Raw genomic sequence first — 57,671 nt, 5'->3', positions numbered from 1 at the left:
CTCCTCCAAACCTAAGTGGCTAAATAAGCCATCTAAAACACCTTTTGCGACATAGAAATCTACTGCTTTCTTCTCACCTTGCCATAAGTGGGATGACCAAAGGCCAGTCAATGCTCCAGCAACATGTTCCTTTTCATTTGGCAGTGCATCTTTATCAGATGATACAAATACCGATGCTGTTTCATAAATTCCAATATCTTCAATTTGTCGAGCACTATTATGTTTTACTACATCAAGTAAATGAGGTATTAAACTTAAACGTAGCATGCTACGCTCTTCACTCATCGGCATGGCTAAACGCACTGGCTCTGCCTCTTCTAATGCAAACTGTTTCACTTTTTCCTCACTCGTTAATGAGTAATTCACTACTTGATATAAGCCTGCTCCTTCAAGATAACGACGTACTTTACGACGTTTCGCTTGATAAGGAGTCAATATACCTGGTCTAGCTTCACCGATAGGGAGAGTCGATTTGACATTATCATAACCGTATAATCTCCCTACTTCTTCAACTAAATCTTCTGGAATTGAAATATCGTTTCTTCTTGTTGGAACAGTGACAACAAAAACATCATTATCTACAGTATATGAGAACTGGAGATTATGAAAAATGCTAGCAACTTCTTCATTCGAAATTGACGTCCCGAGTAAACGATTGATTTGTTGAACAGACACCGACACGACAACAGGTTGTAGTTGTAGTGTATCACTGATGGCCTCACCACTAGCGATTTCTCCTCCAGCATATTCCATCATTAAATATGCTGCTCGATTTGCCGCTTCTTGCGTTCGTTTCGGATCTATACCTTTTTCAAAACGCGCACTTGAATCGCTCCTTAATCCATGGCTTTTAGAACTACTTCGTACGACACCACTGTTAAAGTAAGCAGCTTCCAATAAAATCGTTGTAGTATCTTCACGGACCTCAGAATCAGCTCCACCCATAACCCCAGCAAGCGCTACAGGCTCATTTCCATTTGTAATGACAAGGTCATCTTCTGTTAATGAGCGTTTTACATCATCTAGCGTAGTAAGCTCCTCTCCAGGTTTAGCACGACGCACAAGTACCTCTTTTGATCCAAAACGGTCATAATCAAACGCATGTAATGGTTGACCGTATTCAAGTAGGACATAATTCGTAATATCAACTACATTATTGATCGGTCTAATACCCGCTGCCATGAGGCGAGTTTGTAACCACAAAGGTGATGGACCTACTTTGACATTTTTTATTACCTTAGCAATATATAGTGGATTAGCGTCATGATCTTCAATATTCACTGAAACTAAATCTGAAGCCATGTCATTGCTTTCCTGTAGTTGAAAACGAGGAAGTTCAACCTCTTTCCCCAACATTGCACCTACTTCATACGCCACACCTAACATATTTAAACAATCAGATCGATTCGCTGTTAACTCCAACTCCAACACATGATCATCTAAGTTAAGCTGTTCGAGTGCGTCACTACCAACTTCAACATCGTTAGGAAAAACAAAGATACCTGTTGCATAATCTTTTTGAATGACCTTCGCTTCAATTCCTAGCTCTTGAAGTGAACAAATCATCCCATGGGATTCCTCGCCTCTTAACTTCGCTTTTTTAATTTTGAAGTTTCCAGGTAATACCGCACCTACTTTTGCAACGGCTACCTTTTGTCCTGCAGCGACATTTGCCGCACCACAAATAATTTGAACAGGTTCACTATCACCGATATCAACGCTACATACGCTTAGTTTATCAGCATTTGGATGCTGCTCCTTTGACAACACATGACCAACAACAACATTTTTTATGCCCTTATTTAAAGATTCTACTACTTCTACTTCAATACCAGTACGATTAAATTTTTCTGCAAGTTCTTCAGGAGTTACAGCCAATGCATCGACATATTGCTGTAACCATTTATATGAGACTAACATGTTTATCCCTCCTCATTAAGCTCGGTTAAATTGTTTTAAGAAACGAAGATCATTTGTATATAAGTGACGTATGTCATCAATTCCGTATTTCAACATCGCTATTCGATCTGGACCCATTCCAAAGGCAAAGCCTGAATATTTTTTCGAGTCAAAACCCGCCATTTCAAGCACGTTTGGATGCACCATCCCTGACCCTAGTACTTCAATCCAGCCTGTACCTTTACAAATGTTACAACCTTTACCACTACATTTCATACATGAAATATCAACTTCAACCGATGGTTCTGTAAACGGGAAAAAGCTAGGACGAAGACGAATTTCCCTTTCATCACCAAACATTTTCTTTGCGAATACTTCTAACGTACCTTTTAAATCGCTTAAGCTAATATTTTCATCAACTACAAGTCCTTCTATTTGCATAAATTGATGCGAGTGTGTTGCATCGTCGGTATCTCGTCGATACACTCTCCCTGGACAAATGATTTTCACAGGCCCTTTACCTTGATGTTTTTCCATCGTTCTTACTTGCACTGGTGAAGTATGTGTCCGAAGTAAAATATCGTTTAATATAAAGAAGGAATCCTGCATATCACGGGCAGGGTGTCCTTTAGGTAGATTTAATGCTTCAAAATTATAGTAATCTTGCTCAACCTCTGGCCCCTCTGCTATCGTATAACCCATACCAAGGAACAAATCTTCAATTTCTTCAATAACGACCGTTAAAGGATGTGGATTCCCAGCAGCAATCGGCCTACCTGGCAGCGTGACATCAATTGTTTCGGATGCTAATTGCTCTTCGACTGCTTGTTTTTCTAGTTTCGTTTTCTTTTCTTCTAATGCAGTTTGAATAGCTTCTCTTACCTCGTTCGCTAAAGCCCCCATTTTAGGTCTTTCCTCAGCAGATAGCTTACCCATACCTCTTAATACTTCTGTAATAGGGCCTTTCTTTCCTAAATATTGGACACGAATATCATTTAACTGCTTTAAATCTTCTACTAAGTTAACTTTTTCAATTGCTTCTTGTTGAAGCTCCTTTAATCGTTCTTGCATGTTTTATACCTCCTTTTAATTAACAAGCTTCATGCTTTTTAACAAACGCTGGATTATAGCGCGATCTCCCATGAAATAGCCATGATTTCGAGCATATAAATACAGCTACATATCTCAGAAAACCTATGACATTCAATAACAACTGTTAAGCAACTGTGAATTGTTGTCTTCAATCACTCCCCTACAAGTAATGGAGCTAGACAATTCTTAACAAACTTTGAAAGCATAATAAAACCCCGTCCCTAAAAGAAGGGACGAGGTATATCGCGGTACCACCCTTGTTAACAGCTACGAAGTCTTGAAAGCTGTTCACTTCATTTAGATAACGGAACTAGGCCCGGTACACCTTTACATTTTAGCCAACGCCAAAATGGTCTAAGTGCCAACTCAAGAGGTGAATTCACTTATTTCTACCATAAAAATGCTTTCAGTCATCGGCATTTTCTCCCTACATGGCGATCGATAAGCTACTCTTCTCTGTCAAAGTTTTTAATATTTATAGAGGTTGTTCAAAGTTCTGAAACAGAACACTCATTTACACTATTTTGATTTATACAAAATAACTATTGCTTTATTATATTTAAAAATAATTGCTTATGCAACCTTATTGTTGAAAATGATAAAGTACAATCCCCGTTGCAACGGCAACATTTAATGATTCACTTTTTCCATATATAGGTATATAAATGTTGGATGTCGTACTTTTTAGCAGTTCTTCATTTACCCCATTACCTTCGTTTCCAACTAATAAAGCAAATTTGGATCGGGGGGTAATCTCTCTATAATCGACACCATTTTGTAAAGATGTACCAAAGACCGATACATTCTTTTCTTTCAATAGTCTCATCCAATCGACAAGGCTTCCTTTTACAACTGGTACATGAAAGATCGCTCCTTGAGTTGCCCTAAGTACCTTTGGATTATATACATCAACAGTCCCATTTCCTATAATAATCGCATCAATGCCAACCGCTTCTGCAGTTCGGATGATCGTTCCAACATTTCCTGGATCCTGTACAGCATCAATAAGTAAATATTTATTTCTATTATCTAAACTAGTGTCCAATGTTAATTTGTTACAAACTGCAAATATACCTTGAGGTGCTTCAGTTTCACTTATAACTGCTATTACTTCATCATTGACGTATGTAACATCTATATTCGTTATATCCCACTTTGATGGTATTTCAGTTTTTTCATTTATAATTAGCTCATTCACCGTACCATTTGTATGTAGTGCTTCTTCCACCATATGAAAACCTTCAACGAGAAAAAGTCCTGTTCTTTCTCGTTCTTTTCTCGTATGAAGCTTTTTCCATTGCTTCACTTTTGGATTTTTAGAGGATTCAATTCGTCTCAACTAAGTAAACTCCTTTTATTTTGCTCAATATTTAAGGCTGTTTTTGCATTAATTATTGTTTTTCGTATTAAGAAATAAACACGTACACAACTAGTATTCATGGCATCTTTTCTTCCATACAACGATAACTAATATGTAAACTACTTTTTATGGAACTAATATGCGACCAATAGCAATAAAATTTACGAAAAGAGCCATATTTAAACTTTACCTATTATACATAATAACAGTGAATTACACAAAAACTATCGCTATATTACATTACACAATGAAGAGGATGATAAATATGAACTTAAACTTGCGTCAAGCAATCCTTACAAACGTATCTGGAAATTCACAACAAGAATTAGAAAATACAATTGTTGATGCTATTCAACGAGGAGAAGAAAAAATGTTACCAGGATTAGGCGTTTTATTTGAAGTAATTTGGGAGAATGCAACTGAAGAGGAAAAACATGAAATGTTGCAAACACTTGAAGATGGATTGAAACAATGATAAACAGCCAATGAAAGAAGTTTTGAACATATAGGGGAGAGGAAGGGTCTCCCCTATATGTTCTAAATCAATGTTAAAAATCAACTTGATTTTACTAATTGTTGTAAACAACTATGAATTTTATCCGCTTCACTTGCTCCAGATAATGCAGCACCTTGATAACCACCGCCAGGGCGTGTCCATGCCCCTACTAACGACAGGTTTTCAATAGGTGTTTGTCTACTTAACCGATTTAATCCAGATTGATCAACAGTTTGGGAAAATCCATATACCGCACCTGCAGGGTTTTTTGTATATCTTTGCATCGTTCTTGGCGTACCTAACTCTAATACTTCTATACTACTAGTGATACCGGGATAATTCTCTTCTAATTGTGTTAATAAATAATTTGTTACTTCTTCTTTCTTTTTCGCATATTTTTCCTTATCTTCAGGCCAATTTGCAATAAAGTCAATAAAGGCTAGCGCAATGATTGGTTTTCCATTAGGACTTAATTCAGGATCTAATTTGTAATAATTAGTTATACCGAAATTAGCTTGTGTATATTGCCCTTCCCGTAAGTAATTGTAATCTTTACTAGGGTCCTTTTCCTTCACAAATACAATATCCTCATCAACTAAATTATATTTTGCTGGATCATCTTTTAACCCAATATATAGTTGAGTTACTGAAGGACCGATTTCTAATTTCTCTAAATCTTGAACATAAGAGCTATCTTTGTACTCATTACCTAATAAATTGGCGAATGTCATTTGTGGACTCGCATTTGAAATAATCCATTTCCCTTCAAATATATCACCTTTTTTTGTTTTTAACCCCTTTGCTTTTTGCTCTTTTACAATAATTTCCGTTACTTCTTGACGTAAAAATACATCTCCACCATTTTCATGGATAACATCAACTAACGCATCTGCGATTGCTTGTGCACCACCTTTTACATAGTAAGTGCCGTCCAGATGATAGCCTATCCACGGTACAAAAAAGTAATGTGCAGAAAGAGTTTTAGGTGGCAGACCGTAATAAGGCCATAGCAACGTGAAAATTGCAATAAACTCCTCATCTTTTACATACTCATTCAATACTTCTTCAGTAGACATTTGTGACCATTTAATAAATAACTGTGCATGCATAAATATTGTTTGTTTCTTTTCATCCTTAGGTATAGTTGCATCAGTCAAAAACTTCATCTCTTTACTGAAAGAAATTAAGTCCTTAAATAAATTTGATATACCTTCTTTTTCATGTGGGAACATTTTATGCAAATAAGTTAAATATTCATCAGGGTCTTGTGGAATATCAATTTTCTTCCCGTCCCATACAACAGTATATGGATGTTCTTTTTTTATAGGAGTGATTCGATCCATCATTCCACATTTTGAAAAGGTGTCATAACAAATCTGACCTTCTTCCAAACTTGCAATACCGTGTAAAGATACATCAAATTCATAACGCCCTTTTCGTGGAAAATTAGTTGCATAACCACCTGGACGAACATGATGGTCAAAAACTGCTACCTTGTATCCAAGCTTTGATAACCTCGCTGCAGAACAAAGTCCACCAATTCCTGACCCAATAACTAATACATCATAACTAGACATTTTCCTTCCCCCTTTATCAAAAAGATATATATCTTATAGATATAATTTTATAAATAGCTACAAAAGATGTCAAGAGAGAAAATAAATGGTATATTTAATTTAGTTTGACATTTTAACAATCCACATATATCATTTAGATATATAACTTTTAGATGTATATATAATTGTATTTGAATTGAGGTAATTGTATGTCAAGAGAGAATAAGACGATGTACACACTTTTAGGCTTGTTAATGTATTCACCTTTAACTGGGTATGAAATAAAAAGGACCATTGAGAGTAGTATCAAGCATTTTTGGCAGGAAAGTTATGGACAAATCTACCCAACCCTTAAGAAGCTAGTAGATCAGGAACTTGCAGTTGTACATATTGAAAAAGTAGAAGGAAAGCCCGACCGAAAAGTTTATACGATTACTGAGCAAGGAAGGCAAGAGTTCATAAATTGGCTGGAAAAGCCGATTGAAAAAATTCCTATCCATAAAAACGAATTATTACTCAAGGTTTTTTATGGCCAATATCTAACTGTAGAACAAAATATTGAACAGATAATTCAATACCGACAAAAAATGGAAGATATATTACAAACTTTAAATACGACTGAGCAATTTTTAATATCTAGAAAAAAGGACGATCCTCACTTTGATTATTGGATGCTTACTTTATCACATGGACAATCAATCGTAAAAGCAACAATACAATGGTGCGAAGATAGTATGGACATATTATCCAATAAATAAACTTTAAAGCTTAGCAATAAAATGAAGCTGTTGTTAGTCATAGATGCACAGAAAAAAAGATGCCACGAACGCTAGGTGAATACGTGCTTATATCTTAAAACAACAATAAGCTTTATAAAAAATATGTAACAAAGCTTACATCTTTTTGTAAGCTTTGTTACTATTGATGCCTAAGTTGTACAATAAGATCAGCTATTTTTCAAATGATAAGCTACGATGAAAATATGAACAACAACTTACTATAGACAGCTGCGTAAAAAATAATTAATTAAAAGTTATTTTTTGGACATTACTTTCATCTAACTGTTTAATCACTTCTACAACTAGCTTAATAGTGTTTTCGTAATCATCTCGATGAAGCAATGCAGCATTTGTGTGAATATACCGAGTAGGGATTGTTATTGTGAGTGTAGGAACTCCTTTGCCAGTTAAATGAATTGCACCCGAATCAGTTGTGCCACCAGTAATTAGATCAAATTGATAAGGAATATTATGGGCTTCAGCAATATTTGTTACGAAATCTCGTAATCCCTTGTGGGCTATCATTGATGCATCATATAATATTACTTGAGGACCTTCTCCCATTTTTCCTACAGCTTCACTTTCATTAACGCCTGGCGTATCACCAGCGATTCCTACATCAACACTTATTGCGATATCAGGTTGAATCATGTGCGCAGACGTTTTAGCACCACGTAACCCTATTTCTTCTTGAGCTGTTCCAACCCCATAGAAGACGTTAGGATGATTCTCAATGTCCAATCTTTTCATTACTTCAACCGCTACGGCACACCCAACTCTGTTATCCCAGGCTTTAGCAAGAAGCATTTTTTCATTTTGCATCACTGTAAATTCTGTATGAGGAACAATTTGATCACCTGGACTAATCCCCCATCCAACTGCTTCTTCCTTGCTTGAAGCACCAACATCAATATACATATTTTTAATGTTGGCTGGCTTCTTTCGTGCTTGTACAGAAAGAAGGTGAGGAGGTTTTGAACCTATTACACCTGTTATGTCACCTAATTTAGTTACGATAGTCACTCGTTGTGCGAGCATTACCTGAGACCACCAACCACCTATTGTTTGGAAACGAATAAAACCATTTTTATCAATTTGTGTTACAATAAAGCCTACTTCATCTAAGTGGGCTGCTAACATTATCCTTGGTCCTTTTTCCATACCCGTTTTTCTCGCAACTAAGCTTCCTAAACCATCTATTTTCACTTCATCGGCAAATGGGGATATGTACTTCTCCATTACTTCACGTACTTCTCGCTCATTTCCAGAAATTCCTTTTGCATCTGTTAAATCTTTTAGCATCATTAACGTTTCATCTAATTGCTTCGTCATATATATCCTCCTATACTACAATTACGACATAAAACTATTCTGTACTATTTAATAAAAAAATTATAACAAATTAAAATATATTTGAAACCTTTTTAAATTTCATTCGTATAGATAGCAAACTATATTGTGTGAGGGTGTTGAACATGTTTGTATTATTCATTCGTCTTGCTATCATTGTACTTCTTATTTTTATTATATATAGAATGGTCAAATACATTTTAAATCCTAAAAGAAAACTTGAACTGGCACACGAGCAAAAAAAATATTTCTTATTAGATAATCCAAATAACGTTCATAAAAACTTTATGTTAACTTACCAAGGGGTCCTTTTTGAAGGTGAGAAGTATTTAGGGACAACCGATAAAGCGTTTGAGGTCGTATCAATGTTTGTTTGGGCAAAAGATGTATCAAAATTACAAGGGCTCAATCGTGACGATTTTTTAATTATTGAACAGCACTTAAAAATGCACTATCCAAATGCAAAAATCGATTGGAAAAGTCCTATTAAAGAGTTTTTAAATTAGACTTTTATGTTTTTCTATATTATATAGTTAGATAAGGAGGGACCTATTGTTTTATTGTAGAAAAGATGACGTGAAACTAGTTGTGCAAACACATCCATAATAAAAACAATAACGGAACTCTTTAATCCAAGCGGAGTAAATCGTATTATTGAAATTTTTTGAACTGAAGTGAAACTTGCTGGAGAGCTAAGCGGCATAGTCACTCAAAAATAAAGGTAACTGAACGCAGAAGTTACCTTTACTTTTATTTTTCTGAAAAAAATTCTCCCCACTTAATGATCACTTGCTTTTCCCTTAAAAGATAAAATAATAAAGTCAATGATAACAAAATTGTAATAATTAGTGTTGGAGAAAACTGTTTCATAAACTGGCCAAAAACTGTGTAAAATAAGGCTACTGGAATATTTGCCATTACAGAGAACTTTAAATAGTCTTTGAAATTTTTGGATATTTCTACTATACATAACGATAACAAATGATAATGAATAAAAGGAATTAAGCGCAAAATTGATATTTGAGCAATTGTAAAATTCACATGATCTCCTAACCATTTCTTTTTTAGAGATAGCACTTTTTGAAATACTTTAGGGATATATTGAAATAAAATAAAAAACATAATACCCGCCATTGATAAACCAATGATTGAATACACCGTTCCTAAAACAGCTCCAAACAACACTCCACCTGCTATACATACAATCGGTACTGGGATAAAAATAAATTGTCGAACCAGATGAAAAAAAATAAAAACAATCGGAGCCATGTAACCACTAGAATCAGTAATAACAAATAACATTGTCATAGCTTCATTCACAAGCTCACCCCATCGATCTATGCTGCACAACTATTAAGTGCAAGAGGATATTTATCTTTGTTTTTGATTCTAAAGGCATCTAAAATGTGAACGACAATAGAAGTGCTATTTCATGATATACTTTACAAGTAGCAATTATGACAAAACAACTAATATTGATGTAAAAATCAATATTTGTGCCATTGCTACTATAGGAAGTCCAATAGTAAATATTTTATGTTTTGTTTTATGTCTATGGTGGTACATTCCTATCCATAAACCGAACGCTCCTCCAACAAACGCGGTATACCAAAGTGACTTCTCGGAAATTCTCCACTTTTGCTGTTTTGCTTTCCTTTTATCAATATACATGACAACATATCCAACTAAATTTATTATTACATATAAAAGTAAAAATACTTCTTTCATTTATTCTCCCTCCCTCCTACAAACTGCCAAGTGCCTCCAAATCAACCTAAGAACACCCACATCCTGTATGTCAATGTCATCCAGACTCCACCTACCAACACTTTTCACTTTAATACGTTTTTTCCTAACCACTAGATTTACCGACATACAGCATTTAAAACTTTGAAAAATATAAACTTTCTTATCTCATAAAAAGGCCATTCTCAACGTATGAGAATGACCTTTTTTATCATTATTTATTTAAGCTGTTTTTTGCAACAGTAGCTAACTCAGCAAATGCTTTTTCATCATGAATAGCAAGATCAGCTAGCATTTTACGGTTTACTTCAATACCAGCAATTTTCAAACCGTTCATCATGCGGCTATATGAAAGACCATTCATACGTGCTGCTGCGTTAATACGAGTGATCCATAGCTTACGGAAGTCACGTTTTTTCTGACGACGATCACGGTATGCATACATTAATGATTTCATTACTTGTTGATTAGCAACTTTATATAATGTATGTTTAGAACCGTAATATCCCTTAGCTAATTTTATTACTTTTTTACGACGTTGACGCGTCACTGTACCGCCTTTTACTCTTGGCATAGTAGTTTCCTCCTAAAATCGATAAGATGATCAAAATATCAGGAGAATTAAGCTTTAGATAAGTGTGTTAGCTTACTTTCACTCTTCGTGAATGCTATACACTAATCATCGGCTTGTTCTCTCCACTAATTTGAACTCCCTGTATATAAAACGAATTATTTTAAGTTATCAAGCAAGTGACGAATACGTTTGTAATCGCCTGAGCTTACTAATGTACCTTTACGTAGTTTACGTTTTTGCTTTGTAGATTTGTTAGCAAATAAATGGCTAGTATAAGCGTGTGAACGCTTCAGTTTCCCTGATCCAGTTTTCTTAAAACGCTTTGCAGCGCCACGATGAGTTTTCATTTTAGGCATAAGGTGTTCCTCCTCATTTCATTACTTTTCATTATTTGGTGCTAATATTAAAAACATGCTGCGCCCTTCCATTTTGGGCTTTGATTCAACTACACTTATATCATTACAAGCTTCTGAAAAGCGATCTAATACACGTTGACCAATTTCTTTATGCGTAATTGCTCGCCCTTTAAAACGAATTGACGCCTTAACTTTGTCTCCTTTTTCAAGGAACTTACGAGCGTTACGAAGTTTTGTGTTAAAGTCATGCTCTTCAATAGTTGGACTTAAACGAACTTCTTTCAGACTAATAACTTTTTGATTCTTGCGTGCTTCTTTATCTTTTTTCTGTTGTTCAAAACGGAATTTTCCATAGTCCATAATACGACAAACTGGCGGTTTCGCGTTTGGAGCAACTAAAACTAAATCAAGATTCGCTCTGGCTGCAATTTCTAATGCTTCATGCTTAGATTTAATTCCAAGCTGATCACCATCTTTACCAATTAAACGAACTTCGCGAGCACGTATGCTCTCATTGACGAACATATCCTTGCTAATAAGTAGCCACCTCCAAGGTTTTTTAAACACATTATTTGAACTATTGTGTACTCTACAACAATTGACAAGTATTGTTCCACTTTAATCATGGATAAAATATGACCAATCATGCAAAAAAGTGTGAGTACACAAGGCACCCACACTTTACGATTTATTAGTAAAGACACATATCGTATACCTGGCAACTGCAAACATGCGTCAAACAGGTGAGAAGCGGGTGCTTCTTCTTTTTAACAAACAAGTATTCTTTTTTCACCTTAGCTATTTTATCATTAACAATTAATTGTGTCAAGAAAAAGAATATTATCAAGCAACGTTTATTATTCTATCAAATTCCATTTTAATATGCAACATGAAAATATTAGTACTTAACGATTAACCTCTTTTGTCAATCCTTCTAAAAATTCAACAAATGGAACTGTCTCAGACTTCTGCTCTCCATATTTTCGCACATTCACTGCTTTTTCACTAATTTCATTATCACCAACAACAAGCATATAAGGAACTTTTTGCATTTGGTGCTCACGGATTTTATATCCAATCTTTTCATCACGTTCATCTAATTCAACTCGGAACCCTTGAGCTTGAAGCTGTTCCTGTACCTCTTTGGCATACGCTAGGTGAACATCAGGAGAGACTGGAATGACCTCAACTTGTACAGGAGCTAACCATGTAGGGAAGGCTCCCTTGTACTCCTCAATTAAAAATGCTACGAACCTTTCCATTGTAGATACAACCCCACGGTGAATAACAACTGGGCGATGCTGTTTGCCATCCTCACCAACGTAAGTGAGATCAAACCGTTCAGGTAATAAAAAGTCAAGTTGTACAGTTGATAAAGTTTCATCTTTACCTAATGCAGTTCTAACTTGAACATCAAGCTTTGGTCCATAGAAAGCCGCTTCTCCATCTGCTTCATAATACTCTAATTTCAGATCATCCATCGCTTCTTTTAGCATACTTTGTGCTTTTTCCCACATGACATCATCGTCAAAATATTTTTCTTTATCTTCAGGATCCCGATAAGACAAACGGAAAGAATAATCATTAATACCGAAGTCTTTATATACTTCTTGAATTAGTCGGACAACACGAATAAATTCATCTTTGATTTGATCAGGCCTAGTAAAAATATGAGCGTCATTTAATGTCATACCCCGAACACGTTGTAACCCGGATAAAGCACCTGACATTTCGTAACGATGCATCGTACCTAGTTCAGCAATTCGAATTGGTAGTTTTCGATAACTATGAATTTCATTTTTATAAATCATCATGTGATGTGGACAATTCATCGGTCTTAATACTAATTCTTCATTATCCATTTCCATCTTAGGAAACATGTCTTCTTGATAATGATCCCAGTGTCCAGAAGTCTTATATAAATCTACACTCCCTAATACTGGAGTATAGACGTGTTGATACCCTAGCTTTTCTTCTTTATCAACGATATAACGCTCAATTACTCTTCGAATAGTAGCACCTTTTGGTAGCCATAATGGTAGTCCTTGTCCTACTGTTATTGAATTAGAAAATAAGTTTAATTCTTTTCCTATTTTTCGATGGTCGCGCTCTTTTGCCTCTTCTAGAAAGCGTAAATGTTCCTTCAACTCTTCTTTTTTAAAGAAAGCTGTTCCATAAATACGTTGAAGCATCTTATTTTTACTATCACCACGCCAGTATGCCCCAGCGATGCTTAGCAGCTTAAATTCTTTAATTTTGCTCGTAAATGGAACATGAACTCCTCTGCAAAGGTCAAAAAATTCGCCTTGCTCATAAATTGATACAGTCTCACCAGCTGGAATATCATTTATTAATTCAAGCTTTAGATCATCATCTATTTCTTCAAAACGCTTTATTGCTTCTTCACGACTCACTTCATGACGTACAAATTCAATATTTTCATTAACAATCTTTTTCATTTCTTTTTCTATTTTTTGTAAATCGTCTGGACGAATAGATTCTTCCATATCAATATCGTAATAAAATCCATTTTCAATTACTGGACCTACACCAAGCTTCACATTTTTATAAAGACGTTTGATCGCTTGTGCCAATAAGTGGGCTGTACTATGACGTAAAATCTCTAACGCCTCATCCTCACCTTGTGTAATGATGGAAACAGTACCATCTTGTAAAATTGGTGATCGAAGATCAATATGCTCACCATTTAATTTTCCTGCAATTGCCTTTTTCTTTAATCCAGGACTTATGGATGCCGCAATATCTTCTGTCGTGATTCCTTTTTCATACTCCTTAATAGCACCATCTGGAAATGTCATGTTAATCATTTCTGACATCCTACTCACTCCTTTTTCATCATTTAATGTAATTAACCTCAACAACAACAATCCAATGTGGAAAACAGCGAAAACAAAAAAACCCATCCCTAAAAAAGGGACGAGTTTGGTCTCGTGGTTCCACCCTTGTTTCTTACTTATCGTCATGCAAAAGTAGATAAAGTAAGCTCAAGACATAGATAACGGATATCCCGCCAGTAATTAATAAATTGAAAACAATCGTTCACTACTGAAGTTTAGAGGTGGTAAGTATATTTTTCGTGTTAGGAAGATTTCAGCCGTGTCTTCCCTCTCTATAAACCGTAAAAATGATACCCATGTCCTCATCATAACCTTTAAAGAAGTTGTTCAAAAATTATTTATGTAGGTAATTATATTTTTATTAGTGTCGAAAATCAAGCCCATTATACAAATATTTTTCAGTCCATTATCTATTGTAGTGACTTAATTGCTGAAAATCTTGTTTTGGATAGATCTTTACACGTTCTTGAAAAATGTTGTGAATGGTTTGTATTAAACTATGATCAATTTCATCACTATAAATAATTACTGATTGTGGTGCTAGCGATACAAGAGGTGCAATCACAGATGAATCTATGTAAATAGATTGCGAAATCATCATCTTTCGATCTATTTGTTTCGTTAAATCTTCCCTTTGCAATTGTTCATATTGATCATTAAAAAAATGGAATAAATGTCCATTATCATGTAAAAGATGGACCTTGGAATAAATCGCTTGTCGTACGTGTAGTAAGTCACGTAATGTTTGAATAAAATTTTGATATTCCTGCTCAAGCTTATACTCATCTATAGCTAGTTCCGTGTATTCCAATAATTGTTGAAAATATTTCTTTAAGCGAAAACGGATAAAAGAATCGAATGAAAACGATATAGATTCGTGCAAAAAATCTTCTAATGATTGTCTAATAAGTGTTATTCTAGATTGAGCACATTTCATAGCTGGGAGATCATTTCTCTCCCCATTAAATATTGTATGTGCTATCTCAATTATTTGCCTTTGTTCGTCCGTGTTTTTAAAATAAAATGAATTTACAATAAATGATTGTAACCAATCATCCTCCTTTTTATCAATTATGTAATTTAGGAGCACAGGGATAACAAGCATATCTATAATCTTTTTCATATCTTTGTCAGGGCCAATTTTAACTAAATGGGCAAAATCATATGTAATTAGAACTGATTGGTCAGTTCCACTTTTTAACCTCTCACACACTTCACTTGCATCTAATTTATTTTGAAAATAAATTTCAATCAAGTTTGTCCCCCCTTTTGCCAACACCTGTTTATATATATATGGGGGATTTGATTATTTTAGAAGTTTCATTTTCGCTGTTTATAAGAAAGGCCGTTTTCCCTTTAATTTAATACTTGTCATTCTACGATATAGCAAAGTATACAAATTGAATTTTTTCCTAAAACCCTTTACAGTCACGTATATCACCGTATTGCTGTTGTATGCTTGTAGGGATCATCAGAGACAAAATTCACTTTAAAAGATTCCCAAAAACCAGTGCAATAGCACAACGTATATATACATCATCGTCTCAACTGTGGGTTTTTCATACTTAGAAGGTGGAAGGGGAGCTTTGTGGTAAAAAACAATAAAAATGCTTAATTAAACAACCAAAAAACGGCGTATCCATAGTAAGGATAGCCGCAACAGTTCAATTCTTGTCGTATCTTCTATTTTTCCCAGTAATTTCTACAGGAATTGTTAAATATTTGATTCGTTCCATAATCCTTGCTGCTTTCAGCTTTTCTTCTTCGCCCCGCTGAGAATAAGATAGATGGTGCTGAAGTTGATCATAACTAAAATTGGATGTAAAGAATGTAGGTAAGTTCTCAAGCATACGATACTGTAAAATTGGTCCTAAAATCTCATCACGTGTCCAACTTGTCATTGATTCAGCTCCAATATCATCAAGCATAAGTACCGACACCTTTTTTACCACTTCAATTTTATTATTTAACGATTGATCCTGAAATGAACCTTTCAGTTCACGTAAAAATTCTGGGAGATATATTAGCATTGTTGCTACATTTTTGCTTGCTAATTCATTCGCAATGGCCCCTAAAAGATATGTTTTACCTACTCCAAACGGACCATGAAAGAATAAACCTTTCCCACGGTTCTTGTCTTTATCATACTTTTCTATGAAGTCTTGTATTAAATGAACAGCTTTTAGTCTACTGTTATCATCTAGAGCAACTTGATCAACAGTAGCTTGAAGTATTTCACTTGGAATATTAATGGACTGTATAAGATCTTGTTGCTTTTTTTGTTCATCGTATTTTATTTTTTTATTACATTTATCATACTGTAAATCAATTGAATTTCCACTAATAACTAAAGTTGGCTCGTACCCTTTAATCATATTTGAACACTGGTCGAAAGATATACATTTCTGGCAATTTTTCGACTGGGTAATATATTCATATAATTTATTTAAGCTACGGTCAATCATATCTCCTGTTACTCTATCATGATGTTGATTTAAAAATTGTTGGATATCTGGATTTTGGAGTATTTCAGTTTTCATCTGATTTAACCGTAGTTGAAACTTATCATTTTGGAACAACTTAGACATCGTTTCGTTAATTCGCTCCACTCTTCTCCCCTCTTTTCCTATTTTGAATTTCCTTTATATTTCTTAATTCGCTCCTGAAGCTTTTGCCTTTCCATTTCAAAATCCACTTCTTCCACTTTTTCTTCACTTACCTGATCCTGCTTCTCTTCAACAAACCAATCAGGTAACAATTCTTTACGAACTGGTTTTCTTGCAGTCGAAGATCGTTTTTTGTTATTAGAATTTGCCCATGTTTGATATTGGCGATGCTCCTGCTTGGCTAACTCCATCGCTTGTTTCACGGTTTTAATATTTTTCCTTGACCAATGACTAGCTATCTTTTCAACGTAGCCTCTTGTGAGCTTCATGTCAGTACGAAGCAACACATAATAAATTAAGACGTTCACAACTCCTGGTAATAATTTCTGATTCACCATTACATCTTCAATAATTTGAAGGTCAGCAGCTGATGGTACAGAACCATCCGCAAGATCCATTAAAACCTTCTTTGGTGATATTAATTCAAGTTGTTTTATCAGTTGGTCTTCCTTTGTTTCTACCTGTTGATCATTCATTGTTCTTTGTGTGATCGGTTGTACTTGCTCGACAATAGAAGGTAGCCGATCACCATTCTCAAATTTATACCAGTCTCGTGCTTCTTTGCGAAGTTTCTCTATATCAATTTTATCATCCATAGTTAACGAGCTCATCGTAATTTTTTGCATTTCTATTGGGTCTATTTCATATAAAAACGATAGCTTTGTTATCATGTCTTTTACTTTATCAGTAATCGCCTTTTTTGGTACCATACTTTCGGATAAGCCAGCGAAAAATAAATTAAAATTAAATGTCTCTTGCAAATAAGTTGGTTCATTTTTTGCAGCATTATTGATATAGTTATTTCCTTCTTGAGGTAATAACTGTTCAATGATCTCATCGTTAGCATTAGATACCATTTCGGAAGGATGGATAGATTTAAAAATTTCATTAAATGATTTTGTTATCGGTGTATATTGAATACTGTCAATCTGTTTGTCTGAAAAGAAACGTTTTAGCTTTGCATATTTATTTTTTCCAACTCTATTATACAAAAAAACATTTAATACCCCGTCATTAAAAAATTGATCAGGAGATAATGGTGGTTGCAGCTCATAAATAAAATGACGAACATCATTTTCTTTTTTCTCATATGTTTTTAATAGTCCAATTCCCTCAAGCTTAAGCCTTTGTCTAAAGATTTCATGTAAATTACACTGCATAAGCCCCATTAAACTATGGTGTGTAGATTCTTCACTCCACAATCTATTTTCTTCAAGTTCAGCCCATAGAGTCATAAATAAACTATAAGCACCATTTTCAATTAATGGTTGATAGAGCAACGTTATTATTTTTCGATCAAACTCTTGTAATATCGTTTTACAACTCACATAATATCGATCTACAGGAATTAATTCTTTCCAATGATGTTCCACTATATAACCTAACCTTTCATAGATATTCTAACTATTCCTATGTCCAATATATTAAAAAAAGAGCTTGAAGAATATTCTTAAGCTCCTATCTAAATTTCTTTTTTTATTAGTTCTTTTAATTCTTCTATAAAAACGTTGATATCTTTAAATTGTCTGTAAACGGAAGCAAAACGAACGTATGATACTTCATCAATTTTGGCCAATTTTTCCATGACCATCTCACCTATCATCTCGCTACCTACCTCGGAATAACCTTGACTTCTTAAGTCCTTCTCAATGAAGTTGATGATCTCTTCTAATTGAGTTAAGGAAACAGGCCTTTTTTCACAAGCTTTAATAAGGCCACGTAGAATCTTTTCGCGACTGAATTCTTCTCTTGTTCCTTCTTTTTTAACAACGATAAGTGGTAATTCTTCCACCTTTTCAAACGTTGTAACACGATATTGACACACTTCACATTCACGTCTTCTTCTTATAGCGCGTCCTTCATCTACAGGCCGAGAATCTAATACCCTAGTTCCATTATGTTGACAAGAAGGGCATTTCATACAATCAGCTCCGTTCTTTTCTTGCTGAGTTTTTAATATAGGCTGCTTTCACATTAGTTGTTACTTATCGTAATAAGCTGTTTTCGTATAGAATATTGTTTTTCGTATTAACGTATACAGTTTTTCTTCTCTAAAGACTATGAAAAGCATATAATACATATCAGTTTCTCTAATGTAAGTATAAAAAGCAACAAAGTTTACGAAAAGAGCCTTAATAGAAGAGAACATAGCTTTCCTTAGGTTTCTTGTTCTCTATACTCTAATGATATAAAAAGACGAAACTAAGTACAAGCATAAAAATAAAGAGGTATATTCCTATACCCCTTTTTTTTGTTCGAACATTTATATAATTGTTATAGAACTTTTAATTTTGATTTTTGCACTTGCACTGGACCCATTCCACGAGGTAATTCAATATTTTCACGTGATTCAGCACCTAGAGCTTCTGCAATATGCTGTGCAGCAACATTAGGGTCAATACGATCACCACATGTATAAACGTCTATGCTAGCATAACCATGCTCGGGAAAGCTGTGTATTGTTAAATGAGATTCAGAAATAATTACAACACCACTTACTCCATGAGGAGCAAATTTATGGAAAGCAACTTCTCTAACTTCAGCACCTGACTTTAATGCTGCATCAACAAAAATCTTTTCAATTTCATTGATATCATTTAACTTTTCAAAATTACAACCCCACAGCTCAGAAATAACGTGTCTACCCATTGTTTCCATATGCTAGTCCCCCTTAAGCGATAAATATTATTCAGACATGAATTTCTTCTAACAGATATTTTTCATAACTACCACGGGGGAAAGTTAGTCCAAAGAGGTCCTAACCCTTTAAGTAGCTACAGTACCTAATCATCAAGAAGTTCACGAAAAATAGTATACTTTGTTTGTGTGATTTTTGCAACAACCTTTTCTATTTTTATTCGCGTAAGTTAAGGACGTATTTATTTGTGGTGATACTATTTACATTTTCCTTTTTAAAAACAAATATCCGATAAAACTTGTGGAAATAACAATAGCTGCACGTCAATTCCTCCAAAGTCTTATGATTAACTACAGAATGCCCTGAAGGTCTTCATGTGGATTTCAACGGCAAGTATAAGGCGAGTTCTTGATCTTGGAATAGATACTTTACTAAAACTTCCATTAGTATTGTGTCATCGGTAGACACAGTCCTTTCTCAGAAAAGCGATGCTCACTCAAAAAGATCATAACATCTCATAATATTTCCCTATCCGTTAAATTATATGGCAAAAAGTTTATTGAGATTGTAACTAAATAATATTTGCAATAGGATTATATCTCATTTCCTATTAGTAGGAACTCAATTACATGCATGTTATTTCTTAATATACAAACATCAATCCATGTGAAAACGCATTTGATAAATACTATCATCGTAAAGGTTGTTATTGTTATCCAAGTTTTATACGATTGTCATCGTTTAATTGAAGGAATGATGCCAAGAACCCTAAAAGAATTAGTAGCTTAAAAACAACTAGCTATACGAGGACAACCAAAGAAAAAAGAGTATATTTAAATAAACATACTCTTTGGCTATATAATCCATATCTTTTTGCTATTTTTATCCAACCTTCATTTCTGTTTTTTTCATCATTTCACATGCTACATATTTAACTAAATCTACAACTCGACATGAATAGCCCCACTCATTATCATACCAAGCAAGAATTTTTATTTTCCGATTGTTTAAAACCATCGTTGATAAACCATCAATGATCGAAGAATGGGGATTTGTATTGAAATCAACCGATACTAACGGCTCTGTTGTAAAATCAATAATCCCTTTTAAATAAGTATTAGATGCAATGATAAATGCATCATTTATTTCATCAATTGTTACATCTCTCTTTACATCCACGACTAAATCCACAAGTGATACGTTTGAAGTTGGGACACGTAACGCCATACCGTGTAATTTTCCTTTTAACTGCGGTAGAACAAGTGATAACGCTTTCGCAGCACCTGTACTTGTAGGAATAATTGATTGTGCACACGCACGCGCACGACGTAGATCTTTATGAGGATTGTCTATATTTTTTTGATCATTCGTATATGCATGTACTGTTGTCATTAAACCACTTTCTATTCCAAATTGTTCATCAATTATTTTGGCAACTGGCGCCAAGCAATTAGTTGTACATGATGCATTTGAAATAATATCGTGCTCTTCTGTATTAAATTTATTCTCATTTACTCCCATTACGACTGTAATATCTTCATTTTTTCCAGGTGCTGTTAATATTACTTTTTTTGCCCCTGCATCTAAATGTAAGCTAGCTTTAGCTCGGTCGTTAAATTGACCAGTAGCTTCAATAACAATATCTATATTAAGACTGCCCCAAGGTAATTCTTTTGGGTCACGTGTACTTAACAGCTTTATTCTTTTCCCATTTACGATGAGTGAGTCATTTTCTGCGACCACTTCACCATCAAATTTGCCATGATTCGTATCATACTTAATTAAATGTGCCAATGTTTCAGCTGGATAGCTAGCATTTATTGCAACTATTTCTAATTCGCTGTTTGTCATCGCTTGACGAAATACCATTCTTCCAATTCTTCCAAAACCATTAATCGCAATTCTTGCATTCATAATATTACTCCCCTCGAAAATAATGTTATACTTTTCATTACATTCGTGTAATTAGTATAACATAATTATCTAGAATTGTGATAATTAAAATACACATATTTTTTTCCAATATACAAAAAGACCCCCTACCTTTAAATCTACTGATAAGAAGTGGGGGAAAATATTCTTTAAACTTATGTTCTTTTCGTAAACTATGTTGGTCATAAACTAGAAGTGGCTTTATGTATACTTTAGTTAGTAAACGCTGAGTGGATAAGGAGAAAATTCTACTCATTGAAAAACCAATCCATATCCTATAATGGGAAAAGCCTTGAATCAAACTAAGATTGAATAGCTTGTTAATCAGGGAATATTTGTATATTCCAGTTTCGGAGGAGTTTATGGAGTTGTTCCTCAGTATTTAATTTGGAACTATTATTATTTAACACCGCACTAGCTAAAGGAATTTTATTTTTTAGAGGCATTTGCGAATTAATTCTAGCCTCAGCTTCATGCTTAGGGTAGTTATTTCTTTGCATTAGTCTATGTAATTGAACATCAGGGTCCACATATACAAGTAGCGTTTTGTCGACCATATCAGTTAATTTACTTTCAAACAATAACGGTATGTCTAAAATAACCACTTGTAAACCTTGTTTCAAATATTCATTCTTTCGTTCAAGCATCTTTTCACGTACAGCTGGATGCACGATACTATTCAATTGTTGCCTTTTTTCTTCATCATGAAAGATGATGTTACCTAATTTCTCTCTATCTAACTCTCCATTAGGTTGTGTAACCCTTTCTCCAAATGTTGCAATAATTTGTTTATACGCAGATTCACCAGCTGTGACTACTTCTCTTGCAATAATATCTGCATCAACTATAGGAAAGCCAAGTTTTTCAAGCATTTTTGCTACTGTGCTTTTACCGCTTGCTATTCCACCTGTTAATCCTATGATAAGTGTCATTACCGATCCCCCATTTTCTGCAAGTATATTATATATTCGGAATGGGTAGTAACCCCATTCCCCTTAGTTTTAACGTTATAACTTCCATATTCCTAAGACAATTAAAATAACTCCTGGTAAAAAAGAGAATTTTTTTACCCATGTTATTCCTGAAAATAAAATACCACTTTTTAACCCTAATGATAAAAAAAGCATGCTCATCAATGCAACCGAAGCAGCCATTAACATCGGGGAATAGCCTAAAAGAGCTGCTCCAAGCCCTGCACCAAACGCATCTAACGAAAGGGCTGCTCCGAGTAAGAATGCTTCAATACCAGTAATTGTTCCCGATTTGTCAAGATCAGCCGCCATCGGCTTTCTAAGAATATTAATAACTACACCTAACGACCTTATTTCCAAGTTAAATAAAATCTTTTCTTCATTCTCATCTAGCATATTTTTCGCAGGACGAAAAAACTGGAATAATACCCAAGCACCTATACATACAAGTACTACTGCACCAATTTTTTCAGCAATGCTTGGAGATAGTATCATTGAAATCATATTTCCAAAAAACATTGCTACACTTAAAGTAATTGCTGAACAGAATGCAATGATAATAATTGACTTTATTGGCAAACTCATTTTTCTCAAGCCATAAGTGAAGCCAACAGTAAAACTATCTAAACTAACTGCAAAAGCTAAAATTATGAGCGACATATATTGAACCATTGCATGAGCTCCTTCCGATTTAGCTACAGTAGTATATGGAAGAAGCCCATCCAAAGTTCAAAAAGAAGCTCTATGTTTTTTTATACAGCTGTTTTAAAACGACTGTTGTTTTTCGCACAAAAAATAAACACGTATTTGAAAAGGTTTCGTGGCATCTTTTCTTCTATAAAATTGACGACTGTTGCGTGTAACAACATTTTAATCTTCTATTTTACGAACAATAACAACAAAGTTAATGAAAAGAGCCTTTTGTCACTGTTGATTGTATGTAAAAAATGCAGACTACAACAAAATACACTTGAACAGATAATCAACTTTTTGCTTGACAGTTCGGACAATAAAATGATGAACGCTGATCTATTTTTAGGTTTTCAATAGGAACCCCACATTCAGGACAAAAATCTTTATTATAAACCATATGCAGCTCTTGGAATGTCCCTTTTTTCCCTTCGGAATTTACATAATCTCTTATAGATGAACCTCCTAGTTTTATTGCAAGTTCAAATGTTTCTTTAATGTGAACTAATAATTCTAACAGCTTTTCATCTGAAATCTCTCCAACAGATGTTAATGGGTTTAGCTTAGCTTTATAAAGACATTCAGATGCGTATATATTTCCCACACCTTGTATGACATTTGGTTGCATAATTACACGTTTTATTGGTTTATTAATGAAAGTTTTATTTCTTATTATTTCCAAAAAAAGCTTTGGAGCATCTTCAGAAGCTGGATCGGGACCAACCTCTTGAAGAGGTCGATAAGCAGTATACTCTTGTTCATTCAAAGCACCCATCCATCCAAATCTCCTTTGATCTGAATAAACCATTAATGACTCGTCGTTTAATTTAAATATGAGATGAACATGTTTTCGATAATTTGGTGCAATTTCATCTAAGTTGTTTACATGAAAAATAGCACCTGTCATCCCAAGATGAGTGACTAAGTATAAGGTGGAAATATCAACTTGATTTATATTGAAAATTAGGTACTTACCTTTCCTTTCAAGTTTTTCTATACTTCCTCCTTCTAGTCGTTGAGAAAATGTTTCAACTTCTTGCCTTCCTATTTTTCTTAAGGGCATAGTAATCTTCGGATGTAAAACAGATACCTCTGAAATTATTTTGCCTAATACTTTGGGCTCTATTGAGTTTAAAACTTGTTGTACTTCAGGTCCTTCCGGGATGAGGAACTCCTCCTTTCAAACCATTCCCAATATGCTTTACCACTACTTTGCATCATACCATGTAGGCCCATATGAGTAATCAACCTTAAGTGGAACAGTTAATTCTACTGCACTCTCCATGACATCAGGAACAAGTTGTTTCAGTATTTCTATTTCTTCTTGTGGTGCTTCAAAGATTAATTCATCGTGGACTTGAAGTAGCAGCTTTGCTTCTAAACCCTCGTGGTGCAAGCGATTAGCCATTTTGATCATGGCCAATTTAATAATATCGGCTGCACTTCCTTGAATTGGTGTGTTCATTGCAGTTCGTTCAGCAAAGCTTCTCACATTAAAATTCCTACTCGTTATTTCAGGAATATAACGTCTTCTTTGTAATAGGGTTGATACATAACCTTTTTGTTTTGCCTCTTGAATGATATCATCCATATAGTTTTTCACACCAGGGAAGCTATCAAAGTAACGCTGGATAAAGTTTGCTGCCTCTTTTCTAGTAATCCCAAGATTTTGAGATAGGCCATAGTCACTGATCCCATAAACAATTCCAAAATTCACAGCTTTTGCTTGCCTACGCATATTTGATGTTATATCATTTTCATTTACATGAAACACATCCATCGCAGTTTTCGTATGTATATCTAAATCTTGATTAAATGCAGCAATTAAATTAGCATCATTTGCAATATGTGCTAACACCCTTAACTCAATTTGTGAGTAATCTGCAGCAAAGATGACCCAATCCTCTTTAGAAGAAACAAAAGCTTGCCTAATTTTTCGTCCTTCTTCTAATCTTATTGGTATGTTTTGTAAGTTAGGGTCAATTGAACTCAATCTCCCTGTCTGTGTTAAAACTTGATTAAATCGCGTATGGATTTTCGATGTATCTTTATGTACAACCTTTAATAATCCATCAATATATGTTGATTTCAGTTTACCTAATTGTCGATAATGTAAAATTTCATCAATAATGTTATGTTTAGTTTTTAGTTTCTCAAGAACGTCAGCAGAAGTAGAGTAGCCAGTTTTCGTCTTCTTAATAACAGGTAAGTTTAATTTCTCAAATAAAATAACACCTAATTGTTTAGGAGAATTAATGTTAAAGCTCTCACCAGCTAGTTCATATATTGCATGCTCTAAGTTAGATAATTGCTTCGTTAGCTCATCTCCCATTAGTTTAAGCTTGTCTATGTTCACATTTACACCGATTTCTTCCATTTTTGCTAATATAGAAGAAAGTGGCATTTCCAAATTAAGTAATAAATCTAATTGTTCATTTTCTTGCAAATCATTTATAAGGTGATCCTTCATTTTATATAGAGCATTTGCTTTACGTATGATGTGTTCCATCAACTGTTGTTGCTCGGGAATTTTTCTCTTGGCACCCTTTCCATAAACTTGTTCATCAGTTAATATTTCTGACATACCATAACGTTTTGCTATACTTGTGACCTCATCATTCGTATCGGAAGGATCTAATATATATGAAGCAATAATTGAATCGAAATCAATCCCTGCTAATTGTATGCCTTTCCAATGTAAAGAAACAATTGCTTTTTTTCCATCAAAAACAGTTTTCTTCATTTCCTCATTTTTTGCCCATTCTTTAAACATATTAGAACTTACTGCTACTTCTGTAGGAATAAAATAGCGCCCATTCGTATTTTCAATTGCAATACCTAAAATATCTCCCAAATGATAGTTTTCTTCTAATACCTCAACAACTAATGAACAATGATCAGCTAGCATATCTTGAGTTACCTCAGTAGCAACTGTAAATTCTATGTCTTTAAGCTCCTCTTGGTTAACCTCCGTAGAGTAGCCAAGTTTCGATAACATTGATTCAAAACCTAAATCTTTATAAATGTCACTTACTTTTTCTTTATCTATCCCCTTAAAATTAGCATCATTAACAGTGATACTAAGAGGAGCTTCACAGTTGATAGTAGCTAACTCCTTACTCAATACTGCAAGCTCTCTATTATCAGTTAATTTTTCCTTTAACTTTTTTCCACTTACTTGATCAATTGATGCAAGCACTTGTTCCACTGTTCCAAATTCTTTTAATAGCTTTAATGCAGTCTTTTCTCCAACTCCTGGTACTCCAGGAATATTATCTGAACTATCTCCCATTAAGCCTTTTAAATCAATGATTTGAGCAGGTTTAATACCATATTTTTCTGCAATAAACTCAGGTGTATACGCGTCAACATCGGTAATACCCTTACGAGTAATATTAACAGTAACATTACTTGTAGAAAGCTGGGTTAAATCTTTATCACCTGTGATGACTTTAACATTAAAACCATCCTGTTCAGCTTGTTTTGATAAAGTGCCAATTATATCGTCTGCTTCATAATTTTCGAGCTCATAGCGAGTAATTTGATAGGCATCTAATAGTTCTCTAATAAATGGAAATTGTTCAGATAACTCTGGAGGAGTTTTTTGCCTACCTCCCTTATATTCACTATAAGTTTCATGTCTGAAAGTCGTTTTTCCAGCATCGAATGCTACTAATATATGAGTTGGTTTTTCTTCATCAATAATTTTATTTAACATCATCGTAAAACCATATATTGCGTTTGTATGTATCCCTTTATTGTTGCTCAGTAAAGGTAAAGCAAAAAATGCACGGTATGCGATACTGTTTCCATCTATCAACACTAACTTGTTTTTATCCAAATAAAACCCTCCTCAACGCAAAAAAAGCCGTTATTCTTTCATTCTATTGTAGCATGATATAGAAAAGAAAGGAAAATAACGACTTTTCGATGTTTGTTATTGTAAATTGCCCATCAATAGATTTGCATAAGGTGAATCACTAGGAAGGATAATCATTGTCTCACCATTAATTGTCGTTTTATACGACTCTAAAGTTCGGAATAATTGATAAAACTCAGCATCTTTAGAAAATGATTCATTGTATATTTTAGCTGCTTCTGCTTCCCCTTCCCCTCGGATTACTTCCGCATCAGCCTTTGCTTTAGACAAAATTTCTTTGACTACTTTATCTGTATTTGCTATTATACGATTTTTGTCCGCATCCCCTCTAGACAGATACTCCTGAGCAATCTTTTCACGATCAGATATCATTCGAGTGAAAACGGTTTGTTCATTTTCTACAGGTAAATCTGTTCTTTTCATTCGTACGTCAATCACTTGAATCCCATAGTTATCACGTGCTAGCAACTCATTCACTTTTGCAGTAACTACATCGTTCAAACTACCTCTTGAGGATTTTTCATCATTAATAACTTCATCGTAGTCTAGCTTCCCTAACTCAGCACGGACGACAGAATAAATGAACTCTCCCATCTTAGCTTCTGCACCTGCAACAGTTCTTGCATTTGCAATCATCAGCTTAGGGTTATCAATTTTCCATACGGAATAATTATCAATAATTAATCGTTTTTTATCTCTCGTATTAATTTCAGCCTCTTCCACATCATATATCATTTGATATTTAGGCAAAGTAGTTACTGTCTGAATAAAAGGGATTTTATAGCTTAGCCCTGGTTCATCTTTATAATCTACTACTTCACCAAATTGACGGATAACCTTATATTCACCTTCTTTTACGATAAAAAGGTTACTTAATATAATTCCAACTAAGACGAGTAATATAATTAGGAAAATTCCAGATGTTCTATATTTCTTCCAATCCAGGTTCCCTTTCCGCTGCTCATTAATATCAACTATGTTTTGATCACTCATTATTACCTTCACTTCCTTCCTGCTTGACTGGCGGTGTTTGACTTTCAAGTGGTTTAAGAGGTAAGTATTTTAATGTATTTCCGTCATCATTCATAATATATAGCTGAGTGTTAGGTAACACTTGCTCTAATGTTTCGATGATTAAGCGTTGTTTCGTAATTTCCGGTGAATTTTTATATTCACTATATATTGAATTAAATAACGCTACATCACCAACGGCTTTTTGAATTCTTGCCACCTTATCTCCTTCCGCATTGTAGATAATGGCGTCTTTTTCCCCTTCAGCCTCTTGCATACGCTTGTTTTCATATTTTTCTGCCTCATTGATCTTCGTATTCATCGTTTCTCTAGCATCAGTTACATTTGTAAATGCTTTTCTTACTTCATCATTTGGCAATTCAACATCTTGCAACTTAACCGCTAACACCGAGATTCCAATGTCGTATTTATCAACGAGTGATGTTAATAATTCAAAGACTTCTGCCTCAATTTCTGCTTTCCCAGATGTAAGAGCATCATCAATTGCTGAGCTACCGATAATGCTTCTTAATGAAGCGGATGTAGTATTGTATAAAATTTGCTCAGGATCTAAAGAATTATATAAGAATTTCCCTGGGTTTGTTATTTTCCACTGAACGACAAGGTCTGCTAATACAATATTTTCGTCACCAGTAATCATCTTCGTATCATTACGGTTTTCGCGAATTACCTCATTGTTCCTTTCCTCATATCCAAACTGTAAACTAAATGTCTCCTTTGAGAGCTTTTGAACATTTTGGATAGGCCAAGGCAATTTAAAATGAAGCCCTGGTTCACTAATACCTTCTTCTACTTTACCAAAAGTTAAAATAACTGCTTGTTCTGATTCATCAACGGTGTACCAAGACGTTAAAGCGCTCACACCTAACAGAACGACTAAAATTGCTAACCCTATAAATGAATATATCCTCTTTATACTAACCATGTCTCTCCCTCTCTTTCTTAGGCCTTAATATGTAATACGGTTTAAAACATAAAAAGGTTTCATATGCTTCCCATTTTATTTTACCGGAATATTAACAAAGAAAATAGCAAAAACATTGTAAAAACACACAAAAAAAAGAGAACATGTTTCCATGTTCCCAAAGATGGTTCCTTCTGGATGAAGGGGTTTTCATTATATATACTAGCAGAGTATTGTAAAGGTTGCTTAAACGCCTTGTAAATAAATTGTTAACATATCCCATGATGCTAACTGTACGCTAAACGTATTGTTTTTTCAATACTACTGTAAAAACCGTTCCTTCCCCAACCTTGCTTTCGACCAAGATATGCCCGTGATGCGCTTCTATAATATGCTTTACGATCGCAAGCCCTAATCCAGTACCACCAGAATTTCGACTACGATCCCTATCAACTCGGTAAAAACGTTCAAAAATCCGGGGAATTTCTTCCTCTTTTATACCTATGCCTGTGTCTAATATTTTGATAGATACCTCTTCTGTATTTTCAGCAATCATGATATCTACCTTACCCTTAGGTCCAGTATAGACAATCGAATTTGATATTAGATTTATAAATACTTGCTTTAAACGGTCAGCATCCCCTGCCACAAATAAGTTTTCTGTCGCACCGGTATTCATAGTTACTTTAATATTTTTTTCATCAGCTTTTCCAACTAAAATGACCATTACTTCTTCAAGAAGTACCTTTATGTCAACTTGATCAATATTTAAAGTAAATCCATGTTGCTCAATTTTCGAAAGATCTAGTAAATCTTGAATTAAGCTTTGCATCCTTTCACTTTCTTTCAATATGATTGACAGAAAGTATTGCAAAGTGTTTTCGTCCTTCATTGCCCCATCTAGTAATGTTTCACTAAAACCTTTAATAGAAGTAATTGGCGTTCTTAATTCATGAGAAACATTTGCTACAAAATCCTTTCTCATTTGTTCAAGCATTTTTAATTCAGTAATATCGTGGAAAACTACAACGATACCTTTCCACTCATCATTATTTCCAATAATTGGTCCACCGTACACTTCAAAATGCTTTCGTTCAATTGAAATGGGTAGGAGTAATTGTTTTCTGACCTTTTCTTCAGTCATAAAAATTTCTTCAACGAGAGAAATCACTTCCTTATGACTAAAAGCTTCATAATAATATTTATACAAAAAATCGTTAGGGTTTACTTGAAAAATTTCAGTAAAAGCTTTATTTACTAAATGAATGTAACCTTTACTATCAATTAAGAGTAAACCGCTACCCATATTTTCGATTAATGTTTGCAATCGATCCTGTTGCATTTCATGAGATTTTTTCATATCTTGGAGCGTACGAGCTAGAACATTGATGGACTGGCTTAACATTCCAGTTTCATCTAATTCACCTTCGTATGTCCTGGCTTTATAATTTCCTTTTGCTAGCTCCATTGCTACCTTAGTAGCTGATTCAAGCGGCTTTGTATATTGTGTTGTTATTTTAATAGCTAACAGCATGATAATGACTAGCCCAACTCCAAGACTACTTATCACTAGTCCCCAAATTTGTGTGCTAATTTTGTCTAATGAGGCCTGAGAAGTTGTTAAAATGATATAACCAAGTAAATTACCTTCTTTTTTGATAGAAATGCCGTATGAATATAAGGTTTCATCTTCGTTAGTTATATGAAATCCACTGTCATTTTCCTTATTTTGCTTGAGAAGATATAGTAGTTCTCCATTTGTTAGTATATTGTTATTAGGATTTGATTGGTATTTCTCTCTACCTAGGTGATCCAAAATGGTAACTTCGGTGTTTAAAATCTCTCCTATCTTATTAGCCTTCTCGTTAATATTCGCGCTTTCAATCCCTTCTTCAGCAATAGCATATGCAGCCATTTTTGCATCCTTTTCAATCTGCTCGTAAAATGAATTATTATAATATGACTCAAATAATTGTCCTATAAATAGACCTAAGCCTAATAATACTGTGACGATTAATGAAATCAATGCAAAGAGAAGGCGAGATCGAAATTTAAGCATCTAGTTTAGGCTCCTCTAGTTTATAACCTAATCCCCGAATCGTTTTAATATATATTGGCTTTCTTGTGTTCATTTCAATTTTTTCTCTAAGGTGACTAACATGAACATCAACTATACGTGTATCTCCAACAAAATCATAATTCCACACTGCACTTAGTAATTGATCTCTCGTTAAGACTCTTCCTTTGTTTTTGCACAAGTATAATAGCAACTCAAATTCCTTTGGTGTCAGTTCTAATTTCTCTCCAAGAAAATACGCTTCATAGTGCTCTGGAATGATTTTTAAATTTCCAATGATGATTGCGTCTTGATCTTCAACAGACTCACTATTGACTTGATTTGATATTTGCATCCGCCGTAAAATTGCTTTTACTCTAGCGACAACCTCTCTTGGACTAAAAGGCTTGGTCATATAATCATCTGCTCCCAGTTCTAAACCAAGCACTTTATCAAATTCATCGTCCTTTGCTGTTAGCATTAAAATTGGCGTAAAAACCTTTTCTAATCTTAGTTGTTTACATACTTCAATACCATCAATTTGAGGTAGCATTAAGTCAAGAATGATTAAATCAGGCTTTTCACTTATCGCTTTTTGTTTACCTGATTGTCCATCAGTCGCTACAATAACTTCATATCCAGCTTGCTGCAAGTTATATGTAAGTAATGTCACTATAGACTGTTCATCATCAACCACTAATATTTTTGTACCCATATGTATATGTACCTCCAAGTATACGTATTAAACCCCATCCATCACTCAGAACTCTGTTACATATTCAGTGTTTTTGTTTTCATATCCAGAAGAACACTCATCTTTCATTAAGGCACTTTTCGTAAACATTGTTGCTATTGTTATCAAATTATTACTATAAAAAGTGGTTTTATAATGATATTCATCGTTGTCTAGAAAAAAATGCCACGAACGTTAGTTGTCTTGGTGTTCTTTCTTAAAACGAAAAACAACAATCAATGCGAAAACAGCCTTCAATAAACATTCGGTCATCTTTTCGAGTTAAACAAACGAATTGAAACTCATCATACCTCGACTATTTGTTCTCATTTGTATATTATAGTACGAAAGTGTACGAAAGAGCCTACATACATAAATTATAATCGATTAGAAATAGACAAACCAACTTTTTTTATTATTGACTCTTTTCATAAATTTTGTTGCTTTCCTTCACTTACATTTGAGTAACCGATGTTTGTCTTCTGAGAAAAAAAGAGCCCGTTATTTAGCTCTTTTTAAGAAAAGGCCTTTCACTATTTTTACTGGCAATGAACAGCATGATGTGTTTAAAAAAACTCAATAACTTTTTAACAACAGAAAAGATGCCACCAACGCTAGAGTATACGTGCCTATATATAAGAAGTGCGAAAACATACTTATTATATTAAAAGAACGAAGAGGATCAACCCTCTTCGTTCTTCAGTATATATCTTCATGTTAAAAGTTTTCTAAAGCATTCCCATCTAATGATTCTAAGCGATGGGGTGGACAAACAAGTGTCGTACCTTCTAATACTTTTTCATCTTCCTCATTTGTTGCCTCAATCTTAATTTCAATCGTATGGTTATTTTCGTCAACGTTTATGACTTCTAAGAGAAATTGTACTGTTCCATAATGATATACAGGATGAATAAAGGAAATATCTTGTTTGAGTATATGACTACCTGGTCCAGGTAAATACTTTGAGATTGCAGAGGTAATAATTCCTGTTAACATAATATTAGGGGCTATTGGCTTTTTATAAGGTGTCTGAGATGCATAGTCATGTTGAATATATAATGGATTTGAATCATTTGTTAGTCCTAAATAGAGTAATAGATCTTTATCTTCAATTTTTTCAGTTAAAGATAACTTTTCACCAATTGAAATTTCATTTATCAATCTTCCTAATTTTCTTTTCTTGCCTAACAACATACAAAACCTCCTATATTCGAAATACAGCAAAATTGAATGCGCTAGTTCATACTCATTCCAGAAAAAGCACTGAAGACCTTTTATATGATTATGCTTGTGATATTATGCTTGAAACATCACAGTGACCTCGAGTAAAGATCATTTAGAGCAAGTCATTACTGACCGTATGTAAAAGTATTTAAAATAAAAGGGTCATACTCCACATTTCTATAACATTTAGGGTTGTTATTCCCTATATACTGTATAGTATGTGGAGTTAGACCCTTTTGAATGCTAGTGATTATGCGAGAACTTTCATTACATTTTTCACAGCTTCAGCTGATTTGGACAAAGCATTCTTTTCTTCCTCTGTTAACTCTAACTCAATAACTTTTTCAATACCGTTAGCTCCAAGGATTGTTGGCACACCAAGATAAATCCCCTCAAAGCCATATTCACCTTCTAAATATGCGATGGATGGTAATACTCTACGTTGGTCTTTAAGAATTGCCTCTACCATTTCTACAAGGGAAGCAGCTGGCGCATAATAAGCACTACCATTCCCTAGTAAGTTAACAATTTCTCCTCCGCCTTTACGCGTACGTTCCACAATTGCATCTAGACGTTCCTTAGGAATTAACGTTTCGAGTGGAATACCACCTGCATATGAATAACGTACTAATGGCACCATATCATCACCATGACCACCTAATACGAAGCCAGTTATATCTTTAACTGATATATTCAGTTCTTGTGAAATAAATGTTCTAAAACGTGCAGTATCGAGGACCCCTGATTGACCTATGACACGATTCTTCGGAAACCCAGATTCTGTGAATACAGTGTATGTCATTGCATCAACAGGATTCGTTAAAACAATGATATAACAGTTTGGTGAGTATTTCACAATTTCTTGTGTCACACTTTTCATTACTTTTTGATTTGTTTGTACTAGATCATCGCGACTCATTCCTGGTTTACGTGCTATACCAGCGGTAATTACTACGATATCAGAATCAGCAGTATCAGCATAATCAGATGTTCCGATTATATTTGAATCAAACCCTTGAACAGGACTTGCTTCTAACATATCTAACGCCTTACCCTTAGTAGGATTTTCCATTTGAGGAATGTCCACTAATACAACATCTCCAAGTTCCTTTTGCCCTAATAAAAATGCTGTAGTTGCACCAGTAAATCCTCCACCGATGACAGAGATTTTTTTTCTTTTTAATGACATGAAAACTTCCCCCTAATCAACATCTATTTTGTAATTTATGCTTATAAGTTATTAATTAATTCATCAGCAAACTCTGAACATTTTACTTCTGTAGCACCATCCATTAAACGTGCGAAATCATAAGTTACAACTTTGGAAGCAATAGACTTCTCCATAGACTTTGTGATTAAATCAGCAGCTTCATTCCACCCTAAATGCTCAAGCATTAGTACCCCAGATAAAAGAACAGAAGATGGGTTAACTTTATCTAAACCTGCATATTTAGGTGCTGTACCGTGTGTCGCTTCAAAGATAGCATGTCCTGATTCATAATTGATGTTAGCACCAGGGGCAATACCAATACCACCAACTTGTGCTGCTAATGCATCAGAAATGTAGTCACCATTCAAATTCATTGTAGCAACGACATCAAATTCTTTTGGACGAGTTAATATTTGTTGTAGGAAAATATCAGCAATTGCATCCTTAACGATAATTTTCCCTGCTGCTTCTGCTTCAGATTGAGCTTTATTCGCAGCCTCTTTTCCTTCTGCTTCAACGATGCGATCATACTCAGCCCAAGTAAATACTTTATCCCCAAACTCTTTCTCCGCAAGTTCATATCCCCAATTTTTAAATGCACCTTCAGTAAATTTCATGATGTTACCTTTATGAACAAGCGTTACAGATTTACGTCCTTCTTTGATAGCGTAATTTATTGCTGAACGTACTAAGCGGTATGTGCCTTCTTCCGACACTGGCTTAATTCCGATACCTGATGTTTCTGGGAAGCGAATTTTGGCAACTCCCATTTCATTTTGTAGAAAGTCAATCACTTTTTTCACTTCATCTGAGCCTTTTGCATACTCAATCCCTGCATAGATATCTTCTGTGTTTTCACGGAAGATAACCATATCAGTATCCTCTGGACGCTTAACAGGTGACGGAACACCTTGGAAATAACGTACAGGTCTTAAACATACAAACAAATCAAGTTCTTGACGAAGAGCTACATTTAAAGAACGAATACCTCCACCAATAGGTGTAGTCAGTGGTCCTTTGATAGCAATTATGTACTCTCTAATGTCATCAAGTGTTGCCTCAGGAAGCCATTCACCTGTTTGGTTAAATGCTTTTTCACCCGCAAGAACTTCTTTCCAAACAATTGATTTCTCACCATTGTACGCTTTTTCTACTGCAGCCTCTAACACTCGTGATGCAGCTGCCCAAATGTCTGGCCCCGTACCATCACCTTCAATAAAAGGAATAATAGGATTATTTGGTACATTTAATTTTCCATTTTCAACCGTAATTTTTTTCCCTTGTGTCAACAAAAAAACCTCCATCCGTGATGCTGTTATTATTATTATTAATACATTATCCATTGGAAAGAGAGGAGCTCCCTTTCCAACCAAATACTATTTTATCATTTAATACTTCCTTACATAAAATACTTTCTATATTATCTCTGTTCCATAGGAATATAAACTTGTTTACTCGGTCCTGTATATTCTGCTCTTGGACGAATTAAACGGTTGTTCTCATATTGTTCTAATATGTGTGCTAACCAGCCTGAGATACGACTTACAGCAAATATAGGTGTAAATATATCGTGATCAATTCCTAAGCTGTGGTAGACAGAAGCAGAATAAAAATCTACATTAGGAGGAAGTGGTTTTTCAGATGTTACTAGCTCTTCAATTTTCACAGACATTTCAAACCACTTTGTTTCACCTGTAATTCTTGTTAGTTTCTCAGACATTTCCTTTAAATGTTTCGCACGAGGATCGCCTTTTCTATATACTCGGTGACCAAAACCCATAATTTTTTCTTTTTGTTCAAATTTATTTTGAATATAAGAATCTACATTTTCTACTGATCCGATTTCTGTTAGCATTTTCATTACTGCTTCATTTGCTCCACCATGAAGAGGACCTTTAAGTGCACCAATTGCGGCAGTAATCCCAGAATACACATCAGATAATGTTGCGACACACACACGACCAGTAAAGGTTGAAGCATTGAGCTCATGATCCGCATGTAATACCAACGCTTTATTAAACGCTTCTATTGCGATGTCACTTGGCTCTTCACCTGTAAGCATGTACAAGAAATTAGCAGCAAAACCTAAATCTGTACGTGGTGATATCGGCTCAAGGCCTTTTCGTATACGTGAAAAAGAAGTAACAATTGTAGGTATTTTTGCTTGTAAACGAATAGCTTTACGATAATTTGCTTCTTCATCCATTTTATCAGCTTCAGCGTCATATAATCCTAACAAGGAAATAGCTGAGCGTAATGCCGCCATAGGGTGAACCTCGTTAATAGGATACATATTAAAGTGATCAATGATTTCTTGAGGAATGCTAGCATTTTCTGCTAATTCATTTGTTAGTTGCTCAAGCTCACTTTTGTTAGGTAATTTGCGATTCCAAAGTAGGTAAATGACCTCTTCAAAACTAGCATTTTCTGCAAGATCATCAATGTCAAATCCTGCGTATGTTAGTGTGTCATCTATGATTGAACTAATAGATGATGTTGTTGCTACTATCCCTTCCAGACCGCGTGTTACTGTCATAAAAATCTCTCCTTTTTTAAATAAAATTCCCCATAGCCTTTATATTTACTGTACTAGAAATTGAGCGGTTGCTCAAATTAGGAAAAAGCTTACTTATTTCATATACACATCAACAGCAAGGTTATTCTATTTATATATAATAAGAAAATATGTGCACTAATACACTAATAAGCATGTGAAAGTTTCCCTCCTTAACTTAAGAAAACATGCTGCATAGTCTATAGTCCCTCTCATTTATTTGAGAAAATTTGTTTTTTTACAAAGTGGGAAGTGCGAATGATCTTATCTCACAAAAAGAAAATGCTTACATTTTATGCTTTTGCAAAAGATTAACAATCCTGCTAAGACATGTAAAAATACCCCTCTACTATTTAATTGTGAGTAAGGGCATTAATATAAGAAAGATAACATATTAGTATTATTATAAACAATTATCAGACTCTTGTGAATGAAAAGAACCTTATTTATTTAAAAAAATATTATTACAAGAAAATAATCAACCAAAAATATTAAAAATTCTCATACATATATATGCAATCCCTGCCCCAATTAAAGGGCCAACTGCTACAGCTTTAAACAGTGCTACTGCTAAAATTGTGCCGAATACAAGCGCTGCTGTAATATGAGGATCATTCTCCAATAACGTTAAACCACTTTTTGCAATGATCGCAACAGCCATTCCAGACAGTAATGCAATCCAAGCATATGGAGATTTAAGAGCTTCAACTAGTTGTTTAAACCCAATTTCACCTGTCGCAATAGGAACTAATACAGCAATTGTAATAATCGTTACACCCCAATTAATCCCCTTACCTTGAATATAAGGATATAGCTTTGAATCAAACCCAAGCAATTTTATTAGCAGTAGGACAAAAATAGCAATGATTAGTGATTGATTTTTTGCGATGATTCCAATTGCTAGTAAGATTAATAAGAATGCTGTTGCTTGAGTGAACAATGTAATCAATCCTCCTTGCTGCGCTCTACCAGGTCAATCATAACAAACAATTGGTAAATGTGAAAGAAACGCCATATAATGTATAAAATTCACAAAACTATCCTTTCCATTCTTAACCATATTATTATAAAATATTTATATGGGATAGGGGGGCTGTTTATTGAATCTTGAATATGTTTACCGTGGGCTACGCCTACTATTTGTATTAGCAGTAATAACGATTGGAATCATAGGATTTTATTATGTATCAACTGTTACATATCCGTTCATTATTGCGCTAATAATCGCTTATTTAATAAACCCGATCGTAAACCTCTTGGAACGTAAAGCAAAAATACCACGATCACTATCAATCTTTATTACCTTAATTTTATTATTCGGAATCATAGCAGGCTTAATTACACTATTAGTTGTCGAAATCGTTTCAGGCACAGAATATTTAGCTAAAGTTGTACCTGAACACTTTAACACACTAATGCAATATATTGAAGTGTTTATTGCAAGTAAAATCATTCCGTTCTACAACCAGCTTGCAGTGTTCTTTAAAAATCTAGATGCTGGGCAACAAGATACAATTATGCAAAACATTTCATCAGTCGGTACGAATATTGCATCAAGTGTCGGAGATTTCATCCAACAAGTACTAGAAAACATTCCAAACTTATTAGCTTGGGTTCCTAACACTGGAACAGTTGTCGTTTTTTCACTACTAGCTACTTTTTTCATAAGTAAGGACTGGGATCGTCTGTCTGGATTAATGAGTAAACTGTTACCTAGAAAAGCAAGAACTAGCGGTAAAAAAGTCTTTTTTGACTTAAAAAAAGCTCTTTTCGGATTTTTAAAAGCTCAAGCAACTCTAATATCGATTACCGCAATTATCGTATTAATAGGGTTGCTCATTTTGAGAGTAAATTATGCAATAACAATCGCTTTAATAATAGGTTTTGTTGATCTACTTCCGTACTTAGGAACAGGACTTATTTTAGTGCCATGGATCGTTTATGCAGCTGTAAGTGGTGATATATCTCTAGCAATTGGGTTAGGGATACTATATATCATCATCCTTATTACAAGACAAATTATGGAACCTAAAGTATTATCATCTAGTATTGGTTTAGATCCTTTAGCAACGCTCGTATCATTATTCATTGGATTTAAACTGCTAGGGTTTTTGGGGCTAATCGCTGGACCTGTTATATTGGTAATTATTAAAACCCTGCATAGTGCAAATATATTTAATGAATTATATGCTTACATCATAGGTAAAAAAGAGTCCTAAATAAGGACTCTTTTTTTACTATGGATAAATTTTCTACTAATATGCCTATTCCCTTGTGTTATCGTATAATCGTTATACTTCCACGGTCAATCATCCTTTTGATGATTTTGAGTAGGAATGGCTTTAAAATATTTCTAGTCAACGGAATTAGTAGCATAAAACCTATTGCATCGGTAATAAAGCCAGGGGTTAATAATACTACACCACCAACTAGTATACAAAGTCCATCTATAATTGCATCTCCCGGAGGTCGTCCGTAGCTCACCTGTTGTTGAAAATTACGTAATGTTTCCATTCCTTGCTTTTTAGCTAGCCATGCTCCTAAAACACCAGTTAATATAATTAAAACGATCGTCGGAAATATACCTAAAGTATTACCTGACAATATTAATAAGCCAATTTCTAGTGCTGGAACTATAATGATCAGTGCAATCATCATTTGCAACATTATATTGAGGTCCTCCAATCACCATTGTACAATATTGATCTATTTGTCCTTATTATACCTTAAAATAAAAAAAAGAGAAGGTATAACACCTTCTCCAGTAATGAATTTATAATACACTAGTTCTTCCTTCATAAATAGTTCCTAAGCCGCCATCAACAGTTATTTCATTTCCATCTTTAATAATCTTAGTCGCATTTTCCACACCAACGATGACAGGTATACCTAAGCTCAGTCCAACTACTGCTGCATGACTTGTAAGGCCACCTTCTTCAGTAATAATAGCTGAAGCCATTTCTAAAGATGACATCATATCAGCATCTGTACATTGAGTAACTAATATAGCTCCCTCTGTCATTTTTTGTTTAGCATCTTTTTGACTAGATACGACAACCGCTTTTCCAAATGCTGATTTACGACCTACACCTTGTCCTTTAGCAATAACATTGCCTACCACATGGATTTTCATTAAGTTGGTAGCACCTTTTTCACCAGTTGGAACACCTGCTGTAATTACGACTAAATCACCGCATGAAATAAGTTTAGAGTCTAATGATGCCTGGACAGCTACTTCAAGCATTTCGTCTGTTGAGTTCGCTTGTTTAGCCGTTATTGGATAGACACCCCAAGTAAGAGCAAGCTTACGAGAAGTAGATTTATCTCCTGTTACTGCAATAATTGGTGCTTTTGGACGATATTTAGAAATCATTCTAGCAGTATAGCCACTCGCTGTTGGAGCAATAATCGCATTAACTCCCAAATTAAGTGCAGTATGAGCAACCGATTGGCTAAGAGCATCAGGGATCGTTGGATTTGTTTGTTTACTACGCTTCGCTAAAATTTGCGAGTATTCCAATGCCGTTTCTGCACGGGATGCAATGCTGTGCATTGTACCTACAGCTTCTACTGGATACGTTCCAGCTGCAGTTTCCCCAGATAACATGATTGCATCAGTACCATCAAAAATGGCATTTGCAACATCACTCGCCTCAGCACGCGTAGGTCTTGGATTTCGTTGCATAGAATCTAACATTTGAGTTGCTGTGATAACAGGCTTTCCAAGCTCATTACATTTTTTAATAAGTTCTTTTTGTACAAGAGGAACTTCTTCTGCTGGTATTTCAACCCCTAAATCTCCACGAGCTACCATTAATCCGTCTGAAACCTCAAGTATATCGTCGATATTATCTACGCCTTCTTGGTTTTCAATTTTTGGTATAATTTGTATATTTGGTGCATCATGTTTTTCTAATAACTCACGAATATCTAGAACATCACTAGCACGGCGAACAAAAGAAGCAGCAATAAAATCTACACCTTGTTCGATACCAAAAATGATATCGTTAGCATCTTTATCAGTAATTCCTGGTAATTTCACCTTAACCCCTGGAACATTTACCCCTTTTTTATTCTTTAATACACCTTTATTTAATACTTTTGTTGTTATTTCCCCAAGTTCTGCATTAATTGCAATTACTTCAAGGCCAATTAAACCATCATCTAGTAAAATTTTAGAACCAACTTCAACATCTTCAATTAAACCTGGATAAGTGATAGAAAACTTTTGAGGTGTACCAATAACCTCTTCCATTGAAATAATGACTTCAGAACCATCAATTAACTCAATTGCACCACTTTCCATCGTGTGTGTTCTAATTTCCGGACCCTTCGTATCGAGAAGAATAGCTATATTTTTTCCAGTCTTTTTGGCTGCTTCACGAATATTTTTTATACGTGCTCCATGCTCCTCAAAATCACCATGTGAAAAATTCAATCTAGTTACGTTCATCCCTGTTTCCATTAACTCAACTAACTTATCTATACTTTCACTAGCCGGACCAATCGTACATACAATCTTTGTTTTTCTCATCAATTTCTACCCCCAATAGTAATTTTCTTTCTATATTGATAATTCTTTTGATAATTTATACATATCTTCATCAATATGATGTTGCTGTGCCAACGCTTCGATAATATCATGATCGACGAGTTTATTATTTTGAATACCGACAGCACGGCCACCTTTACCAGCCAATAAAAGCTCTACAGATTTCGCACCTAGTCGGCTTGCTAATACCCTGTCAAATGCAGTAGGTGATCCACCACGTTGAATATGTCCTAATACAGACACACGTGTTTCAAAGTCAGTTTCCTCTTGAATCTTATTACCGATATCAACACCACTGCCTACACCCTCTGCAACGATAATGATACTATGCTTCTTACCTCGTTCATGTCCACTTCTTAATCTATCAGTAATCTCATTCATGTCATAGTTTGCTTCAGGTATTAGAATTGTTTCTGCTCCACCTGCTAAGCCAGCCCATAACGCTATATCACCTGCTAACCTTCCCATTACTTCGATTACATAGGTACGTTCATGAGAAGTAGCAGTATCACGAATCTTATCTATCGCATCTATTACAGTATTTAATGCAGTGTCAAACCCGATAGTAAAATCAGTTCCAGGAATATCATTATCAATCGTTCCAGGTACGCCTACACAAGGGTAACCATGCTCAGTTAGCGCTTTTGCTCCTCTATACGATCCATCTCCACCAACAACAACAAGCCCTTCAATCCCATGCTTATTTAACTGCTCAATACCTTGTTTCTGCCCTTCGGGTGTTTTGAACTCTTCACACCTTGCAGAATAGAGCATTGTTCCACCTCGATGAATGATATCTCCTACGGAACCAAGTTCTAACTTTTTAATATTACCACTCATTAAACCAGCATAGCCTTGGTACACTCCATATACTTCAACATTATGATAAATGGCTTTTCTAACAACTGCTCTAACTGCCGCATTCATTCCTGGGGAGTCTCCACCACTCGTTAACACACCAATTCTTTTCATTACGTCTCACCTCATTTATTTGTATGAACGGCCTTGAGAAGAGAAGGCGAGATTTACAAAAAAATACATCCGACCTCCATCATCAGAACCTAAGTATTCTTAAAATAACATTTCATTACGATGAAAACAATATCACAAATGTGAAAAAAAAAGGAAAACGTGCATCCAAAATTGATTTAGGATGCACGTTGCATTATTTTACCTCTACGTAACCGTTTTCATAAGAAATTTGTCCGATAGTTTTGTATTTTCTATACCTTTCCTGAACCAAGGCTGCGGGATCTAATTCCTTTAGTTCACTAATTGATTGCTTTAAAACTACATCAATTAGCTTAGCTTGCTCATCAACATCTCGGTGAGCTCCACCTTTAATTTCAGGAATAATTTCGTCAATAACACCTAACTCCTTTAAATCTGGTGCAGTAATCTTCATCGATTCAGCAGCTTTTTTGGCTAGCGCTGCATCCTTCCATAAAATAGATGCGGCACCTTCTGGAGTGATTACTGAATATGTTGAATTCTCTAACATATGAATATGGTTTCCCACTCCAATCCCTAATGCTCCTCCACTTCCACCTTCTCCAATGACAATACAAACAACCGGGACTGTTAATCCAGCCATTTCAAATAAGTTCTTTGCAATCGCTTCACTCTGTCCTCTTTCTTCAGCAGCTTTCCCTGGGTAAGCACCTTTAGTATCAATAAAACAAACGATCGTGCGCTGAAATTTTTCTGCCTGTTTCATTAAACGTAATGCTTTACGGTATCCCTCTGGATGAGGCATTCCAAAATTTCTACGAATATTTTCTTTCGTATCTTTACCCCGTTGATGCCCTATAACAGTTACAGGAAGCCCATAATATTTTGCTATTCCTCCGACGATTGCACCATCATCTCCAAAATATCGGTCTCCATGACACTCCATAAAATTAGTAAATAAACGTTCAATATAATCTAACGTTGTTGGGCGATTTGGGTGACGAGCTATTTGAACCCGATCCCACGTTTTCATATTTCCATATATTTCACTTTCTAATTTCTTTAACCGCTGCTCAAGTTTTTCAATTTCAGCAGATAAATCTACATCAGAGTTTTGTGTAAATTCCTTCAGTTCAGCAATTTTTTTAGTTAGTTCAATTACAGGGCGTTCAAATTCTAACTCAGCTACCATTCCAAATCACCTCCCATATGTATGGATAGTACATTCTCTAAAGTTTCTTTCATATTTTGCCGATGTACTACAGCATCAAGCTGCCCTTTTTCCAATAAAAATTCAGCAGTTTGAAAATCCTCCGGAAGCTCTTCTCGTATTGTTTGCTCTATAATACGTCTACCAGCAAATCCTATTAAAGCACCTGGTTCAGCAAAATTATAATCTCCTAAAGATGCAAAACTCGCTGAAACCCCGCCGGTTGTAGGATCTGTCATTACAGATATAATGAGTCCTCCTTGATCACTAAAAAGTTTAAGGGCTGCACTTGTTTTAGCCATTTGCATTAAACTTAATACACCCTCCTGCATTCTCGCACCACCTGAAGTAGTAAATATAATAAAAGGTACATTCAGCTCCATGGCCTTTTCAATAGCAAGAGTAATTTTTTCTCCAATTACAGACCCCATACTACCCATTCGAAAGTGTGAATCCATAACAGCTATAACTGTTTTAAAGCCACTAATTTCTCCCTCACCAGTAACTATACCTTCGTTAAGACCTGTTTTGATACGATCTTTTTCTATCTTTTCTTCATATCCAGGAAAGTTTAGTGGATTATCTGAGATCAAGCCTTGATCATACTCACGAAAAGTCCCTTCATCTATCAAACTGCCAATTCTTTCGAAAGCTGTCATTCTATGATGGTGATCACAATTTAAGCATACACGTAAATTTTTGTTTAATTCTTTTGTATACATAATTTTTTTACAGCTTGGACATTTTGTCATGATACCTTCGGGCACATCTTGTTTTGCTTGCTCTGAGGGAATGGATGCATACTTTTTCTTTTTTACAAAAAAATCCTTAAGCATTGTGTAAATCCCCTTTACCAAATTCTATATACTACCTCTACTTTAACTAAATGTGATAAATAATTTTGTCAAAGTTTGTCATGCATCTATCGACAATTGTTTTACAGCTATGCTTTCATAAATGCTAAGTGCTAAGTCTACTTTTTCTTCCTCAAGTGCATTTATGAGTTCTGTATAATAGTCTAACGGAAGGTTATAAGAATGATATTCCAACTTATAATAATCAAATAACACTAGCCAAATTCTTAGCAGCAGCCTATTATTAGTCGCTTCTACAACCGTTTTCATAAATTGATCATGATCAAAGTTATTACCAGAAGTTAACGACTTCAAACATTGTAAATAGCTTTTATTACTTACTTTGCAACATAAAAAAATAGAATTGCGCTCAAGTAAATATTTTGTTTCTAGTATATCTTCTTTAGCCTTATCATCCTGTAAAATAAAGCTTCCAATTAACTCAATAAGGCTATGGTCACCAAATTCTTTGATGAACGTTCCTTCACCCTGTCGTGTTTCAATAATACCTAATAATTCTAACGCTCTCAGTGCCTCACGTACAGAAGAACGGCCTGCCTTTAATCTAACAGCAAGCTCACGTTCTGATGGGATTTTATCACCAGCTGTCAATCTATCTTCTGTAATTATGCATTGTAATTGATGAACAATTTCTATATAAACTTTTGACCTTGATGACATTATTATTCATTACCAATAATTGAAAGTTTGCGGGTTTTTTCTGCAATACTCTCTGGATCTAATTTGATACGTGCTACACCTGTTTCCATTGCAGCTTTTGCAACAGCTGCAGCAACCATTGGAGCTACTCTAGGATCAAATGGGGCTGGAATGACATAGTCTGCATGTAGATCTTCGTCTGAAACAAGTCTTGCAATCGCTTTAACAGCAGCGATCTTCATTTGCTCATTTATGTGTGTAGCACGAATATCTAGCGCACCTCGAAAAATTCCAGGAAAGGCTAAGACGTTATTTACTTGATTTGGAAAATCAGATCGACCTGTTCCAACAACCTTTGCTCCAGCTTCCTTCGCCTGATCAGGCATTATTTCAGGATTAGGATTTGCCATTGCAAATATAATTGGATCATCATCCATATTTTGAATCATTTCCTTAGTTAGTGCACCTTCAACAGAAACACCTATAAAAACATCAGCACCTTTGATTACATCGGCTAATGTTCCCTCCATTTTTTCCCGATTAGTGTACTTCGCTACTTCATTTTTTACATTGTTCATCCCGTACGATCTACCTTCAAATATAGCACCTTTAGAATCGCACATCACTATATCTCTTACACCAAAGTTATATAATAATTTGATAATTGCTATTCCAGCTGCACCTGCTCCATTAGCTACTACTTTAATCTCAGACATCTTTTTCCCAACTAATTTAAGTGCATTCACCAAACCGGCTACTGTAACAATAGCTGTTCCGTGCTGGTCATCATGGAAAATAGGGATATTCGTTTCTTTCTTTAAGCGTTCTTCAATGATGAAACAATTTGGAGCTGCGATATCTTCAAGGTTAACCCCACCGAATGTCGGTTCTAATAATTTCACTGTTTCAACAATTTTATCAACATCTGTTGTGTTCAAACAAATTGGAAAGGCGTCAACTCCAGCAAAGCTTTTGAAAAGTACGGCTTTCCCTTCCATGACAGGCATAGCTGCTTCTGGTCCAATGTTACCAAGCCCCAATACAGCTGTACCGTCAGAGACTACAGCAACCATATTTCCCTTCATCGTATATTCATAGACTTTTTGTACATCATCATAAATATCCTTACAAGGTTCTGCTACACCAGGTGAATAGGCTAAGCTTAAATCCTTTGCATTTCGAACAGGAACTTTAGATTTGGACTCTAACTTTCCTCTATGAATACTATGCATATGTAATGCTTCTTCTCTTAATGACATGTCATTTCACTCCTTAATGTACTACAAAGTTAGCGAAATATATAGCAAAAAACTACCTCTCTTACTGCCACGCAATGTACCTATTGTTTTATTAGCTACCGCTTCTTTCAATATGCTAATAGAACTCATCTCACAAACGACAGTAGATTGGTCTGACCAATGATACCTATACAATATAACATAATAGTGATAGAAGTAAAGAAGTATATCATTTTAAAACAACGTTTCTTTCACCCAATACCTTGGTCATCTGCTCTATACATTCTTCTGAAGGGTCTACCAAAAATTCTTCAGGTAGGCGAATTGTTCTTTGTTCCCTTTCATAATATATAAGTACCGCAGTTTCTCCAGGGAATGTTGATAATATATTTTTTATTTCTTGAACTTTCCCTTCAGCCATTTGTGTGTCTTCAAATCTCAAATAAAGAGACTTATTAGAAGATGACTTTATCATTTCATCCATTGTATAAACGGTTTTAATAATAATTTGTAGCTTTTCTAACCTTCTTTCACATTTCCCTTCTACGACCACGATACTGCCCTTGTGTAGAATATTACTATATTGTTTATAAACAGCCGGAAACGCAACCGCATCAACATCTCCTGAATCATCACTAAATGTATAAAATGACATTACTTCCCCTTTTTTTGTACGTATCACTCGATCATTTGTAATATATACACCTAATTTCACTAATTCATTTGATTTATTATCTGCAAGCTGATGAATTTTTTTCGTACGTATGGAGAAGAATAAATCTTCATACATAGTTGTTGGATATCTTGAGAGATAGAATCCAACAGCTTCTTTCTCCAGCTTTAACATTTGATCTTCGGATAATTCTGCAACTTGAGCATATTTTGGCTTGAGCATAAACTCCTCATGAAATAACTCAATTTGATCTTTGCTATCTGGTCTAACTAGTTCAGCATGCTCTAATGCAATATCTATACTAGCTAATATAGTAGCTCTGTTTTCTCCAAACTCATCAAAGCAACCTGCCATTACTAATGACTCTATCGTTTGTCTATTAATTTGCTTCGCGGAAGTTCGTATGCAAAAATCGAATAGATCACTAAACTTTTTTTGTTTTCGGCTACGAAAGATTTCTTTTAAAGCAGCTCCTCCAACATGGTGAATAGCAGCTAGTCCAAACCTAAGTCCATGTTTTTCAACTGAAAAACCAAAGAAGCTGTGATTTATGGATGGTGGTAATATTTTTATGCCTTGCTGCTTTGCTTCTCTAATATAGGAAGCGAGCTTATCATCCTTACTTATGACGCTTGTTAAGATTGATGCATAAAAATAGATTGGATAATTTGCTTTTAGATAAGCTAAATGATACGCAATCATGCTATATGCAACTGAGTGACTTCTATTAAATCCATAATTAGCAAAGCGAACTATTAAATCATAAATAGAATTTGCAACCGACACAGAGTATCCTTTGCTAACGCTGCCATTGACAAAGTGTTCCCTTTCTTCGTCTAATACATCCTTTTTCTTCTTTGATACTGCCCTTCTTAATAGATCCGCTTCACCTAACGAAAATCCTGCCATTACCGCAGCAATTTGCATAATTTGTTCTTGATACACAATCACACCGTACGTCTTAGCTAATATAGACTCTAAATCAGGATGCGGATATGAAATTGGAGACTTATTATGCTTCCTGTCAATATAAATCGGTATGTTATCCATTGGTCCAGGTCTATATAGTGCATTTACAGCAACAATATCCTCAAAGCTACTCGGCTTCAATCTTTTGAGCACCTGCCTCATGCCTTCGGATTCAAGCTGAAAAACACCTGTCGTTTGCCCTTGACTAAGGAGAGAGTATGTGACCTTATCATCCATTGGAGTTTGATCTAGGTTAATGTTATTCCCAGTCTTTCTTTCAACCATAGTTATAATATTTTCTATCAATGTAAGGTTACGTAAGCCTAAAAAATCCATCTTTAGTAGACCAATATCCTCTAAAATATCCATTGGATACTGTGTTAAATATACATCTGCATGACCTTCTTGAATGGGAATGATATTCGTTAATTGTCGATCACTTATAATTACACCCGCAGCATGAGTAGATGTATGTCGTGGTAAGCCTTCTATTGTTAACGCTATTTCATATATTCTTTTCGCCACATCGGTTTGTTGTATACGCTCCCTAAACTCAGAAGATTGACGATACGCCTCCTCAAGTGTGATTCCTTGCTTCATCGGTATTTTTTTAGCTAAAAAGTCCACTTCTTTTGGTGATGCCCCCACTACTCTTCCGACATCACGTAATGCTGCTCTTGCACCAAGCGTACCAAATGTAATGATTTGAGCGACATGTAATTGCCCGTACTTATTCTTTACATAATGGATCATCTCGTCACGACGGGTATCTGGAAAGTCAATATCTATATCAGGCATCGTAACCCTTTGTGGATTTAAAAACCTCTCAAACAACAACTGATGCTTTATTGGATCTATATTAGTTATGTATAAGACATATGCAACTAGCGAACCAGCGGCAGACCCTCTCCCTGGACCTGTTAGGATACCGTTATGTTGCGCATACTTCATAAAGTCCCAAACGATTAAAAAATAATCGCTAAATTTCATTCTATTTATAATTTCTAATTCATACATTAGGCGGTCATAATGTTCGTCTGACGGCTCTAAATAACGCTCCTTTAACCCTTTCAAACATAAAGAAGCTAAGTAATCATTCGACTGCTTGCCATCTGGAACAGGAAACCTTGGCAATTGCGTTGTACCAAGTGCTATCTCAACATTACATCTATTAGCTATTTCAACAGAATTTGCTACTGCGCTTGGGTAGCTATTAAAAAGTTCAAGCATCTCTTCTGGACTCTTTAAATAATACTCATTTGAAGGTAGTTTTGATAAATGATCGTCTGATAATTTTACCCCTTGTTTAATAGCTGTTAAGCAATCATAAGCAATAGCATCTTTCTTTTCTGTATAATGTACATCATTTGTTGCAACAACACTGAGATCAACATCTTTACTTAACGTTACTAGCTTTTCAGTTAATTCCCGATCATGTTGTCTATGTTGTTGAATTGAAAAGAAAAAGCAATTATTAGCAAAAAAACCTTTGTAGAAATTAGCACGTTCTCTTGCTTTTTCAACCTCATTATTAAGTAACAATTGTTCTATTTCACCATGACGACCAGGTGTAATTGCAATAAGATCTTGTCTATAATGGTGCAGCCATTTTAATGGAATACCGTCCTTCGCCTTTGTTAATACTGTACTACTAATTTTCATTAAGTTTTGATAGCCACTGTTATTTTTTGCGAGCAATACTAAGGGATAAGTACTAGGCTCATCTGAACTTTCATTTACAAGTACAGATACCGTAAGACCAATGATAGGTTTTATTGAGTGCTTTAAACATGTTTTATAAAAGGAAACAGCTCCGTACATGACATTTTCATCTGTTAATGCCAAAGCACTAAAGCCGTGACGTTTTGCTTTTATAACTAAACTTTCAATTGATGCTGCACTATTTAATAAGCTGTACGCACTTTTTATTTGAAGGTGAACAAAAGACATAGAAACCCCCACCTTATCATCATTACTTTTAGAGTTCATTTATAAATAACCCGAATTAAATGCACTTGTAGACTCAGGTTCATTTAAATACGTAGCTAACTTAGTCATCGAATGACAGAAGCTGTTGTTTCTTTTTTTGTTAACAGAATATAGAACTTCCATACAAGTACAGTTTTGTTCCTTGCTTCATTAAAATCCCTCTATTAATAATTATATTTGTTGTAACCAAGCTATACAAATCAAAAACATATTTCCTAATGTTTGTCCATATACATGTATCGAAAGGATGATGAGTATGGAATTAAAGGAAGCATTTATCCCAATGTTTATAAAAAGCTATTTTATAGCCTTCGGTGTTCTACTCGGCGGGGCTTTAATTGGTGGTTTAGGAGCATTTATATCTGGGCAACCACCCTTAACTGAAATGTTTCGTCTGTCAAACAGATTAAAGATATGGGCATTAGTTGCGGCAATTGGTGGAACATTTGATGCGATTTATAGCTTTGAGCGCGGCATATTTTCTGGAGAAACTCGTGATGTATTTAAACAAATTCTACTTATTGTTTCAGCTATGGGGGGCGCACAAACCGGGACGGAAATCATTCATTGGTTTACACAGGAACATATATCACGATGAGGATCCCGCCACATTTTCAATTGCCGAATTGGCAGCGTTTTTTTGCTGGGGTAGCTATTGGAGCCATTATTAGCTGGCTAGTTTTTTTATATATGTTTGGCGTTTTACAGGAAAAACAAGTTAGTATGATTGATCGTCAGCAAAAAGAAATTATCAAACTTAATAATGACATAAAAATTTGGCAGGATGATTATCGGGAGTTAAATGAAAAGAATAAAAAACAACTCACTTTACAAGAAATAATAATAGACATCACCGCACATGAAAAATTTAACTTAGATCAAAATAGCATCATTTTTATTCAGGAAGAGATAAGAAAAGAGCTAAGTTCTTTGCTTGCGAAAGATATTGAAACAGTTTATAAAAATAGTACTTTGTTAGAGAAATCAATTGAAAACAAACCATTTACAATTAATGAAAAATCATACCGAGTAAGAATAAAAAAGATTGGATATTTCACAACATTATATATTCATGGAACGATTGAAATCGTTAAATAAGCAAATAACAGGAATGAGTGAGATTCATTCCCGTTATTTTATTCAGCACAAACCTTTTCTAAATCTGCCAACACATCATTAATAGTATCCCAAGAATAAATTGATGCCCCTGCAGCGAGTGGGTGCCCCCCACCATTGTATTTCTTCGCTATCCCATTTATCACAGGCGTTTTCGAGCGTAGACGTACCCTAATTACATCTTCCTCTTCAACAAAAAACACCCAAGCTTTTATCCCTTTAATATGTCCGATTGTACTTACCAATTGAGAAGCTTCCATGGGAGTAACCTCAAATTCATCTAGCATTTCTTTCGTTATAATAACAGAAGCAGCACCATTTTCTGACACAGTAAGGTTTTGAAACACATAACCATTTAACTTTGCAACATTTAGTTTCGTTTCGTATAGCTTATTATAAAGATTATTAAGTGAAAAACCATATTCAATTAGTTCACTTGCATACTTAAAAGTTATTGGGTTCGTATTAGGAAACATAAACCTCCCAGTATCTCCTACAATACCAGCATATATTAACTCTGCTGCCTGTTTATTTAATACTAATCCTTCGTTTTTACCATATTTATAAAACTCATAAATCATTTCACTCGTTGAACTTGCACTTGTATCTACCCAAATAATATCACCATAAGGTGTTTCATTAGGGTGATGATCTATTTTAATTAGCTTCTTTCCTAAAGAATACCTCGTATCATCAATTCTTTCTTCATTTGCAGTATCACATACTATGACGAGAGCATCATTATATGTCTTATCCGTGATGTCATCTAATCTACTTAAAAAGTTCAAAGACTTTTCCTCATTACCTACTGAATATACTTTTTTTTCTGGAAAAGACGCTCTAATGATTTCTGACAACCCACATTGGGAACCGTATGCATCAGGATCAGGGCGAACATGCCTATGAACTATAATTATGTCGAACTGTTTTATTGCTTGCAGTATTTTATCTTTCATTAGTATCTCCTAACATTCAATGGTTTTCTTTATCATAACATGAAAGGGCTTAGCATAGTTAGTTGTAGCTTTTTAGGCTATTAATCGCTAAAATAATAATGGACAAACATGATGGAGGTTTAACTGCATGCCTGTATTCGTTATATTTATCGTTTTATCTATTTCATTTTATTTATTTTATAAAATAAAATACTTCAGAACAAAAAGGCCGATTGAACGTCAGTGGATATCTGCAAAATCCAGTATTGCACTTGGTACCTTCGTTTTATTATTTGCAATTAACCAACTAATATTATTCCCAACAACGATTACATTCATTGTTGGTACGATATTGATATTGTTTGGTGGAGGTAGTATATGGGCAGGGTATCGAGCGTATAAATATTTTTTACCACTAGCGATTAAAGAAGCTGAAGAACTTAAATAAAGGATGAAAGCGGAGATAGCATATCTCCGCTTTCGTTTAATACTTGGGCATTACTATATAACCTTTCAAATTTAATGTAAGGTGTTTATATTTAGTAGAATTCGGTCGTCATAAATATTCTTTCAAACTTCTAACCTCTTCTGCCTTATTACTTCAACAATAAGGTAAAGCACTTATACTTATTTATGACCGGTCAATAAGTTGACACATCATTAAAGCTTTTCCAACAACTACCCCTTCGTTGTATACTTCTACATCTACTTTCCCGAATTTACGACCAACTTCTAAAACCTTTGGACGTATTTCAATCATACTCTCTATTTGTACAGGTTTGATGAAATAGATTGTAATGTTTTCTACAACTATATCTCCTTTTTTAAAAGAACGAAGAACTCTATTAGCAGCTTCCGTTACGATTGTCGTAAATACACCGTAAGAGATTGTTCCAAGATGGTTTGTCATTTGCGGTGTCACTTCACACCGATACAGTTCACTTTCTTTTGAACTAGTAGATATGTTTACAAAATGACTCGTCACTAAATCATCAATCGTCTCCCCGATCTGAGGTTGTCGTTGAATCATTTGTAATGCTTTTAACACATCTTGCCGACTAATTATACCTTGAAGCTTATTTGATTGATTCACAACAGGGAGCATTTCAATCCCTTCCCAAACCATCATATGAGAACATGATGCTACTGACGTTTTTCCACTTACGTTCAATGGATTTTTCGTCATTATTTTCTCGATCACCGTGTCATTGTTACTTCCCATAATGTCTTTGGCGGTAACCATGCCTTGAATTTTCAATTGTTCATCAACTACTGGGTATCGACTATGTTTCGTCTCAGTATTATATTCATACCATTTTGAAACCGGATCATCCACCTTTAAATAAATGGTATTTTCGATAGGAGTCAATATATCTTCAACTAACACAATTTCTTTTTTAATTAATTGATCATATATGGCTCGATTGATCATTGTTGCAACAGTAAACGTATCGTAACTACTAGAAATGATCGGCAATTGTAGTTCATCTGCTAGCTTTTTCACATAATCATCAGTATCGAAGCCACCTGTAATTAATACAGCTGCTCCCGCCTCTAATGCAAGTTCATGCGCTTTCGTCCGGTTTCCAACTATTAATAGATTTCCTGCCCCAGTATATCGCATCATGGCTTCTAGCTTCATTGCTCCGATGACCATTTTGTTCAATGTTTTATGTAAGCCTTCTCTTCCACCTAAAACTTGCCCATCTACAATATTTACAACTTCAGCATATGTAAGCTTTTCAAAATTTTCTTTTTTCTTACGTTCAATTCTAATTGTTCCGACACGTTCAATCGTACTCACATAGCCTTTATTTTCTGCATCCTTTATTGCACGGTACGCTGTTCCCTCACTTACACTCATATCTTTTGCAATTTGGCGAACTGAAATTTTTTCCCCTACCGGTAAGCTATCAATGTATTGTAAAATTTGTTCATGTTTTGTAGCCAATTTATTCACCCTTTTTCTCGGTTTCATTGATGGTAGCAGCTAGAAGCTTGTAACAATCCCACTTTAACACCACCAAATATGAACACCCCTTGGATTATCAAACCCTATTTTTCTTTATTATAAAGGTGTGAGCAAATTGATTCAATGAAGCTATTGGTACTGTTTTACTTTTTTTACTTGATTTTTAGATAATCTAGTCTTTTGGGTGGGTTTGTTCTTTGGCAAATACAACAATGCCACTAAATTCCCACCTATAACAATGATCCCAAAGCTAATCCAAACGAGCGAATAAACACCATGCAAGGTATCTGTTGTAAAAGACAAAGAAGGTACTGCAATATATATGATCGCACTACTAATAAGAAGGCAAAGGAGCAATCTATTTTTCATTTGTTTCAATCCTTTCAAATAGAGTTTGTACTAATTAATATGCACCTTATGCCCTAAAAAGAAGTAGCAGTGATCGAGTGGATACATAAAATAGATAAATTCCTCTCATTTACAAAAGGAAAAGGCTCTTTCATATCTACTATTTTCACATGGGGAACAAGTTACCAACGTAAAACATCTATGGGTTGTTAGTTTATTAAATCGTCTATTGCTTCAACATATTGTTGTGCCCAGTTAGAAAATGATAGATCATGCTTCCATGTAACCATTCCCATAGCTTTAGCACATCCCCAATCTAGTACGTTTTGTTGGAGCATGTGAACTTTTATTCGTTGTTGATAAGATTCTTTTTCCTCTTCATTATGTAGGTATACAGACAATAAATGTCGTGCAATTTCCTGTTCGCCATTATCAATATACCGTATGAGCATCTTTATTAAGTCTGATTGGGTCTCCAAAATAGGAGTTCGTGAAATCAAATAAACCACTAATACTCCACCCTCTATCATTTGTTTGTAACAAAAAGTTTTCTGGTTTAAAGTCACCCATAACGACTGCGGGTGAAGTGATCCTATCAAAGTATTCTTTTGCACTCTTTAAAAATTCATCTACCCACGATATGTCTTCAGTAGTTATAGTTGAGCACTTTTTTGCATCATTCAACCAGTAAATAATTCTGTCATATAGCCATATTCTGTATGTACCCTCAAAAGCGCGTAAGCTGAAATCTTTCGTATATAACTCACCAAAGGCATTCACTTTCCAACTATGTAGTGCAGTAAGCGTTTCGGCTATCACTTCAGCAATTTTAAATTTATCCTCAAAAAACAGCTTACTACTAACTTCCCCTAAATGTTTACCTGGAAGTAATGGCATGATCGCATACTTCCAACCAAATATATCTTCATTATCATCAACAAGATATGGTGTAGGAACAGCTATGCCTGTTCGATCACGTATATTTTCTACAAAAAACTTCTCTTCAGTAAACTGCCCTGAAAAAAGCGGATTTCCCTTGATGACAAACCTTCCTTCAGTAGACGTAACAAGTAAGGTTTGTCCCATAACACCATTTGCTGTTTTTTCTGAAGAGACAAATTTTCCTAAGTCAAATCTATAAAGCATAGACTGTAACTGTGTATCAGTAATATGCCCCAATTTTTTCGAAGCAAAAATAATTTCAGTAGTCAATCTTATCCCCCTAAATACTACTTTTTTTGCGTTTCAATGACTGTTTTCGCATTAATTGTTGCTTTTCGTTCTAGGATATAAGGGCTTCTTTTCTTTTTTAAAACCTCAATTTTTATGAACTAAACAACAAGTTTTCGAAAAAGAGTCTTTGGTTGTTATTAGATGAAACTAGCCTTATTTTTGCTATTCGCAACATGATTTACGAAAAAGATTTTTCCCTGATATATAATATTCTTTATGATTTAGACATTTCCTTTGCAAATAAAAAAAGCTTGTTTTGATCGCTTTCAAAACAAACTCTTTATAAATATTCAATGTATAAACCATTATTCAAATGGTTAATTTATTTTGTTCATTAACAGTTATTTAATCTAGACGTGAATGCCTTCGCCTACCTGTAATACTTTTCCATTACCTTTTAATTGGCTAACAAATTGTTCGGCATTTTGTTCAATCACTGGGAATGTATTGAAATGAATTGGCACAACGAGCTTTGCCTGCAACCATTCCGCAGCAACAAGTGCATCAGTAGGACCCATCGTGAAATTATCTCCAATCGGAATAAATGCAACATCTATATTGTTCAACTCACCAATCATTTTCATGTCAGAAAAAAGCGCGGTATCTCCTGCATGGTAAATGGTTTTACCCTCTGAGCTAAAGAGTATACCACTAGGCATACCAGTATAAATAATTTCTTTCTTCTCTTCATCTATGTAGCTAGAGCCGTGAAATGCTTGTGTTAGCTTGACAGTACCAAAATCAAAGTCAAAAGACCCACCAATATGCATACCGTGAACCTTTGCACCTTGCCAGCTTAGGAAAGTAGCTAATTCGTATGGAGCAATAACAAGTGCATCATTTTTTTTAGCTAATTGAACAGTATCACCAACATGATCCTTATGTCCATGTGTTATTAAAATCACATCTACTTGTAAATCTGACACTTGTAAATCTGTTAAATTGTTTCCATTAATAAATGGATCGATGATCAATTTTTTACCTTTCGTTTCTATCACAACAACTGAATGGCCATGATACGATACTTGCACAAAAATCCCTCCTTTTTTTATATGTATGGAAATCTCCTTACACTCATGAGTATAATCCTATGGGCGTTATTTTCAAACTATTTTTCGTTGATAATCATAATTAACTGTTTACATTCTCACCTTTCCCTGCTAGGCTCAAGATTAATAAGATATTCAAAAGGGATGGTGTTGTAAAATGAATCAACGTCTTAAACTACTCTCAGAGTGGCTAACGGAGCAAGATATCTCTATGTGCTTTGTTACTAACCCGTCAAATGTCTTCTATTATAGCGGTTTCTTGAGTGACCCTCATGAAAGATTATTAGCGTTACTTGTATTTCAGCAAGAAGAACCTATTCTAGTGTGTCCACAAATGGAAACACAGCAAGTAAAAGACGCAGGTTGGACATATGAAATTATAGGATATAACGATACCGACAATCCGTGGGAATTTATAGCTACTGCCATAGCCAAAAGAAAAATAAACATCCATTCACTTGCAGTAGAAAAAGACCACCTGAATGTTAGCCGTCTAGAATTACTTCAGAGGTTATACCCAAATGCTTCGTTTATTCGTGCAGAAGAAAAATTAAATACGCTTAGAATGTTAAAGGATAGCAAAGAGATTGACATTTTGCGACAGGCTGCAGAACTAGCTGATTACGGCATTGAAGTTGGAGTTTCCGAGATTAAAGAGGGTAAAACAGAGATGGAGATTCTGGCTACTATTGAATATGAACTCAAGAAAAAAGGGATTCAACAAATGTCTTTCCAAACAATGGTATTAACAGGAAAGAAAACAGCTTCTCCTCATGGAAACCCAAGTACCGAAAAAATCCAGCAAGGAGATTTTATTTTGTTTGACTTAGGTGTTGTTGTTGATGGCTATTGCTCAGATATAACAAGAACAGTAGCATTAGGTAACATAAGTGACCAGCAACAGCAGATTTATGAAACAGTTTTAAAAGCAGAATTAGCTGCACTTGAGGCTAGCAAACCTGGGGTTGAAGTTGGAAAAGTAGACAAGACTGCCCGTGATATTATTACTAGTGCGGGATATGGTAAATACTTTACTCATAGAATTGGACACGGACTCGGAATTGAGGTACATGAGTATCCTTCAATGAGTGCAACAAACAACATGCTATTACAACCGGGGATGGTATATACTATTGAACCTGGAATTTACATACCTGAAATAGGTGGGGTTAGAATTGAAGACGATGTCGTGATTACTGAAAACGGCATAGAAACCCTAACAAAATTTCCTAAAGAATTAACAATTATATAGAAAAGCGGAAGGCGCCTGGTTATCGGCGACAAGCATAAGACAAGACGGCTAAAGGTTGCTTTTTAACCTTCTTGACGGATTGACTTATGACCTCGAGCCGATGGCGCCTGAAGC

General features: G+C 34.9%; 51 protein-coding genes and 3 other annotated features (1 of these 54 running past the window's edge). Of the genes, 8 read left to right on the top strand and 43 right to left on the bottom strand.

Features of this window, described 5'->3' with window-relative positions; translation table 11 throughout:
* The 3 genes from pheT to SLH52_RS02300 all read right to left on the bottom strand — a co-directional run.
* Nucleotides 1-1,920: the 5' portion of a phenylalanine--tRNA ligase subunit beta gene (gene pheT / locus SLH52_RS02310; RefSeq protein WP_320207691.1), read on the bottom strand. The gene continues 495 nt to the left of window position 1, outside the view; only the first 1,920 of its 2,415 coding nucleotides appear in the window; its start codon is at nucleotides 1,918-1,920; the stop codon falls past the left edge of the window.
* Nucleotides 1,921-1,935: 15 nt separating this feature from the next.
* The gene (gene pheS / locus SLH52_RS02305; protein ID WP_320207690.1) at nucleotides 1,936-2,970 is read right to left on the bottom strand and encodes a phenylalanine--tRNA ligase subunit alpha; all 1,035 of its coding nucleotides are present in this window, start codon (nucleotides 2,968-2,970) and stop codon (nucleotides 1,936-1,938) included.
* 247 nt (nucleotides 2,971-3,217) lie between these two features.
* Nucleotides 3,218-3,463 (bottom strand) — a binding site (T-box leader).
* A gap of 111 nt (nucleotides 3,464-3,574) precedes the next feature.
* Complete coding sequence (locus SLH52_RS02300) at nucleotides 3,575-4,330, bottom strand: RNA methyltransferase (RefSeq protein WP_320207689.1); 756 nt, start codon at nucleotides 4,328-4,330, stop codon at nucleotides 3,575-3,577.
* 286 nt (nucleotides 4,331-4,616) lie between these two features.
* Here SLH52_RS02300 and sspI point away from each other — a divergent pair, with 286 nt between their 5' ends.
* Nucleotides 4,617-4,826, top strand: a complete 210-nt coding sequence (gene sspI / locus SLH52_RS02295; protein ID WP_214481577.1) for a small acid-soluble spore protein SspI — start codon at nucleotides 4,617-4,619, stop codon at nucleotides 4,824-4,826.
* 80 nt (nucleotides 4,827-4,906) lie between these two features.
* On the opposite strand, the gene SLH52_RS02290 is transcribed toward sspI, so the two are convergent.
* On the bottom strand, nucleotides 4,907-6,424 hold the full coding sequence (locus SLH52_RS02290; RefSeq protein ID WP_320207688.1) for an NAD(P)/FAD-dependent oxidoreductase: 1,518 nt from the start codon (nucleotides 6,422-6,424) through the stop codon (nucleotides 4,907-4,909).
* Between the two features lie 188 nt (nucleotides 6,425-6,612).
* Here SLH52_RS02290 and SLH52_RS02285 point away from each other — a divergent pair, with 188 nt between their 5' ends.
* Entirely contained in the window at nucleotides 6,613-7,161 is a 549-nt protein-coding gene (locus SLH52_RS02285) for a PadR family transcriptional regulator (protein ID WP_214481579.1), read from the top strand.
* A 264-nt stretch (nucleotides 7,162-7,425) separates the two neighbouring features.
* On the opposite strand, the gene SLH52_RS02280 is transcribed toward SLH52_RS02285, so the two are convergent.
* Nucleotides 7,426-8,514, bottom strand: coding sequence for a M42 family metallopeptidase (locus tag SLH52_RS02280; RefSeq protein ID WP_320207687.1), 1,089 nt, complete (start codon nucleotides 8,512-8,514; stop codon nucleotides 7,426-7,428).
* A 143-nt stretch (nucleotides 8,515-8,657) separates the two neighbouring features.
* Between SLH52_RS02280 and SLH52_RS02275 the strand changes: the two genes are divergently transcribed.
* Nucleotides 8,658-9,038, top strand: a complete 381-nt coding sequence (locus SLH52_RS02275; RefSeq protein WP_320207686.1) for a sigma-w pathway protein ysdB — start codon at nucleotides 8,658-8,660, stop codon at nucleotides 9,036-9,038.
* A 244-nt stretch (nucleotides 9,039-9,282) separates the two neighbouring features.
* On the opposite strand, the gene SLH52_RS02270 is transcribed toward SLH52_RS02275, so the two are convergent.
* From SLH52_RS02270 to SLH52_RS02150, 25 genes are all read right to left on the bottom strand, one after another.
* Nucleotides 9,283-9,852 (bottom strand): TVP38/TMEM64 family protein, encoded by a 570-nt coding sequence (locus SLH52_RS02270; protein WP_320207685.1) that lies wholly within the window; start codon nucleotides 9,850-9,852, stop codon nucleotides 9,283-9,285.
* 135 nt (nucleotides 9,853-9,987) lie between these two features.
* Nucleotides 9,988-10,260 (bottom strand): DUF1294 domain-containing protein, encoded by a 273-nt coding sequence (locus SLH52_RS02265; protein ID WP_320207684.1) that lies wholly within the window; start codon nucleotides 10,258-10,260, stop codon nucleotides 9,988-9,990.
* A gap of 232 nt (nucleotides 10,261-10,492) precedes the next feature.
* Nucleotides 10,493-10,852, bottom strand: coding sequence for a 50S ribosomal protein L20 (gene rplT / locus SLH52_RS02260; protein WP_214481584.1), 360 nt, complete (start codon nucleotides 10,850-10,852; stop codon nucleotides 10,493-10,495).
* A gap of 155 nt (nucleotides 10,853-11,007) precedes the next feature.
* The gene (gene rpmI, locus SLH52_RS02255; RefSeq protein ID WP_214481585.1) at nucleotides 11,008-11,208 is read right to left on the bottom strand and encodes a 50S ribosomal protein L35; all 201 of its coding nucleotides are present in this window, start codon (nucleotides 11,206-11,208) and stop codon (nucleotides 11,008-11,010) included.
* Between the two features lie 21 nt (nucleotides 11,209-11,229).
* Complete coding sequence (gene infC, locus SLH52_RS02250; protein ID WP_214481693.1) at nucleotides 11,230-11,733, bottom strand: translation initiation factor IF-3; 504 nt, start codon at nucleotides 11,731-11,733, stop codon at nucleotides 11,230-11,232.
* Between the two features lie 118 nt (nucleotides 11,734-11,851).
* Nucleotides 11,852-11,980: a sequence feature (ribosomal protein L20 leader region), on the bottom strand.
* A 133-nt stretch (nucleotides 11,981-12,113) separates the two neighbouring features.
* Entirely contained in the window at nucleotides 12,114-14,045 is a 1,932-nt protein-coding gene (gene thrS / locus SLH52_RS02245; RefSeq protein WP_320207683.1) for a threonine--tRNA ligase, read from the bottom strand.
* Between the two features lie 93 nt (nucleotides 14,046-14,138).
* Nucleotides 14,139-14,384, bottom strand: a binding site (T-box leader).
* Nucleotides 14,385-14,472: 88 nt separating this feature from the next.
* Entirely contained in the window at nucleotides 14,473-15,321 is an 849-nt protein-coding gene (ytxC, locus tag SLH52_RS02240; protein WP_320207682.1) for a putative sporulation protein YtxC, read from the bottom strand.
* A 409-nt stretch (nucleotides 15,322-15,730) separates the two neighbouring features.
* Nucleotides 15,731-16,675 (bottom strand): primosomal protein DnaI, encoded by a 945-nt coding sequence (dnaI, locus tag SLH52_RS02235; protein ID WP_320207681.1) that lies wholly within the window; start codon nucleotides 16,673-16,675, stop codon nucleotides 15,731-15,733.
* Nucleotides 16,676-16,692: 17 nt separating this feature from the next.
* Nucleotides 16,693-18,105, bottom strand: a complete 1,413-nt coding sequence (locus SLH52_RS02230; RefSeq protein ID WP_320207680.1) for a replication initiation and membrane attachment family protein — start codon at nucleotides 18,103-18,105, stop codon at nucleotides 16,693-16,695.
* An 89-nt stretch (nucleotides 18,106-18,194) separates the two neighbouring features.
* Entirely contained in the window at nucleotides 18,195-18,653 is a 459-nt protein-coding gene (gene nrdR / locus SLH52_RS02225) for a transcriptional regulator NrdR (protein WP_320207679.1), read from the bottom strand.
* Nucleotides 18,654-19,006: 353 nt separating this feature from the next.
* The gene (gene speD / locus SLH52_RS02220; RefSeq protein WP_214481590.1) at nucleotides 19,007-19,390 is read right to left on the bottom strand and encodes an adenosylmethionine decarboxylase; all 384 of its coding nucleotides are present in this window, start codon (nucleotides 19,388-19,390) and stop codon (nucleotides 19,007-19,009) included.
* A gap of 862 nt (nucleotides 19,391-20,252) precedes the next feature.
* Nucleotides 20,253-21,284, bottom strand: coding sequence for a glyceraldehyde-3-phosphate dehydrogenase (locus SLH52_RS02215; protein ID WP_320207678.1), 1,032 nt, complete (start codon nucleotides 21,282-21,284; stop codon nucleotides 20,253-20,255).
* Nucleotides 21,285-21,622: 338 nt separating this feature from the next.
* On the bottom strand, nucleotides 21,623-22,234 hold the full coding sequence (gene coaE / locus SLH52_RS02210; RefSeq protein WP_320207677.1) for a dephospho-CoA kinase: 612 nt from the start codon (nucleotides 22,232-22,234) through the stop codon (nucleotides 21,623-21,625).
* Nucleotides 22,235-22,309: 75 nt separating this feature from the next.
* Nucleotides 22,310-22,945: a sporulation membrane protein YtaF gene (ytaF, locus tag SLH52_RS02205; protein WP_320207676.1), complete on the bottom strand. Its 636-nt coding sequence runs from the start codon at nucleotides 22,943-22,945 to the stop codon at nucleotides 22,310-22,312.
* 310 nt (nucleotides 22,946-23,255) lie between these two features.
* Entirely contained in the window at nucleotides 23,256-24,128 is an 873-nt protein-coding gene (mutM, locus tag SLH52_RS02200; protein WP_320208043.1) for a bifunctional DNA-formamidopyrimidine glycosylase/DNA-(apurinic or apyrimidinic site) lyase, read from the bottom strand.
* A 42-nt stretch (nucleotides 24,129-24,170) separates the two neighbouring features.
* Entirely contained in the window at nucleotides 24,171-26,804 is a 2,634-nt protein-coding gene (gene polA / locus SLH52_RS02195; protein WP_320207675.1) for a DNA polymerase I, read from the bottom strand.
* 96 nt (nucleotides 26,805-26,900) lie between these two features.
* Nucleotides 26,901-27,836: a protease modulator HflC gene (locus SLH52_RS02190; RefSeq protein ID WP_320207674.1), complete on the bottom strand. Its 936-nt coding sequence runs from the start codon at nucleotides 27,834-27,836 to the stop codon at nucleotides 26,901-26,903.
* Entirely contained in the window at nucleotides 27,829-28,800 is a 972-nt protein-coding gene (hflK, locus tag SLH52_RS02185) for an FtsH protease activity modulator HflK (RefSeq protein ID WP_320207673.1), read from the bottom strand. Before hflK ends, SLH52_RS02190 begins: the two co-directional genes overlap by 8 nt.
* 277 nt (nucleotides 28,801-29,077) lie before the next feature.
* A complete protein-coding gene (gene pnpS / locus SLH52_RS02180) occupies nucleotides 29,078-30,838 on the bottom strand; it encodes a two-component system histidine kinase PnpS (RefSeq protein ID WP_320207672.1) in 1,761 nt (586 codons plus the stop codon).
* Nucleotides 30,831-31,550, bottom strand: a complete 720-nt coding sequence (locus tag SLH52_RS02175; protein WP_320207671.1) for a response regulator transcription factor — start codon at nucleotides 31,548-31,550, stop codon at nucleotides 30,831-30,833. Before SLH52_RS02175 ends, pnpS begins: the two co-directional genes overlap by 8 nt.
* A 735-nt stretch (nucleotides 31,551-32,285) precedes the next feature.
* Complete coding sequence (locus tag SLH52_RS02170; protein WP_320207670.1) at nucleotides 32,286-32,762, bottom strand: MaoC/PaaZ C-terminal domain-containing protein; 477 nt, start codon at nucleotides 32,760-32,762, stop codon at nucleotides 32,286-32,288.
* A 280-nt stretch (nucleotides 32,763-33,042) separates the two neighbouring features.
* Entirely contained in the window at nucleotides 33,043-33,981 is a 939-nt protein-coding gene (mdh, locus tag SLH52_RS02165) for a malate dehydrogenase (RefSeq protein WP_320207669.1), read from the bottom strand.
* A gap of 41 nt (nucleotides 33,982-34,022) precedes the next feature.
* Entirely contained in the window at nucleotides 34,023-35,291 is a 1,269-nt protein-coding gene (gene icd / locus SLH52_RS02160; RefSeq protein ID WP_320207668.1) for an NADP-dependent isocitrate dehydrogenase, read from the bottom strand.
* A gap of 131 nt (nucleotides 35,292-35,422) precedes the next feature.
* Nucleotides 35,423-36,538 (bottom strand): citrate synthase, encoded by a 1,116-nt coding sequence (gene citZ / locus SLH52_RS02155; protein WP_320207667.1) that lies wholly within the window; start codon nucleotides 36,536-36,538, stop codon nucleotides 35,423-35,425.
* A 496-nt stretch (nucleotides 36,539-37,034) separates the two neighbouring features.
* On the bottom strand, nucleotides 37,035-37,496 hold the full coding sequence (locus SLH52_RS02150; RefSeq protein WP_320207666.1) for a DUF441 domain-containing protein: 462 nt from the start codon (nucleotides 37,494-37,496) through the stop codon (nucleotides 37,035-37,037).
* Nucleotides 37,497-37,656: 160 nt separating this feature from the next.
* Between SLH52_RS02150 and ytvI the strand changes: the two genes are divergently transcribed.
* Nucleotides 37,657-38,775 (top strand): sporulation integral membrane protein YtvI, encoded by a 1,119-nt coding sequence (gene ytvI, locus SLH52_RS02145; RefSeq protein WP_320207665.1) that lies wholly within the window; start codon nucleotides 37,657-37,659, stop codon nucleotides 38,773-38,775.
* 58 nt (nucleotides 38,776-38,833) lie between these two features.
* Here the strand turns inward: ytvI and SLH52_RS02140 are convergent, their stop codons facing one another.
* From SLH52_RS02140 to dnaE, 8 genes are all read right to left on the bottom strand, one after another.
* On the bottom strand, nucleotides 38,834-39,223 hold the full coding sequence (locus SLH52_RS02140) for an FxsA family protein (protein WP_320207664.1): 390 nt from the start codon (nucleotides 39,221-39,223) through the stop codon (nucleotides 38,834-38,836).
* Between the two features lie 106 nt (nucleotides 39,224-39,329).
* Nucleotides 39,330-41,090, bottom strand: a complete 1,761-nt coding sequence (gene pyk, locus SLH52_RS02135; protein WP_320207663.1) for a pyruvate kinase — start codon at nucleotides 41,088-41,090, stop codon at nucleotides 39,330-39,332.
* 30 nt (nucleotides 41,091-41,120) lie between these two features.
* A complete protein-coding gene (gene pfkA / locus SLH52_RS02130; protein WP_320207662.1) occupies nucleotides 41,121-42,080 on the bottom strand; it encodes a 6-phosphofructokinase in 960 nt (319 codons plus the stop codon).
* Nucleotides 42,081-42,273: 193 nt separating this feature from the next.
* Nucleotides 42,274-43,251 carry an acetyl-CoA carboxylase carboxyl transferase subunit alpha gene (accA, locus tag SLH52_RS02125; protein ID WP_320207661.1) on the bottom strand — a complete coding sequence of 326 codons (978 nt, stop codon included), beginning with the start codon at nucleotides 43,249-43,251 and terminating at the stop codon, nucleotides 42,274-42,276.
* Nucleotides 43,245-44,105, bottom strand: coding sequence for an acetyl-CoA carboxylase, carboxyltransferase subunit beta (gene accD / locus SLH52_RS02120; protein WP_320207660.1), 861 nt, complete (start codon nucleotides 44,103-44,105; stop codon nucleotides 43,245-43,247). Before accD ends, accA begins: the two co-directional genes overlap by 7 nt.
* A 78-nt stretch (nucleotides 44,106-44,183) precedes the next feature.
* A complete protein-coding gene (locus SLH52_RS02115) occupies nucleotides 44,184-44,804 on the bottom strand; it encodes a FadR/GntR family transcriptional regulator (RefSeq protein ID WP_320207659.1) in 621 nt (206 codons plus the stop codon).
* A 2-nt stretch (nucleotides 44,805-44,806) separates the two neighbouring features.
* The gene (locus SLH52_RS02110) at nucleotides 44,807-46,042 is read right to left on the bottom strand and encodes an NADP-dependent malic enzyme (RefSeq protein ID WP_320207658.1); all 1,236 of its coding nucleotides are present in this window, start codon (nucleotides 46,040-46,042) and stop codon (nucleotides 44,807-44,809) included.
* Between the two features lie 208 nt (nucleotides 46,043-46,250).
* The gene (gene dnaE, locus SLH52_RS02105) at nucleotides 46,251-49,613 is read right to left on the bottom strand and encodes a DNA polymerase III subunit alpha (RefSeq protein ID WP_320207657.1); all 3,363 of its coding nucleotides are present in this window, start codon (nucleotides 49,611-49,613) and stop codon (nucleotides 46,251-46,253) included.
* 295 nt (nucleotides 49,614-49,908) lie between these two features.
* Here dnaE and SLH52_RS02100 point away from each other — a divergent pair, with 295 nt between their 5' ends.
* Nucleotides 49,909-50,250, top strand: a complete 342-nt coding sequence (locus SLH52_RS02100; protein ID WP_214481611.1) for a YtrH family sporulation protein — start codon at nucleotides 49,909-49,911, stop codon at nucleotides 50,248-50,250.
* Nucleotides 50,247-50,750 carry a sporulation membrane protein YtrI gene (ytrI, locus tag SLH52_RS02095; RefSeq protein WP_320207656.1) on the top strand — a complete coding sequence of 168 codons (504 nt, stop codon included), beginning with the start codon at nucleotides 50,247-50,249 and terminating at the stop codon, nucleotides 50,748-50,750. The genes SLH52_RS02100 and ytrI overlap by 4 nt, the downstream gene beginning before the upstream one ends.
* Nucleotides 50,751-50,788: 38 nt before the next feature.
* Here ytrI and SLH52_RS02090 read toward each other — a convergent pair whose 3' ends face one another.
* Nucleotides 50,789-51,724 carry a bifunctional oligoribonuclease/PAP phosphatase NrnA gene (locus SLH52_RS02090; RefSeq protein ID WP_320207655.1) on the bottom strand — a complete coding sequence of 312 codons (936 nt, stop codon included), beginning with the start codon at nucleotides 51,722-51,724 and terminating at the stop codon, nucleotides 50,789-50,791.
* A gap of 127 nt (nucleotides 51,725-51,851) precedes the next feature.
* Here SLH52_RS02090 and SLH52_RS02085 point away from each other — a divergent pair, with 127 nt between their 5' ends.
* Entirely contained in the window at nucleotides 51,852-52,151 is a 300-nt protein-coding gene (locus SLH52_RS02085; RefSeq protein WP_320207654.1) for a YtpI family protein, read from the top strand.
* 183 nt (nucleotides 52,152-52,334) lie between these two features.
* On the opposite strand, the gene SLH52_RS02080 is transcribed toward SLH52_RS02085, so the two are convergent.
* The 4 genes from SLH52_RS02080 to SLH52_RS02065 form a co-directional block, all read right to left on the bottom strand.
* Nucleotides 52,335-53,654, bottom strand: coding sequence for a CBS domain-containing protein (locus SLH52_RS02080; protein ID WP_320207653.1), 1,320 nt, complete (start codon nucleotides 53,652-53,654; stop codon nucleotides 52,335-52,337).
* A 578-nt stretch (nucleotides 53,655-54,232) separates the two neighbouring features.
* Nucleotides 54,233-54,424, bottom strand: a complete 192-nt coding sequence (locus SLH52_RS02075) for a hypothetical protein (protein WP_320207652.1) — start codon at nucleotides 54,422-54,424, stop codon at nucleotides 54,233-54,235.
* A 31-nt stretch (nucleotides 54,425-54,455) separates the two neighbouring features.
* Entirely contained in the window at nucleotides 54,456-55,235 is a 780-nt protein-coding gene (locus SLH52_RS02070) for an aminoglycoside phosphotransferase family protein (RefSeq protein WP_320207651.1), read from the bottom strand.
* Nucleotides 55,236-55,606: 371 nt separating this feature from the next.
* Complete coding sequence (locus tag SLH52_RS02065; protein WP_320207650.1) at nucleotides 55,607-56,287, bottom strand: metal-dependent hydrolase; 681 nt, start codon at nucleotides 56,285-56,287, stop codon at nucleotides 55,607-55,609.
* 175 nt (nucleotides 56,288-56,462) lie between these two features.
* On the opposite strand from SLH52_RS02065, the gene SLH52_RS02060 reads away from it, so the two are divergent.
* A complete protein-coding gene (locus tag SLH52_RS02060) occupies nucleotides 56,463-57,557 on the top strand; it encodes a Xaa-Pro peptidase family protein (RefSeq protein ID WP_320207649.1) in 1,095 nt (364 codons plus the stop codon).
* Nucleotides 57,558-57,671: the final 114 nt, after the last annotated feature.

Origin of the sequence: Cytobacillus sp. IB215665, assembly GCF_033963835.1 — a bacterium.
Classification (GTDB): domain Bacteria; phylum Bacillota; class Bacilli; order Bacillales; family SM2101; genus Nanhaiella.
This window is presented reverse-complemented; position numbering and strand designations above follow the sequence as displayed.

Coding starts and splice junctions, on each gene's coding strand:
- pnpS (WP_320207672.1), bottom strand. CDS start 30,838: ATGCTTAAATTTCGATCTCGCCTTCTCTTTGCATTGATTTCATTAATC.
- infC (WP_214481693.1), bottom strand. CDS start 11,733: ATGTTCGTCAATGAGAGCATACGTGCTCGCGAAGTTCGTTTAATTGGT.
- SLH52_RS02085 (WP_320207654.1), top strand. CDS start 51,852: ATGCCTGTATTCGTTATATTTATCGTTTTATCTATTTCATTTTATTTA.
- mdh (WP_320207669.1), bottom strand. CDS start 33,981: ATGTCATTAAAAAGAAAAAAAATCTCTGTCATCGGTGGAGGATTTACT.
- SLH52_RS02170 (WP_320207670.1), bottom strand. CDS start 32,762: ATGTTGTTAGGCAAGAAAAGAAAATTAGGAAGATTGATAAATGAAATT.
- SLH52_RS02275 (WP_320207686.1), top strand. CDS start 8,658: ATGTTTGTATTATTCATTCGTCTTGCTATCATTGTACTTCTTATTTTT.
- accA (WP_320207661.1), bottom strand. CDS start 43,251: ATGGTAGCTGAGTTAGAATTTGAACGCCCTGTAATTGAACTAACTAAA.
- speD (WP_214481590.1), bottom strand. CDS start 19,390: ATGGAAACAATGGGTAGACACGTTATTTCTGAGCTGTGGGGTTGTAAT.
- SLH52_RS02100 (WP_214481611.1), top strand. CDS start 49,909: ATGGAATTAAAGGAAGCATTTATCCCAATGTTTATAAAAAGCTATTTT.
- ytaF (WP_320207676.1), bottom strand. CDS start 22,945: ATGGTTCAATATATGTCGCTCATAATTTTAGCTTTTGCAGTTAGTTTA.
- accD (WP_320207660.1), bottom strand. CDS start 44,105: ATGCTTAAGGATTTTTTTGTAAAAAAGAAAAAGTATGCATCCATTCCC.
- SLH52_RS02110 (WP_320207658.1), bottom strand. CDS start 46,042: ATGTCATTAAGAGAAGAAGCATTACATATGCATAGTATTCATAGAGGA.
- rpmI (WP_214481585.1), bottom strand. CDS start 11,208: ATGCCTAAAATGAAAACTCATCGTGGCGCTGCAAAGCGTTTTAAGAAA.
- SLH52_RS02190 (WP_320207674.1), bottom strand. CDS start 27,836: ATGAGTGATCAAAACATAGTTGATATTAATGAGCAGCGGAAAGGGAAC.
- nrdR (WP_320207679.1), bottom strand. CDS start 18,653: ATGAAATGCCCTTCTTGTCAACATAATGGAACTAGGGTATTAGATTCT.
- SLH52_RS02290 (WP_320207688.1), bottom strand. CDS start 6,424: ATGTCTAGTTATGATGTATTAGTTATTGGGTCAGGAATTGGTGGACTT.
- dnaE (WP_320207657.1), bottom strand. CDS start 49,613: ATGTCTTTTGTTCACCTTCAAATAAAAAGTGCGTACAGCTTATTAAAT.
- pyk (WP_320207663.1), bottom strand. CDS start 41,090: ATGAGAAAAACAAAGATTGTATGTACGATTGGTCCGGCTAGTGAAAGT.
- thrS (WP_320207683.1), bottom strand. CDS start 14,045: ATGTCAGAAATGATTAACATGACATTTCCAGATGGTGCTATTAAGGAG.
- coaE (WP_320207677.1), bottom strand. CDS start 22,234: ATGACACTTATCATAGGATTAACAGGTGGAATAGCAAGCGGTAAAAGC.
- SLH52_RS02265 (WP_320207684.1), bottom strand. CDS start 10,260: ATGAAAGAAGTATTTTTACTTTTATATGTAATAATAAATTTAGTTGGA.
- ytrI (WP_320207656.1), top strand. CDS start 50,247: ATGAGGATCCCGCCACATTTTCAATTGCCGAATTGGCAGCGTTTTTTT.
- pfkA (WP_320207662.1), bottom strand. CDS start 42,080: ATGAAAAGAATTGGTGTGTTAACGAGTGGTGGAGACTCCCCAGGAATG.
- rplT (WP_214481584.1), bottom strand. CDS start 10,852: ATGCCAAGAGTAAAAGGCGGTACAGTGACGCGTCAACGTCGTAAAAAA.
- SLH52_RS02280 (WP_320207687.1), bottom strand. CDS start 8,514: ATGACGAAGCAATTAGATGAAACGTTAATGATGCTAAAAGATTTAACA.
- SLH52_RS02215 (WP_320207678.1), bottom strand. CDS start 21,284: ATGAATGCAAGAATTGCGATTAATGGTTTTGGAAGAATTGGAAGAATG.
- SLH52_RS02175 (WP_320207671.1), bottom strand. CDS start 31,550: ATGGGTACAAAAATATTAGTGGTTGATGATGAACAGTCTATAGTGACA.
- SLH52_RS02090 (WP_320207655.1), bottom strand. CDS start 51,724: ATGAAAGATAAAATACTGCAAGCAATAAAACAGTTCGACATAATTATA.
- citZ (WP_320207667.1), bottom strand. CDS start 36,538: ATGACAGTAACACGCGGTCTGGAAGGGATAGTAGCAACAACATCATCT.
- sspI (WP_214481577.1), top strand. CDS start 4,617: ATGAACTTAAACTTGCGTCAAGCAATCCTTACAAACGTATCTGGAAAT.
- SLH52_RS02285 (WP_214481579.1), top strand. CDS start 6,613: ATGTCAAGAGAGAATAAGACGATGTACACACTTTTAGGCTTGTTAATG.
- SLH52_RS02115 (WP_320207659.1), bottom strand. CDS start 44,804: ATGTCATCAAGGTCAAAAGTTTATATAGAAATTGTTCATCAATTACAA.
- hflK (WP_320207673.1), bottom strand. CDS start 28,800: ATGGTTAGTATAAAGAGGATATATTCATTTATAGGGTTAGCAATTTTA.
- pheS (WP_320207690.1), bottom strand. CDS start 2,970: ATGCAAGAACGATTAAAGGAGCTTCAACAAGAAGCAATTGAAAAAGTT.
- SLH52_RS02140 (WP_320207664.1), bottom strand. CDS start 39,223: ATGTTGCAAATGATGATTGCACTGATCATTATAGTTCCAGCACTAGAA.
- SLH52_RS02060 (WP_320207649.1), top strand. CDS start 56,463: ATGAATCAACGTCTTAAACTACTCTCAGAGTGGCTAACGGAGCAAGAT.